Below are 49,188 nucleotides of genomic sequence, written 5' to 3'. Positions count from 1 at the left end.
CTCGACCGGTCTGCCGCCGCGGCACCCTGCGCCGAACCTCCCGCAGCGCGACGTCGCCCCCGGTGGTCTGCCGCAACGCGAACCGGGTAGCGGTCTCCCCCAGCGGGATTCCGGCGCCCACCATCTGCCGCAGCGCGAGTCCGGGAACGGCTTGCCCCAGCGTGAGCCGGGCTCCGGCGCGCTGCCCGCCGTCAACGGCCTGCCGCAACGGGACTCCGCTGGGGGCGGTCTGCCGCAGCGTGAGTCGTCGGGTGGCCTGCCGCAGCGTGAGCCGGGTGCGGTGAACGGTCTGCCGCAGCGTCCGCCCGCGCCGTCGAGCCTGCCGCAGCGCGAGAGCGGTCTGACCGGTCTGCCCCAGCGGCAGCCGGGCGCCCAAGCGCCGCAGCGTCAGCCGGTGCCGCCAGGCGTCGCGCTGCCGCAACGTGATCGCGGTGGCCAGCACGCCGCGAGCGAAGAGCAGCCCGTCGCTCCGCCCGGCCGCGACCCCGGCAAGCACAGCTTCCGGTCCAACCCGGCCAAGACGGCGTCGTTCTTCCAAACCAGGCTGCAGCCTGCGGACGAGCCAGGGGCGGCGATGGGCGGAACGCCGATCTTCGCCGAGATGATGTCGGCGTGGCTGCAGGATCCCAACACGGATAGGTCTCAGGTGGCCGCTTCCTTCGAATCGCCGGGTGACGAAGGTTGGCAAGCGGCTCGCCGCGCGAGCGAGGCGCAGCCCGAGACGAAAACGGCGGCGGGCTTGCCGCAACGCAATCCGGGCGGAAGGCTTGTCCCCGGCGGCGTCAGCGGTGCGGCGGATCGGGCGCCGCGCCGTGACCCAGAAACGATCAGGTCCAGCTTGAGTCGTCACCAGCAGGGCGTCCGGGATGGCCGCGCAATGAGAGCAATGAACCTAACCGGAGATAAAGGAGACCGATGAACCCCGATCTAGGTGGTACGAATCGTCAGCTGGATTGGCTGGTTTCGAACTTTGCCAACGAGGTTCCTGGCGTAGCCCATGCCGTCCTGGTCTCGGCTGACGGCCTACTCATGGCCGCGAGTGCCCAGCTGCCCGTCGACCGCGCCGAACAGCTCTCGGCCGTCACGGCCGGTCTGGCGAGCCTGTCAGTCGGCGTCTCGAACCTGTTCGAGGGTGGCACCGTGCTGCAGTCCGTCGTCGAGATGGAGCACGGTTACCTGCTACTCATGGCTGTCGGCGACGGTTCCTATCTCGCGGTGCTGACCAACACTTCGTGTGATATCGGTCAGGTCGGCTACGAGATGGCTCTGTTGGTCGAGCGTGTTGGCCAGACTGTTCAGGCCACGCCACGCGTCACGATGGGTTCCTGATGGTGGGATGGACATAGAAGATCACCGCGTGGGGAGCGCCGAGCCGAGCCTCGTTCGCCCATACTCGCTGACCGCAGGCCGCACCAGGCCCGCGGTCGAGTTGGCGTTGGAGGCTCTCGTCGCATCGCATCCGGTCGCCCTGGAGCGGCAGTTCGAACTGACCAACATCGAGACGTCAATCGTGGAGTTGTGCAGAGAATCGCCGTCCGTTGCCGAGGTAGCAGCCCGATTGGGTATCCCTATCGGGGTGGCCCGTGTGCTCGTGGCCGATTTGATCGAGGCCGGGCACGTGCGCGTATCGGCGACTTTGAAAGACGATTCCAGCGACGATGAGCGTCGCGAGCTGATCGAAAGGGTTCTCAGTGGACTCCGGCGTATTTGATTCGACGGCGCAGGTCGACACTCGTACCAGCAAGCCAACATCGGCGAAGATCGTGGTCGCCGGTGGCTTCGGCGTCGGGAAGACCACGTTGGTCGGTGCTGTCTCGGAGATCGTTCCGCTGCGCACCGAGGCATTGGTGACCAATGCCAGCGCCGGGATCGACAACCTGACCGGCATTCCGATGAAGTCGACCACCACCGTGGCGATGGACTTCGGCCGGATCAGTCTCGCCGACGATCTGGTGTTGTACCTGTTCGGCACGCCTGGCCAGTATCGGTTCTGGTTCATGTGGGACGACTTGATCCGCGGCGCCATCGGCGCCGTGGTCCTCGTCGACACCCGCAGGCTGGAGGACAGCTTCGCGGCCGTCGACTACTTCGAAGCGCGCGGCCTACCCTTCTTGGTGGCGCTCAACGAATTCGACGACGCACCGCGGTACCCGATCGAGGACATCCGGCAGGCGCTCGCCGTGCCCGCCGATGTGCCGATCCTGTCCATCGATGCTCGTCGTCGTGAGCCGGCCAAGCAGGCACTGGTCGCGCTCACCGAGTACGCGCTGCGCAAGGTGATGCAGGGCTACTGAGTGCTCGCATGGCCAGGCGGGGCGCCGGGTAGGGCGAGATAGGCTCGTCCGGTGCGTACTTCGGCGCGAGAGCTGCTCGAGCAACTGCTCGACACGGACTCGTTCGTCAGCTGGGACCGGCCGCCGGTGACGGTGGCCGCTTCCCCGCAGTACCGCGATGCGTTGCAGAAGGCTGCGAGCGCGGCCGGCACCGACGAATCGGTGCTGACCGGCGAAGGGCTGCTGCGTGGTCGGCGCGTGGCCGTGATCGCCTGCGAGTTCGGGTTCCTGGCCGGTTCGGTCGGCGTGGCGGCGGCGGAGCGGATCGTCTCGGCGGTGGAGCGCGCCACCGAGCTCGGGTTGCCGCTGGTCGCGTCGCCGACCTCCGGCGGGACCAGAATGCAGGAGGGCACCGTCGCCTTCGTACAGATGGTGAAGATCGCCGGTGCGGTGGCGGCCCACAAGTCGGCGGGGCATCCCTACGTCGTCTACCTCCGGAATCCCACGATGGGCGGCGTCTTCGCGTCCTGGGGATCGTTGGGCCATATCACTTTCGCCGAACCCGGGGCGCTCATCGGCTTTCTCGGCCCCCGGGTCTATCAGGCCCTGTACGGCAAGCCTTTCCCGGAAGGCGTGCAGACCGCGGAGAACCTGTATCGGCGTGGCGTCATCGATGGCGTTCTCACGATCCCGGTCTTCCGCCGGATCGCCCACCGCGCGTTGAGCGTGTTCAGCGGCGTCCAGTTGCCCGGCTCCGCTGCGGCACAGCGATATTCCGAGCAGCCGCCACTGCGGGAGTCGGCGGCGGTTCGTGTCCAGGCGGCGAACTGCGCTGAAGCGGAACGCATTCAGCCCGGTGACGAGCAGATCGCCGCTGAGGACAATCCGGTGTGGCAGTCGGTGCTGATCTCCCGCCGCCCGCAGCGTCCAGGCATCCGGGAGCTTTTACGTCATGTGACGCAACGAGTTCCGCTCAGCGGCACCGGGCAGGGCGAGTCCGATCGCACTGCCGTGCTCGCTCTCGGCCGATTCCGCGGGCAGCCGTGCGTGGTGTTCGGGCACGACCGGCGCGGGCAGCAGGGCGAGAACACGATGGGACCGGCTGCGCTGCGGGAGGCGCGGCGCAGCATGGCGCTTGCTCAAGAGTTGCGGCTGCCGCTGCTGTTGGTCATCGACACGGTGGGCGCGGCGCTGTCGAAGGAAGCCGAGGAGCGCGGGCTCGCGCCCGAAATCGCCCGCTGCATAGCCGATCTGGTGACGCTGGACACCCCGACCGTCTCGGTGCTGCTCGGCCAGGGCACCGGTGGCGGCGCGTTGGCGCTGCTTCCCGCCGACCGGGTGCTCGCGGCCACGCACGCGTGGCTGGCCCCGCTGCCGCCGGAGGGCGCGAGCGCCATCGTTTTCCGCGACACCGACCATGCGGCGGAACTCGCAGCGGCACAACGGATCAGCGCTGCGGACCTGCTGGACGACGGTGTGGTCGACCGGATCGTGCCGGAGTTGCCCGATGCGGCGGACGAGCCGGTGGACTTCGCTCGCCGCATGGTCGCCGCGATCGCGCACGAACTCGCGGCGTTGCGCGCCCGGCCGGAACCGGAGTTGCTCGCGATGCGGCAGGCTCGGTACCGGCGGCTCGGGTTGCCCGGCCGAACGAACTGACCGGCGGTGCGCGCGATGCCCGAACCCCCTTTCCCAGCAAATTACAAGCCAACACACCCGAGGGCGTGATTGACGGTTCGCCGCCGCACTTCTACCGTCGGAATGTGACCTTCAAAAGCGAGACCAGCACCGTTCCCTCGATCGTGCTGAACGACGGGAACGTGATCCCGCAGCTCGGCTTCGGCGTGTTCCAGGTACCCGCCGAGGACGTCTTCTCGGTCGTCACCACCGCGCTCGAGGTCGGCTACCGCAGCATCGATACCGCCGCGATCTACGAAAACGAAGAGGGCACCGGCCGTGCGATCCGGGAATCGGGCCTGCCCCGCGACGAGATCTACGTCACCACCAAGCTGTGGAACTCCGAGCAGGGCTACGACTCCACGCTGCGCGCGTTCGACGCCAGCCTGCAACGGCTCGGCTTGGACTACCTCGACCTCTACCTCATCCACTGGCCGGTGGCCGCGGCCGACCGCTTCGTGGACACCTTCCGCGCCTTCCAAGCGCTGAAGTCGCAGGGCCGGGTGCGGTCGATCGGCGTCTCGAACTTCACGGCCGCGCACCTGCGGCGGCTGATCGCCGAGACCGGTGAGATCCCGGCGGTGAACCAGATCGAGCTGCACCCCAGGCTGGCGCAACGCGAGCTGCGCGAGTTCCACGCCGCAAACGCGATCGCCACCGAGGCCTGGAGCCCGCTCGGGCAGGGCACCCTGCTCGACGAGAGCGCCGTCACCGCGGTGGCCGCCGAGGTCGGTCGCACTCCGGCACAGGTGATCGTTCGCTGGCACCTGCAACTGGGCAATGTCGTCATCCCGAAGTCGGTCACGCCGTCGCGGATCGCGGAGAACTTCGACGTGTTCGGTTTCGAGCTGACGCCGGAGCAGATGGACGCGATCACCGCGCTGGACACCGGTTCGCGCACCGGAGGGGATCCGGACACGTTCACCATGGGCTTGATCGACTGACGTTCACGCTGCGCGGTCCTCACCGCAGTCCGAGATGTTCGGTGAGTTCGAGCGCCGCCGCGCGTCCGGCGCGATTGGCGCCGACGGTGCTGGCCGACGGCCCGTAGCCGATCAGATGGATCCGCGGATCGGCGGCCACCTGGGTGGCCAGCCGACCCGACATGGTGATGCCGCCGCCGGATCCGCGCAGTCGCAGTGGCGCGAGGTGGTCCAGCGCGCTGCGGAACCCCGTGGCCCACAGGATCACGTCCGCCCGCTGGAAGGCTCCGTCGGCCCATCGCACGCCATCGGGCTCGATGCGCTCGAACATGGGCAGACGGGTGAGTGCGCCGCGGGCCCGCGCCGCGCGTATCCGGTCGTCGAGCGGCAGGCCGGTGACCGAAACCACCGATCCCGGCGGCAAGCCGCGCCGCACCCGGTCTTCCACCATCGCGACCGCGATCCGTCCGTCCTCCTCGGTGAAGGCGCCTTCGCGGAAGCGCGGCGGTGTCCGCGTGACCCAGGTCGTGGTGGTGACCTGGGAGATTTCGTCGAGCAGCTGGATTGCCGAGATGCCGCCGCCGACCACCACGACGTGCTCGCCCGCGAACTCCTCGGCACTGCGGTAATCGCGGGTGTGCAGCTGGCGGCCGGCGAAGGTCTGCGCTCCGGGGTAGTGCGGAACGAACGGATGCTCCCAGGTGCCGGTGCAGTTGATCAGGCCGCGTACCCGGATCGGGCCCGCCACGTCGGTCTCCGCGTTGAGCACCGCGCGGCGTTCGGCCGCAGCGCCGTCCTCGGTGCGGTCACAGACCACGGTGACCGACACCTGCCGGCGCACCCGCAGGTCGAACCGCTTTTCGTACAGCTCGTAGTAGTGCGGCACAGCCGAGGCGGCGGGCACGGAGGACGATCCCGGCGGCAAGGTCTGCGCGAAGGACATACCGGGCAGATCGTGCACGCGGTTGACCGTGTCCAGGGTGAGTGAGGGCCAGCGGAACTGCCACGCGCCGCCGGGCCCGGGAGACCGGTCGACCAGCAGGAAGTGCCGCTCGGGACGCAACCCGAGGCGCTGGAGGTGGTAACCGGCCGACAGTCCCGCCTGACCAGCGCCGATCACCAGGATGTCGAAGTCGGTCGGCACAGCCGGTGATCGTATCGCCCGGCGCGAAGCGGGTAGTTCGCTGTGGCAGAGTGAAAAGATCAGACGGACCGTTCAGTCGGGGAGGTCGCATGCTCGGGGTCAGCCGGGACGGTGACGTGGTCACCATCGAACTTCAGCGGGAAGAGCGCCGCAACGCGCTCAACCACGAACTCGTGACACTGCTGCGCGAGGCCGTGCTCGCCGCTGTCGCCGACCAGGCACGGGTCATCGTCTTGACCGGGCACGGCCCGGTGTTCAGCGCGGGAGCCGATCTGTCCGGGGTGTACTCCGACGATTTCCTGTCCGGATTGCTGGAAACGCTGCACACGATCGAATCCGCGCCGATCCCGGTGATTTCGGCGATCAACGGCGCCGCGATCGGGGCGGGCGTGCAGCTGGCGCTCGCTTCGGACCTGCGGGTGCTCGCGCCGGAGGCGTACATCGCGGTTCCGGCGGCGAAACTGGGCATCTCCGTGGATCGCTGGACCGTACGCAGGCTGGCCGCCTTGATCGGCGGCGGTCCGGCGCGGACAGTGTTGCTGGGCGCCGAGCAGATTCCGGCCGAGGACGCCTACGCCTTCGGGTTCGCCAACCGGATCGGCACGGTCGCCGACGCGCAGGCCTGGGCCAAGCAGATCGCGGCATTGGCCCCGCTGTCCCTGCGCCATATGAAGCTGGTGCTCAATGACGACGGAACGCGCGATCCGGAGACCGCGCAGCAGCGCGCGGCGCTGGAGGCCGCGTGGACGAGCGAGGATGCCAAGGAGGGTCGTTTGGCCAGACAGGAAAAGCGCCCGGCGAAGTTTGTGGGGCGATGATGGACATCAGACGCGTCACGGGCGCCGCGGCGGGCGCGCTCGGCATCACCTGGCTGGTCCGGGCGGTGTGGGACATCCCGTCGGCGATGGGCGCCTCGATCTCGGCCATCCAGCCGTACGCGGTGGGCGCGGCGACCTATCGCGACCGTCAGTTCCACAACACCGAGCCCAGTAGCCAGGTGGTCGCGGGTTCGGCTCCCTCGCTGCTGGTCTCGGCGCTGACCCGGCGCAACGCGGGCCGGCCGCCGGGCCCCGTGCCGCTGCGGACCCCGCAGCCGCCGAGCACGGCGGCCGCTCTTGCCGTCACCTGGTACGGCCACGCCACGACGCTGGTCGAGGTCGACGGGTACCGGATTCTCACCGATCCGGTATGGAGCGAGCGGGTTTCGCCGTCGCCGCTGGTCGGGCCGGCGCGCATGCACCCGGTGCCGCAGCCGCTGGCCGATCTGCCTCCGCTCGACGCGGTGCTCATCTCGCACGATCATTACGACCACCTGGACAAGGAGACCATCCGGGAATTGGTCGCGCGCCAGGGCGCGCCGTTCCTCGTTCCGATCGGTATCGGCGCCCACCTGCGGCACTGGGGTGTTCCGGAAGATCGCATCATCGAATTGGACTGGGGCGGTTCGGTCTCGCTCACCGACCTCGGCCGGGGCCGCGACGGCGGCGATCTGGTGCTCACCTGCACGGAGGCTCGGCACTTCTCCGGGCGCGGCCTGCTGCGCAACACCACGCTGTGGGCCTCGTGGTCGATCGTCGGCCCGACGCGGCGGGTCTACTTCGGCGGCGACACGGGCTTCACCAAGGCGTTCGCCGAGGCGGGCGCGGCGCTCGGTCCGTTCGACCTGACGCTGCTGCCCATCGGCGCCTACGACGAGCGCTGGCCGGATGTGCACATGAATCCCGAGGAGGCGGTCCGGGCACACGCCGACCTGTGTGGCGGGAATCCCGGGCACGGACTGCTGGTGCCCATTCACTGGGCCACGTTCAATCTCGCCTTCCACGGCTGGTCGGAGCCGGTCGCGCGCATGGTGGCCGCGGCGCAGACGGCGGGCACCGGTATCGCGGTGCCGATGCCCGGCCAGCGTGTGGATCCGTCGAGCGCCGCACCTGCGGAATCTTGGTGGGAGAATATCGGGTGAACGACTCCGGATAGTTGGCGACAGGAAGGATCACGGCGATGAGCTTCGCGGATACGGTCAAGGGCCTGGTCGACAAGGGGAAGGACGCGGCGGCCAAGAACGCCGACAAGATCAACCACGCGGTCGACAAGGCCGGTGACTTCATCGATCAGAAGACGCACGGCAAGTACACGGACAAGATCGCCAAGGGCAAGGAGGCCGCCAAGAAGGTGGTGCCGCCGGACCAGTCCGGACCGCACGCCTGAGCCCGGCGGCGGAGACCTCGGCCGGGTCTCCGCCGCTACACTTCGGATATGGCGGCCCGCCGGGAGTTCGGTGGTATCGAGGTTGGCCTGAGCAACCTCGACAAGGTGCTGTACCCGGCCACCGGAACCACCAAAGGCGAAGTGATCGCCTACTATTCGGCGATCGCGCCCGCCATGCTCCCGCACATCGCGGGCCGCGCGGTGACCCGCAAGCGATGGCCCAACGGCGTCGACGAGCCGTCCTTCTTCGAGAAGAATCTCCCCTCGCACGCTCCCTCCTGGATCGAGCGGCGCACTCTGCGGCATTCCGATCGCACGGTCGTCTACCCGCTGATCGATTCCGAAGCCGGACTGGCTTGGCTCGCCCAGCAGGCCGCGCTGGAAGTCCATGTGCCGCAGTGGCGGTTCGACGGCGACGACCTGGGCCCGGCGACCCGGCTGGTCTTCGATCTGGACCCGGGCGAGGGGGTCGGCCTCGCCGAATGCGCCGAGGTGGCGCTCGCGGTGCGGGAGATGGTCGAGGGGATCGGCCTGCGCGCCTTCCCGGTGACCAGTGGCAGCAAGGGAGTGCACCTCTACGTGCCGCTGGATCGCGAAATGAGTTCGGACGGCGCGTCCACGGTGGCGAAACAGGTGGCCACGAATCTGCAACGGCTGCACCCGGACCTGGTCACCGCGACGATGGCGAAGGCGGCGCGCGGCGGCAAGGTCTTCCTGGACTGGAGCCAGAACAACGCCGCCAAGACCACCATCGCGCCTTATTCGATGCGGGGGCGGGCCGAGCCGAACGTCGCGGCGCCCCGCAGCTGGAAAGAGATCGAGAACCGCGGGAAACTGCGGCACTTGCGATTCGACGAGGTGCTGGCCAGGTATCGCTCCGACGGCGATCTGCTCGCCGAACTGGATGCCGCAGGCCCGGGTGATCCGGCCGCGACGGCCGCGGACGCGTTGACGAAGTACCGCTCGATGCGTGACCCTTCCCGCACGCCCGAGCCCGTTCCCGCGCAGGCGCCCGCGCCGGGCGTGAACAACCGCTACGTCGTGCAGGAGCATCACGCGCGGCGCCTGCATTGGGACGTGCGGCTGGAGCGCGACGGGGTGCTGGTGTCCTGGGCGGTGCCGAAGGGGCCGCCGACCTCACCCGAGCAGAACCGACTCGCCGTGCACACCGAGGACCATCCGATGGAGTATCTCGAATTCCACGGCGCCATCCCGAAGGGCGAGTACGGGGCGGGCGAGATGACGATCTGGGACTCCGGCACCTACGAGACCGAGAAGTGGCGCGACGACGAGGTCATCGTGCGATTCCACGGCAGGCGGCTCACCGGCCGGTACGCGCTGATCCAGACCAACGGCAACCAGTGGCTGATGCACCTCATGCGTGCGCAGGACGGAGCCGAACCGCAGGAGGAGCCGGACGAACCGCGGGGCAGGATCATCCGTCCGTCCAACGGACCCGCGCCGCTGCCGCGCGGCCTGTCGCCGATGCTCGCGACACACGGTGACGTCGCCGAACTCGGCGCCGGCGAGTGGTGCTTCGAGACGAAGTGGGACGGCTTCCGGCTGATCGCCGAGATCGAGTCCGGCGCGATCACCCTGCGCAGCCGGGCGGGCAATGTGGTGACCGATCGCTATCCCGGCATCGCGGCGTTGCGGCGGGAGTTGTCCGGGCACCAGGTGGTGCTGGACGGCGAGGCCGTCGTGTTCGACGATCACGGCGTCGCGAATCTGGGTCTGCTGCAGGCCGATGCGGCGCGGTCGGCGTTCGTCGCCTTCGACGTGCTGTACCTGGACGGCACCTCGTTGCTGCGCAAACGCTATGCCGATCGGCGCAGGGTGCTGGAGGCGCTCGCCGCCAACGCGCCGTCGCTGGTAGTGCCGCCACGTCTGGACGGTTCGGGCGCCGACGCCTTGCGCTACAGCCAGGAGCACGGGTTGGAGGGCGTGGTCGCCAAGCGCAAGGACTCGGTGTATCTGCCGGGCAAGCGCGGCCATGCCTGGGTGAAACAGCGCAACTGGCGTACGCAGCAAGTGTTGATCGGCGGATGGCGGCGCAGCTCGGCACGGGAATTCAAGTCCCTGCTGGTCGGCATTCCACACGACGGGCGGCTGGTCTACGTCGGACGGGTCGGCACCGGGTTCAACGACGCGGATATGCGGGAGCTGGCCGCGCGGCTGCGCGCGCTGGAACGCAAGACCTCGCCGTTCGACAACGACCTGACCGCCGAGGAACGCAAAGAAGCGGTGTGGGTGACGCCGAAACTCGGTGGCACCGTGCGGTTCATGAACTGGACCGAGACGGGCCGGTTGTGGCACCCGGCGTGGCTCGGCGCTGGGTAGGGTTGTCTCGCGGTTGTTCTCAGCGCGAGAAGAGGAGTGCAGGGTGGACTTCAAGAACCTGGCGGGCAAGGCGATGGATCTGGCCCAGAAGAACGCGGACAAGCTGGACGCGGTGATCGACAAGGCAGGCGACCTCGTCGACGAGAAGACGGGCGACAAGTTCGCTAGCCAGGTCGACGCCGCCCAGGACGCGGCCAAGAAAGCCCTGCGGGAGCAGTGAACTTCAGTTGCCGCCCGCGAGCAGCGGGGTGATGGTCGCGATGTCGGTCACCAGTGTGTGGCCCTGGAATTCGAAGTCGTCGTAAGCCCGCGCCATGGCCTCCTTGTCCCGGCCGCCCACCGCGTCGCTGATCACCACCGGCACGAAGCCGAGATCGGTGGAATGCGCGACCGTGGGCGCGATGCCGATCTCCAGCGCGACGCCCGCGATCGCGTAGGCGCCGATGCGCAGGTCGCGCAGCATCGAGGCCAGCGGAGTCCCTTCGAAGGCCGACATCGACGTCTTGTCGAACACCACCTCGTCCGCGCGCGGCCGCAGCTCGGGAACCAGCTCGAAGGCCGGGGTGTCGCGCTGCAGGATGAAGCGCACCTTGTCCACCGAATCCACCTGCTGCCAGCTCATGGCCATGCGCAGCGCGAAGGTTCCGCTCAGGCGCTCGGGCAGGAAGAAATGGCGGAGGAAGACCACGGGATAGCCGCCCGAGCGCGCCGCGTCGACGACGCCGGCCACGCGCTCGATGATCTCCGGGCCGTCCGGCAACTGGCTGAGCACGCCGACCTGCATGTCGTAGACGATCACCGCCATGCGGTCCGGGGCGCACACATCGGCGAGTCCCTCGGGGATGTCCAGTCCGTTGCCATGCCGCATGCTCGGCTACTCCTGTTCGTCGCGCTCGCGCTGCGGGCGGGGTGGGCCTGGGCAGCTATTCGATTGCGCTGGGGGCGTTTTGGCCAACACTGTAACCAGCCCGGCGGACAGCGGCGGCGGTGGGTGTGACCTGTGGTCGACCGTTGCCGGGTCCCTCGGTCCGGCAGTACCGTGGAAGCCTGGAGGTCAGGTGAGCCCGGCCGCACCGGGACACCCGCCGCCTCGCCGGTGCTGGGGAGGCCCTGATGAAGGATGTTCACGCCGCGCCTGTCGTCGAGCAGGCGAGCAACCGCCCCGTGTGCACGGTGATCCTGGGGATCATCCTGTCCACGCTGATCGTTCTGGTCGCTGCCGTCCCGGCGGCACACGCCGAGCTACCCCCGCCGGACCAGGACCCCTTCTACGCGGCTCCCGCCGACCTCGCGCTCTACGCCAACGGCGCGGTGCTGGATTCGCGACCGATCGCGTTGTTCGGACTGCCATTGCCGATTTCGGCGTGGCAGGTGAAATATCGCACCACCGACTCGAGCGACGATCCCGTTGCCGGCGTGGCGACCGTGATGGTCCCTATGCTGCCGTGGTTCGGCCCGGGCGCTCGGCCGTTGCTGTCGTATCAGGTGCCCGAGGACAGTCTCGGTACGCGGTGCGCTCCATCGTTCGCGCTGCGCGGCGGCTGGGACACCGGCGCGGTGAACACGCTGATCGACACGCCGTTCATGGCGGAGGCGTTGCGGCGCGGATGGGCGGTGGTGGCCGGTGACTACGAGGGGCCGCGATCCCGGTTCCTCGACGGGGTGAACTCCGGTCGCGGTGTGCTGGATGGCATCCGGGCTGCGCGCGATCTCCCACAGGCCGGACTCGGACCCGCGACACCGATCGGCGCCTGGGGCTATTCGGGCGGCGCGTTCGCCACGCTGTGGGCCGCGCAGTTGCAGCCGGGATACGCGCCGGACGTCCGGTTCGCGGGAATCACCTCGGGTGGTGTTCCCGCGGACTGGCCTGCCATAGCACGCGAGGCGGACGGCACCGTGCAGGCCGGGCTTGCGTTGCTGATCCTGTTCGCCCTCGCCCGCAACGACCCCGGCAACGGCGTGCTCGACTTGCTCGACGATCGGGGGCGTGCGGCGCTGGTCGAGAATGCCACCATGTGCGGATCCGACCTGGTGCCGAAATACGTCGGCGCGCGGGTGGACGATTTCGCCGTCGTCCCGGATCTGCTGCGGCATCCGGTTTTCCGCGCCGCGACCGATGCCCAGGAACTCGGCGGCAGCGCGCCGGAGGCGCCGATGTACCTGTACCACAGCCGCACCGACGACGTGATCCCCGTCGGGGGCTTCACCGACCTGGTCGGCCGGTACTGCGCGCTGGGAGCGGCCGTCACCTCGGTGCACTCGATGCTGCCCACCCACAATCCGGCGGCGATCGGTGAGGCGCCGGGCGCGATGAACTTCCTCGCCGACCGGTTCGCGGGTCTGCCGGTGGCGCCCGGGTGCCGAGAGCGGTAGGTGGGCGACGCCCCGCCCGTCCAGGCGGGCGCGTGATATCCGGTGGCGGATCAGGAGGGTGGACGGCCCAGCTCCGGCACGCAGTGTGCGCACAGACGAACGCGCACCGAATCGCGGTCGATCCGGTGCGCGTAGTTCCCGGGGGCGCCGGTCAGTTCTGCGAACGCCCCGTGGTGTCCATCCACTTGGTGCTGCCGGGCGGGGCGGCCAGCGTGCTGATCAGATCGATGCCGGCGATGATCAAGGCCGGCCCACCGACGACGATGGTGCCGATGACGCCGCCGATACCCGCGCCCGCGAGCACGGTGGCGATACCGACGGGTCCTCCGATGAGGCCCGTCAGGCCGACCAGCGCTCCGATCACCGTGCCGATGAAACCGCCGACCGCGGTGGCGATGCCGAACTGCGACAGGAAGGCGTCCATCGCCCGCTGGTTCTCGAACGGCGAGGCGACCGGCGTGGCCGCCGGGCGGGCCTGCGCCGCGTCCTTGACGACGGTCAGTTCCAGCACCCGGCCCTCGTCACGCACCTGGTGCGCCATCGGGTACTCGAGCCCGTCCTGCCGGAAAGCGAGTGGCAGCGTGACCGCGACGTCGCCCGCCGCGTCCTTGATGTCGACCGCGTCACCGCGCACCTCGAATGTGCCCGCGGTGAGTGTCGTGACGACTTTGTTCCCGACCAATTCGGCTCGGTAGCCGATGTCCGGGGCCGCTGACGCGGCCGGTTCCGCGTGCGAGATCCCGGACCCTACCGTGAGCGCGGCGACCAGTGGCACGACAGCGGCAGTGACTTTCCGCAGAATCATTCTCGGTTTCCAATCTTCATCAGGCTTCAAGCAATAGTGAACGCGGCGCACGCCGAATTTCCTTCCCCCGTCGGCGTGTTCAGCCGTGATGTGATCCAAAGAACAGTTACTTCCGAGTGATAACTGTACTGTGGCGGAAGGGGTTTGGGACACGAATTCGCAGGGTAATCTTCCGACTTTGTCGCGCCATTTGTTATAGCCGACAGCTATTTGTAATTGCCGTCGCGAGGGCTTTATCGAGCGCGTCGGTCGGGCCCTGTTCGGTGCGCGGGGGTGAAAGTTTCGGATCGAAGCATCGATCTCGAAGTGCGCGGACGCAAGCGCTCCGAGGTATAAGCCGCAGTACAGCAAGTGCTTTCGACGTATGGGGAGGGGTGCCGCCGGAGGGGCGAGTTGGCCAGGACTGTGTGACCGTTGGCCCGGGCGGCGTGATCGAGGGCCGGATCGCGGCCTGGCGCGCCTGCGCGGGTTCGTTGGTCACCGCCTGGGACATGGGGTCGAACGCGGTGTGTTCGGGTCGTCGGCCGAAGGTTGCCTCCGCTGGTGCCAGTCGTCCTGCAAACAGTCAGCGAATTACCTGGCCGAATTTCGCCGGATACCACTAGGGTCCGCAACCGACCGGAATCCGGTTCCTGTCCCCGTTGTCATCCGCTGCACATCGCGGGGACGTCAGACCAGCAGGTGCACAGCGATGCAGCCGAGGCAGACGCCGACGACGAGCACGAGCGCCAGAGCGTCGCGCAGGCCGGGCGCGCTGGGATGGGCGGTCAGTTGCCCGGTGCCACCGCGTGCGGTGATCGCCTCGCCCAGTTCGCCCGCGCGCCGGGTGGAGACCGCCATGGCCGCGGTGAGGATGTCGATCAGCGGGTTGTCGGCGGCGCGGGCGATCATGCCGTCCTTGGGGCGCAGGCGGCGAGCGGCGCGCAGCACCCGGATCTCCTCCATGAGCAGCGGCAGGCCGCGGAGGGTGAGCGCGACGACGACAGCCCATTCGTCCACCGGTATCCGGAGTCTGCGCAACGGCGCGCCCAGCTTGGCGAGGGCGGGCGCGATGTCGCCCATCGGCGTGGTCCACGCGATGAGGAAGGAGGCCGCCACCAGGATCAGCGTGAACGTCGCGATCTGCGCGTAGCGCAGCACCGCCGCGGCGCCGACGGGCGCCGTGAGCAGCCCGCCCAGGACGAACAGCGCCCAGAACCACCAGGGCAGCCGCGGGAGCGTGCCCAGCGGCAGCCGTGCGACGACGCCCACGAGCACCAGAAACGCCGTCATCACGCCGAGTACCGGCCAGGACGGCAGGAACATCAGCACCAGGCTGATCAGGAACACCCCGATCATCTTGGTGCCCGCCCACAGCCGGTGCACCGGACTGACGACGGGTACCTGGCGCAGCAGGACGGTGCTCATCCTCGACCTCCGTGCTCGAAGCGCCAGGCCGCTTCACCGGGCGCGCGCAGCGCTCCGGAGTCGGCTCGCGCGGCGGCCTTGCCCGGAACCGGCGCGTCCGCCCACACGGCTTCCGCGCTCAGGATGCGGCCCGATCGCAGATGTACCGTGCGGTCGCACACCGCCGCCATGTCCGACACGTCGTGCGAGATGACGATCAGCGTCAAACCGGCATCGCGGAGCCGCGCCAGCAATTCCACGATGTCGGCCCGGCCATCGGGGTCGAGACCGGCCAGCGGTTCGTCGAGCACGACCACTTGGGGGTGGCTGGCCACGATCGCGGCGAGCACCACCCGTTTGGCTTGGCCGCCACTGAGTTCCTCGATCGAGCGGGCGGCCAGCGACCGGTCCAGCCCGACCGCGTCCAGCGCGCGACCGACCGCGCCGGAGCCCGTGGCGCGCCCGCCCCAGTCCGCGATCTCCGCGCCCACGGTCTGCTTCTGCAATTGGAGGCGGGAATGCTGGAATGCGAGCCCGACCGCGCCGATCTGCTTGCCGACCGGCTTGCCGCGCAAGGAACACCGGCCGGTAGTCGGTTCGATCAAGCCCGCCATGATCCAGGCCAGGGTGGACTTGCCCGAACCGTTCCCGCCGACGACGAGCAGCGCCTCACCCTGGCGGACCGACAGGTCGACGCCGTGCAGCGCCGGCGCTTCCCACGGAGTCGCGCGGTTGTAGGTGTGCCGGACATCGCGGAGTTCGAGGATCGGCTCGCCCATCGGCCTGCGGCGCGCGGCGCGCGCCGGGCGGGGCCAGGCGGGCAGGTGCGCGACCGAGCGTCCTCCGGCCAGGTGCACGACGCGGTCCGCGGCGGCGGCGTCGGCTTCGTGGTGGGTCACCAGGACCACGGCCATCGGGTGCCGTTTCGGCAGGCCCGCGAGCAGTTCCACCAGCTCCAGGCGTCCGTCCGGATCGATCATCGAGGTCGCCTCGTCGGCGATCAGCAGTGCGGGCCGCCGTGCCAGCGCGGCCGCGACCGCCAGCCGCTGCTGCTGACCGCCGGAGAGTGTGGCGGTCTCCTTGCCGCCCATCCCGGCGAGACCGACTTCGCCCAGCAGGCCTTCCACGTCCACTTCGGCGGCGAGCCGCGCGGGCAGTCCCCACACCACGTCGTCGGCCACGAGCACGCCCAGAGTCTGGCTTTCCGGTCGCTGCAATACCAGCGCCGTGCCACCGAGCCGCCCCAGTCCGGCCGAGCCGGGCCGATCCACCGATCCCGAGGTGGGCGGCAGACCCGCCAGCACACGGGTCAGCGTCGACTTGCCCGAACCGTTGTGGCCCACCACGGCGACGAATTCGCCGACCTCGACGGTCAGGTCGACGCCGCGCAGCGCGTCGCGCGGCGCGCCGGGATAGCGGAATCCGGCATCGCGCAGCGTGACCGGCAGTGGCGCGATGGGCCGGTCGTCGGGCGGCGCGGCGAGCCGGTCGCCGCCGGGCAGCCAGTCCAGCCGGTCCAGCACCGAGCCCAGGACATACCAGGAGCACACCCCGGTGGCCATCATGCCGAGCGCGATGCCGCCGCCCACCCACACCCACCACGAGCGCAGCACGGCGTCGGCGAGGTCCGCTACGAACTGCCCGAGGGGAGCCAAGCTCACTCGGGCCGCGAGATCCTGCAAGCCGCGCGAGCCATTGCGGATGTTGTCGAACACCAGTTCGCGCGCACTCGACATGGCGAGCAGTGACCCGACGGCGAACGCGGCCCAGACCAGCCCGGCCAGCAGCGAGAGACCGAGTACCGCGACGAGACCGCCGCCGCGCCGCTTCACGGTCCCGATGATGGCGCCCATGGTGGCCGAGGCCACCAGCACCGTCGCCGAAGCCAGGCCGGCCGCGACGAAGGTGACCAGCGTGGCGGCGATGGTCGCGGTGACCAGCGCCCGGGCCCGGAAGCGATGCGCGATCAGCCCGATCGGGACCGCGGCGACCAACTGCAGCGCGCCGGCGAACGGGACCACCGAGCCGATGGTCACCAGCCCGACGGTGGCTCCGCCCAGCACGGCGCCGGTGGCCAACTCCAGGGGACGCAGCGGCCCGCGTTCGGCCGATGCGCCCGGACGGGCCAGTTCATTCACAGCACAAGTCTGCCAGCCCGGCGGGTGGTGCCGCGCGGAGACGAATCCGAGCGGGGCCGCGAGCCGCGCGATCGGTCACGAGACGGGGGTGAGGGTGTAGTGGCGCGGATCGAAGCGCCGGGTGCGGCGGCGATAGCTGGTCTGCGAGCCGGGCCAGTTGTTGGTGATGCGGCCCGCGGAATTGCGGTACCAGCTGGAGCAGAAGTTCCACGGGGTGCGGGCGAGGCGTCGCTGGAGCGCGGTGTTGTAGTTCTCTTCCAGCTCCGCTCGGACCTCGACGCAGTGGCGGGGGTGGTCGGCCAGCCACTGCACGGCCTGGCGGATGTAGCGGGTCTGCGACTCGATCATGTAGATGATCGAGCCGACGCCCAGATTGGTGTTCGGCCCGTAGACGAGGAAGAGGTTCGGGAAGTCCGGCACCGTGATGCCGTAATACGCGTGCGCGCCGTCGGCCCAGGCGTCGGCCAGCCTGCGGCCGCCGCGGCCCCAGACCTCCATCGGCCAGAGGAACTCCGTGCCCTTGAAGCCGGTGCCGTAGATGATCACGTCCGCCTCGTGCACCGCGCCGTCGGCGGTACGCACGCCCTGCGGCGTGATCTCGCTGATCGCGGCCGTCTCCACCCGCACGTTCGGCTGGGTGAGCGCGGGGTAGTAGTCGTTGGAGAACAGCGCGCGCTTGCACCCGATCGGATAGTCGGGGGTGAGTTTCGCCCGCAGCTGCGGATCCTCGACCTGCTCGGCCAGGTGCCGGGAGGCGATGCGGGCCACCCACCGGGCGATGGCCGGGACCTCGACCAGCCCGAGTGAGACGAATTCGGCGATGGACCACCACCCGAACCGTTCGGCCAGCAGTGCGCCGGGCACCCGCGCGAACAGGTTGTGCTGGATCGGTGAGTAGTCGGTATCGAATTTGGGGATCACCCAGGCCGGTGTGCGCTGGAACAGCGTGAGATGGGAGACCAGGGGCTGGATCTCCGGAATGTACTGGACGGCGCTGGCGCCGGTGCCGACGCAGGCGACGCGTTTGCCGCGCAGGTCGATGTCATGGTCCCACTCGGCGGAATGGAACGACGGGCCCGCGAAGGTGTCGATGCCGGGTATGGCGGGCAGAGACGGGCGCGAGAGCTGGCCCACCGCCGAGATCAGCACGTCCGCGATCCGGCTGTCCCCGTCGGCCGTGCGGACGGTCCACCGGCCGGTGCCGTCGTCGAATTCCGCGTCCGTGACGCTGGTGCCGAAACGGATCGCCGACAGCACGCCGTGGCGTTCGGCGACGCCCCGCAGGTAGGCGTGGATGGCGGCGCGCCCCGAGTAGCGCTGTGGCCAGTCCGGCTTGGGTTCGAACGAATACGAGTACAGCGGGGACGGGACGTCGCAGGCCGCGCCGGGGTAGGTGTTCTCCCGCCACACCCCGCCGAGGTCGGCGGCCCGCTCCAGAATGGTGATGTCGTCGAAGCCGTTGCGCCGCAATTCGATCGCCATGCCGATACCGCCGAAGCCCGCGCCGATGACGAGGATCGACGGCCGATCGCGCCCTGCCATGTGAGACTCCTCACTCCGACAGTAGATGACTCCACTGTAGAGCCGCCGTGCCGTCGCATAGAGAAATTCGGCCATAATGTCCGCGTGGAACGGGTGCAGGATCCGGACATCCGCGATTGGAATTTTCCGCGGGGTGTGGCCAGTGTGGCGCTGATGGTCGGCTACGCGGCCGAACACGGCGTGCCCGAGGCGCGGATGCTGCACGGCACCGCGCTCGGCGAGCAGCAATTGCGTGATCCGGACATGCAGATCGACGCGCACACGGAACTGGCGGTCATCCGCAATCTCGTCCGCGAACTCGGCGACCGGCCGGCGCTGGGCGTGGAGGTCGGCCGCCGGTACCGGATCACCACCTTCGGCATCTTCGGCTTCGCCTGCGTCAGCAGCCCGACCCTCGGGGAGGCGATCAGTTTCGCGCTGCGCTACCTCGACCTCAGCTTCACCTTCTGTATCCCGGTGGCGGAATGGGGCGAGAGCGAGTTCGTGGCGGTCGTGCACGACGAGTCGGTGCCGACGGACGTGCGCCAATTCCTGGTCGAACGCGACGTCACGGCGATGCATCAGGTGATGAGCGACCTGCTCGGCACGCGCCTTCCGCTCACCAGGGCCGAATTCCGGTTTCCCGCTCCCGATTACGCCGAGCGGATCGCGGAGGTCACCCTCGTGCCGCCGGATTTCGGCATGCCGCGCAACCTGTTCGCCATCGAGCCCATGCTGTTGGAGAAACCACTGCCGCAGGCCAACGAGCACACGTGGGCGATGTGTCTGGCGCAGTGCCGGGAGCTGGTGCACCGCCGCAGGGCTCGCACCGGCATCGCGGCCGAGGTACGGGAGCGTCTGGTGCCGCGCGGTGGCGCGGACGGATTCGCCGCACCGCCCGGCATCGACGCCGTGGCGAACGACCTCAATATGAGCACGCGCACGCTGCGGCGGCACCTCGACGCCGCGGGAACCAGCTATCGCGCGTTGCTGGACGAAGTGCGCCGCGCGTTGGCCGAGGAAATGCTCACCGCGACACCGCTATCGGTGAGTGATGTCGCGATCCGCCTCGGCTATGCCGAAGCCTCGACCTTCATCTTCGCCTTCAAGCGGTGGACCGGTAACACCCCCGCGGCCTATCGCCGCGAACGCGCCGTCCGGCGCTAGGCCTCCTCGCCCCGGCCGCTCCTGCTGCCCGTGTAGGCCAGTTCCCGAATCTTGCCGATGGCTTTGGGGAACAATTCCACTTCGGCCGGGTGGTTGAGCATCGGATCGAAGTAGTCCGTGCGGTACTCGGCGGATTCGGCGAGACGCAGCGTGAGTTCGGCGACCCGCCAGGTAGGCCCGCCGAGACGGCCCGCGGTGAGCGTGAAGCTGACCAGGTCCTCGTCCAGGTGAGCTTGCATCGCCTCGAGCGAAGCGGACGTGGGCTGGACGCTGTCCGGCTCGGCGAAGAACCAGGTCGGGGCGGAATCGCTGATTCGGTACGGCATCAGGCAGCCGTATCGTGCGCTGGCCCAGCCCCGGGCTGGGGTGATCACCAACCGCCCCAGCGGTCCTCGGCCGGTGGTGGCCAACGCGAAATCCCAAGGCTGGTCGTCCCGGTCGAGCACCCGGAACGCCAGTCCGAGCACGTCGGGCAGGCCGTTCGGCAGTCCGATGCCCTTGGACACCCGGGCGATGACCGCGCGGTCGCCGCTGCCGAACAGCGGCTCGAACTCGGGCTCGGCGTGCAGACGACCGGCCAGGTGCAGGCCCGCCGGGTGGAAGACCCGCGCGTGCCGGATCCGCGCTCCGGTCGCGAACGCGGTCTTCACCACTGCGGCTGGTAGGTCGACCATGGCGGCTCCTCCCGGGTAGGCGTCGTGTGCCTCCCGATTGCCCCGGCTCGGGCCGGGTAAACCGCGCTCAGACCGGTTGCACGCCGATCCGGCCGCCCATCGGAACCGTCCGGAAATGGGTGGTCAAGCGGTAGTCGTCGCCGATGACGTGCAGCGCGACCGCCGGGTCCGGCGCGTAATCCATGACGTGGTCGGGCAGGTCGAGTTCCCATTCCCCGCTCAGGACCGACGCGGTGCTGGGGGCCACCAGCAGCGGGCGGCCGCCGAACGTGGTGGTCGCCGCGGAATGCGCGTGCCCGGTGAGTACGGCGGCGATCCGGTCGTCGCCGGCCACCAGGTCGGCGAGCCGTTGCGGATCCGCCAGGGAGATCCCGTCGATGATCGGGCTGAACAGGTGCGCTGGCGGGTGGTGCAGTGCGAGCAGGATCGGCTTGCCCGCGGGCGCCGCGCCGAGCACTTCGCGCAGCCAGTGGTAGGTCTCGTCGGAGAGTTGCCCGCCCGGTTCCCCGGGCACGCTCGAATCCAGCAGTGCGACGGTGAGATCGCCGATGTGGCGCACCTGGTTGATGGGGGCGTCGGAGAAGGGCTCGCCGAGCAGGGCGGTACGGAAGCCCGCGCGGTCGTCGTGGTTGCCGGGGATGGCGTACACCGGGATCTCGGTGTCGAACGCGAGCTTGGCCTCCGCGTACTGCTCGGGTTTGCCGGATTCGGTGATGTCGCCGGTCACCAGGATGGCGTCGGGCCTGCGGCGCAACCCGGCGAAGAAGTCCATCACCCGGCGCACTCGCTGGGCGTTGCGGGCGCCGAGATCGAAATGGGTGTCGCTGACCTGAGCCACCAGGATCATCGGCATTCGCTTTCGCTAGGGGTTCGCTGCATTGCGTCAGAGGGTGCGCGCGCCGCGGCCGCCGCCCGTCATCAGGCTAGTTGACCTGCGTATAACGCGTCGCCATGACGCTCGCCACCGCTCGGCGGGTGCTCATCGACTTGTGGCAGGGGTCACAGTGCGGTCGGATTGCGCGTCAGAATTCGGAGCGTTCGGCCACCGAGTCCGAGAGCGTGCGCAAGCCGCGCAGGAATACGCGGCGGTCCGCTGCGGGGAGCCGCTGCAGCAGTCGCTCCTCGCCGGCCTGGATGTCGCGCTGGGCCCGGTCGCGCAGGTCCCGGCCCGCGTCGGTGAGTGAGACCAGGTTGACCCGCCGGTCCGCCGGATCCGGCTCGCGGGTGATCAGGCCGCGGCGCTGCAATTCGTCGAGCACGCCGATGATGCGGGTCTTGTCCGCGCCGATCGCCTTGGCCAGCGCCGCCTGGGTGTAGACGGGTTCGCCGCCCAGGCCGAGTAGCACCGAGTAGCCCCACATCGACAATTCGTGGCGTTCCAGAATGGGCAGTTCGGCCGCGATGAGGGCCCGCGCGAGCGGCGCGATCATCGCGGCGAGATCGGGGCGGGCGTGCGGCATGGGTCGACGATACTGCTTGGCAAAATCGTAAGCTTACGCTTACGATAAGCTCATGCATATTGATACTGGGAAAGAATTGCGCGACCGGCATGCCCGTTCCGTTCGACTGAGCGTGGACGCCGTCTCCCGCGTGCGCCCCGATCGGCTGGATGCCGAAACCCCCTGCGCCGGTTGGCGCCTTCGTGACCTGCTGGAACACATGATCGCGCAGAACCACGGTTTCGCCGCCGCCGCGCGGGGCAGCGAGGACACCGAGGTCTGGAACGTCCGCGCGTCCGCGGATCCGGTCGCCGGCTACCGCGCTTCGGCCGAGGACGTGCTCGCCGCCTTCGCCGCGGACGACGTCTTCGAGCGCACGCTCCTGCTGCCGGAAGTGACCGATCAGCGGATTCCCGCTACCCGCGTGATCGGCTTCCATCTCGTGGACAGCGTCGTGCACGCCTGGGATGTCGCCCGATCGATCGGGGAGACCATCACCGTCGACCCCGACGTCGCCGCTGCGGCGCTGGAGATCTCCCTCGCCGTTCCCGACGGCCCCGAACGCTCGGCCCCGGGCGCGGCCTTCGCCCCCGCCCTGTCCGTCCCGGAACGAGCGCCGACCCTCGACCAGATCCTGCTGCTCCTCGGCCGGTCCCCGAACTGGCCGGACTGACCACGCATCCCTCCGACCGGCTGCCGGTACCGGCCATGCACTCGGGCGATCCGGCTGGGGATGATTGTGGACGAATCGCGAGGCGATGTTTCTCGAGCATCAGGGCTGTGCTCTCGCCGTTCCGGACGCGGACATCGCGTTGGAGCCGGTCGTGCACAGCCGAGGCCACCCCGGCGCGGCCGACGCCTTCAGCGCACCGACTCGGCTCTCCGGTGCGGAGCCGACCCGGGTGCGGTGGGAACGCCGGCTAGCCGAGGGTCCGTAGCGCGTCGGCGGCGCGCTGGAGGGCGGCCGGGTCGGCGGGTGCGTCCAGCGGGCGCCAGAAATCGGTGTCCGGTTCGGCGGTCAGCGTCAGTTCCGGTGGGGTGCGCCACGATGCGGTCAGGCCCAGCCGCCAGGAGTGCAGGTAGGTCCGCGGCTCGGCGCCGGAGCGGTCGAACAAGGGATCGCCCACGATCGGATGGCCCGTCCAGGCCAGGTGGACGCGAATCTGGTGGCGACGGCCGGTGACCGGGCGCAGCCCGAGCACGGTGTGCGCGGGGCCGCGCAGCACCGTGACGAACCGGGTGATCGACGGGTAGTTCTTGGCGGACAGCAGGTCGGCGTCGTCGACGAACCAGCGGCCTCCCTCGTGCCGGATGCTCTCTCGTGGCGCCGCGATCCGCACCCGGTTCTTGCGTCCTACGCTGAGCGGCAGATCGAACACGCCGGTATCGGGCAGCCCGGTGGCGGCGACGACGGCCAGGTACGCCTTGTCGGCCGTCTGCTTGTTGAACTGCCTGGTCAGCTCGCCGTGGGCGGGCAGTTCCTTCGCGAACAGGATCAAGCCGGAGGTCACCTTGTCGATCCGGTGCACCGGGTACAGCGTTTCCCCTGCGGCGGCCGCCAGCTCGACGAGATCGGTGTCGTGGCGCTCACCGGTGACCGAGATCCCGGCGGGTTTGTGCAGGGCCAGAATCGCCGCGTCCTCCTCGACGAGGCAACGCGCGCGCAACTGTGACCAGTCCGTATCCACCGGACGAGCCTAGGGCCGCCGTCGTCGGCGGGCGGCAGGCGGTGTCGGCTACCTGCCGTTCCTGCCGTTGCGGCGCAGCAGATGCGGACGCAGGCGGTTGAAACCGCGCACGCGCACGCTGCGCAGATGCTTGATGGCGAAGGCCGGATCGCCCTCCAGCGCGGCGGCGGCGTGGTCATCGATCATGACGGTGCCCGGCCGCGCGACGCCGGTGAGCCGGGAGGCGATGTTCACGACCGAGCCGTACAGGTCCCCGAAGCGTTGCAAGACCAGGCCGTAGGCCAGGGCGACGCGCAGGTCGGGGGTACCACCCACCATCATGGTGGACTCCTGGATGGCCAGCGCGATGTGCGCGGCCTCGGTGGCGGTCTCCGTGGCGAACATGACCTCATCGCCCACGTTCTTGATCACCCATCCGCCGTTCTCGGTGATCGCGGCGGTGGTGGTGGACTCGAACGCCTCCAGCAGCATGGACAGCTCGTCGGGATGCAGATGCCTGGTGAGCCTGGTGTAGCCGACCATGTCGGCGAAACCGACGGCCAGTTCGCGCACCGACTCACCCGCGCTCGTCCCCGGGTCGAGCGAGCGCGACACCGCCGCGGCGAGATGCCGCCGCCACGCATAGGTGTTCAGCTCCTCCAGGGTGGCGATGGCGCCCTCGGTGGCTGTGCGCACCGTCTCCTCGGGGTCGGCGCCCGGATCGGCCCGCGCGATTCGCTCCTCGATCTCCGCCAGCACAAGGTCGACCTGCCATTCCGCCAGGCGCGCCATGCCCTGACCGAGCGTGCGCGCGGTCGCCGACTGCTGCTTGGTGTCGGCCGAGGCCAACACGGTCAATCGCTCGAAGTTGCGCACCGCCGTGACGTCGGCCTCGGCATAGTCGATCGCGTCGTCACCGATGCTCGACGGAAAACCCAGCGCCGTCCACAAGCGCCGCGTGAGCGTCGTCGTCGTCCCGGACTGCTCGGCGACCTCGGTGCGGTTATACCGGCGCGCTCCGGCGAGCAGGTAGGACTCGACGACCGATCGCACCAACTCGGACCTATCGGTGGGCACCATGATCGGTACCTTACGGGCCGGATCCGGCCGGTCGGCTTCCATTGGGGCAGTTCACATACCTTCGCCCGTCCCATGTCGATTCCGATACCGTACCGCCGACGCCCAGCCCCGCGACCTGCTCGGATCACCGCCGGTGCGTTCGCCCACGCTCGCGTTTCGGTGCGGAGCGGGATCCGTTTGCCTACTCCTCACCCGGCAGTGGCCGGGGTGCGTCCACGGAAGGTGCGGCGCAGATCGTCCACCCACTCGACCGGTATCTCCCACGGGATGAAGTGGCCGCCGCGATCGTGGACGGTGAGATTGACGTGGTTATACCAATCGCCGCGATCGCTGTCGAGGAATGCCTGCACCCGGCGGTCGGTGCTGACGCCGGGCGGATTCTCGTACCCGACGAGGGAAATGCCGGTGGGGGCCTCGATCGGGGGCTGCCGGTCGTGCGACGGCGTCCATGGGTAGCGGTTGTTGTTGGCGTAGGTGCGGATCGAAGTGCCGATGGAGTTCGTGACCCAGAAGATCATCGCGTGGGTGAGCAGGTCGTCCTTGCCGAAGACGGACTCGATGTCGCCGCCGTTGTCGCTCCAGCGCACCCAGCGTTGCAGGATCCAGGCGAGCAGCCCGGCGGGTGAGTCGGACAGTCCATAGGCGAGGGTGCTCGGTTCGAGCACGTGCACGGCCAAGTGGACGGCGAAACGTCGTTCCATTTCGATGAGCCGGGCGTATACGTCGGCGGGTATGTCGTCCGGGATGGGTGTGCCACCGGTGATGTCCCAGCCCCGGTCGCCGTTGAACAGCGTGAGCTTCTGGCCGGAGCCGATGTGGATGCCGTACAGCTCGTCGGCGTACTTGTGCCCGAGCTGTCCGGTGACCAGGGCGCCGACGTCGCAGCCCGCCGCGGCGTACTTCGCATGACCGAGGGTCTCGGTCATGAGGACGTGCCAGAGATCGGCGACCTTCCAGAAGTTCATATCCGGGTTGGGCAGCGGTGCGGAGAACCCGAACCCGGGGAAGGACGGGACGATCACATCGAATGCGTCGGCGGGGTCGCCGCCGAACGCGGCCGGGTCGGCCAGCGGATCGATCACCTTGGCCCAATGCCAGAACGTCCAGGGCCAGCCATGGGTGAGGATCAGTGGCGTCGGGTCGGGCCCGACACCCGGCTTCCGCAGGAAATGCACCGGCACACCGTCGATCTCGACGAAGTAATGCGAGTAGGCGTTGAGCGCGGCCTCGGCCGCCCGCCAGTCGTAGTCGGTGCGCCAGTACTCGACCAGCTCCTGCAGATAGTCGCGCGACACACCGTAGGACCAGTCCGCGTTGCCCGCGTCGACCGGCCAGCGCGTCAGTTCCAGTCGTTGCCGCAGGTCGACGAGCACCTCGTCGGAGACGTGAATGGGCTTGGGGTCGAGCGGGAACGGCCGCGTCCCGCCTGGACGCGCGGAGGGTTCGTGACTCACCGGGCCAGTATGCTCCGCGCCTTTCCGCGTCCGGAGTCGCGGCGCAAAAGCGGCCACGGTGGGCTCGAGCACAGCTGTGCGGCCCATGACGCGCTTCGATCGCGCGGAGCTGTGGAGCGGCCGGAAAATCTGGCCGGCATCGGCTTTCGGGACGGCCCTTCGCGATCGCCGGACCGGTAGGCAGGCGGGTCATGGTTTGCGCGTAGGGGTCCAGTAGCCGCAGCGGTGGTCGGCTGCGGCGCGGACGGCCGCGTGCAGCCGTGCGACCAGGCGGGCGGGTGCGGCGAGGTCGTCCCCGGTCCAGCGGACGACCGCCCAGCCGAGGGCGCGGAGCCGCTCGTCGCGCTCCTTCGCCGCCCCGACCGGCTTTCCGGGGGGCAGCGGTGCGCGCGATGCGGCTCGCCCGTCGATCGTCTCGTCGAATACGCCGATCACGCCGAGTTCGGGGAGCAGGAAATCGACGCGGCCGACGCAGATCCCGTCGTCGGAGAAGACGCGTGCTTGCACTTGTGGCACTGGAAAACCGGCTCGGTGCAGGAGGATCCGGCTGCGCGATGCGCCGGCGTTCGCACTGCGGCCATCCAGGAAATCCAGGACGAGAGCGGCTCGGCGGCATCCGGGCCGGTGCCGGGCCCGGCGGAGGTGTTCCCGCAATTCCGTCGTGGTGGTCAAGCCCTGGCGCAGAGCGGAGTCCCCGAGGGCGACCGATTGGTCGAACCCTTCCGAGCGGGCGATGTCGAGCACCGTCCGCGCCGGGGTGGTCGCCCGGATGTCGTCGACCAGGGTGACCTCGTCCGGTTCCACCTGGGCCGAATGGACCACGACCCGCCTGCTCAGCCGCCCGCCGTTGATCCGATTCCTGGTCAGATGGACGCGGTCGAGCGGAATGCCCCAGGTGGTCATCCCGTGCAGCACCGCCGCCGAACAGTGGCTCGTGATCGCCGAGTCGGATGTGGATTCCGCGGTGGCCAGCGTCATCAGCAGATGCCGGCCGGTGGGGCCGAGCGCGGAACCGGGCGCGTTGAGGTAATGCCCGGCGCGCAGCCGCTGCCATTGCCCGGTGCGGCACAGCCGGTGCAACGCCTTGTCGGACAGTCCGGAGGCCAGCGCTTGCCGGCGGGAGATCAGTTGCGGTGGTTCCATACCGACGATCGTCATCGACCGGCGCCCCCGAAACACCCGGCCGCGCAGCGAATGTGAATAACCCCGGGGCTGTGGACAACTTCAGGGGTCAGCCCATCTGGGTCATCCCGGCCGCGACGACCTGGGCTACGTTGAGCACTTCGTCGGCGGTGGGCAGGGGCACTCCGTCGAGCGCGTGCAGCCGGTCGGTGCTGGCGATGGCGAACATGGCCGAGACCCAGGCGGCGGCGCATGCGCGCAGGGTCCCTGGGCGGACCGGGCCCGGGGCGCTCGCCTGCAGCACCTTCGCGGTCACCTCCAGCATTTGATCGCGCAGGCGGCGCAGTTGCCGTCGCACGTCGGGGTGGGTGTCGGCCTCCCGCCACAGGATCACCCGCAGCACCGACGAGTGGTGGTCGCGCAGGTTCAACGCGGCATCGAGGTTGACCAGGCTCGTCGCCGGGTCGCCCGGCGCCACCACCGTGCCGATGTCATCGATCGGCTGTGTGGGCACCCGCTCGGACATCAGGGCGGACAGGATCGCTTCCTTGGTCGGGAAGTAGTAGAAGACGAGTCCTTTGGGGACGCCTGCCGCGGCGGCGATGGCCGCCGTCGCGGTGGCGTCGTATCCCTGTGCCGCGAAGAGTTTCTCCGCGGCGTCGAGGATGAGCTGCCGGGCGTCGCCGTCGGCTTTCGCGCTCCGGCGTCGCCCGGCGCGGCGGGTTCTCGGAATCTGCATCAGTGGTGCGGAGCCATGTCGTGCAGACGTCCCGACACGGTCGGCAGCGCCGCCACCGCGACCACCGCCGTCACCACCCCGACTACCCATGCGGTCCAGGATGCGCTGCGGTACTCCGTGAAGTCCATGACCCACGGGGACAGGAACAGCAGGACGCCCAACAGGCCCATGGCGTAGTCGGCCGCTGCCATCTCGGGGCGGGCCATCTGGGCCAGACCGGTGAGGGCGATGAGCACGCCGAGCACGATCAGCGACCACATGGCGTTGTCGTTGGTGTCCACCCAGAGGGGGGACAACGCGGCGAAGGCTCCGAGCACGACAGCGAGGAAATCCTGCGCGCGGCTCTCGGTGAACATGGGTACCTCCTCAGGCGGTGAGTGTTGCTGACCTCGGTATAACTCTGATTGACCGCCCGATCAATATCGGAACGAAAACGATTGCGCGGCAGTTGCCCCACTGACCGCGCGTGATGGTCGTCACAGAGGAATGAACCAAGCGGAGGTTAGGGTGGGCTTTCGTCGCGCCGCCGGTTCCACGGAGCCGGCCGCCGGGTTCCAAAGAAGGGATGGCCGCATGACCGCGCCGATCGTGATCGTCGGAGCCGGCCTCGCCGGCCTGCGCACCGCGGAGGAATTGCGCCGCGCGGGTTATGCCGGTGAACTCGTGCTCCTCGGTGACGAGTCGCGGTTGCCGTACGACCGGCCGCCGCTGTCCAAGCAATTCGTGCGCGGCGAAACCGACGACACGACGTTGCGTCCGAGCGAGTTCTACGCCGAGAAGCAGATCGATCTGCGATTGAGCACCGAAGCGGTCGGGGTGGACACCGACGCCCGCCGCCTGCGCCTCGCCGACGGCACGGCGCTGGACTACGACCAGCTGATCATCGCCACCGGCCTGCGCCCGCGCCGCCTGCCCGGACTGCCCGAGCTGAGCGGTGTGCACGTGTTGCGCGGCCATGCCGACGCCGTCGCCCTGCGTGCCGATCTGAGCGGCGCGGGGACGGCGCTCGTCGTCGGCGCGGGCTTCATCGGGTGCGAACTCGCCGCGAGTTTCCGGGCGCGGGGCGTGGACGTCGTCTTGGTCGAACCGCAGGCGACCCCGCTGGCCTCGGTGCTCGGCACGGAAGTGGGCGAATTGGTCGCGCGGATGCACCGTGCGGAAGGGGTGGATCTGCGCTGCGGCGTCGGCGTGGACACTCTCCTCGGTGACGACTCCGGACGAGTGCGCGGTGCGCGCCTGTCCGACGGCATCGAGGTGGCCGCCGATCTCGTCGTGATCGGGGTCGGCTCGCGGCCGGTGACCGAATGGCTGAGCGATTCCGGAATCGCGCTGGCCGAACCGTCGGCCGGTGGCGGCGTGCTCGCCGACGAGGTGGGACGAACCTCCGCCGCGGGCGTGTGGGCGGTCGGCGACGTGGCGGCCTGGCTGCACGAGACCGGTTCGCGCAAGCGGGTAGAGCATTGGACCAACGCGGGGGAGCAGGCCAAATTGGTCGCCTGCGCGCTGCTGGGGGCGCAACCGCCCACGGCCGCGCGCGTCCCGTACTTCTGGAGCGACCAGTACGACGTCAAGATCCAGGCTCTCGGTACGCCGGGGGCGGCCGACGAGGTGCACATCGCCTCCGCCGACGGCCGCAAATTCCTCGCCTACTACTCCCAGGGCGGCACTCTCACCGGCGTCGTCGGCGCGGGCATGACCGCCCAGGTGATGAAGGCGCGCGCCAAGATCGCCGCGAGCGCTCCGGTGACGGAGTTGCTCGCGCCCAGCTGAGCTCGCCCCAGGGCCCCGCGCGCAGCGTGTACCGGTGTGGATGGGCCGTACTCTTGGCATTCTCGCCGCTGCGCCGACCGGCGTGCCTTGACTCGGTCGACCGGCCGTGACCGATGCGACGCGCGGCGTCGTGATGAATCGCCTGCGGGTGCTCGCCCGCATCGGGGCGCAGGCGCTCCCGTCCGGTGCCTGCGGCAGTGCGGCGGATAACCCCGCCGGAGGCGTGCCCGCGGCTGTTGCGGAACGTGCGCCGGGGCGCGCACGCATGCGGGGGGTGTCATGCGGCTGTAATACGGTGGTGCGGTGATCGTCGCGCTCATCGACTCGGGTCTGGGGTTGCTGCCCACCTCCGCTTGGTTGCGCAAGTTGCGGCCCGATGTGGATCTGCTGCTGCAGCTCGACCCGGAGGGCGCGCCGTGGGGGCCGAAGCCGGAGGACTGGGTGGTCGAGCGTGTGGTGGACGCCGCGCGGACCTCGCTCCGGTCGGGCGCCGAGGTGATCGTCCTGCCGTGCAACACCGCCAGCGTCACGGCGCTGGAGCACGTGCGCGCCGACGTCGGGCCCGACGTGCCGGTGATCGGCACCGTGCCCGCCATCAAGCCCGCTGCGGCCGTCTGCCGATCGGTGGCGGTCTGGGCCACCGCCGCGACCACGGCGAGCCGGTATCAGGCCGATCTGATCGCGAAATTCGGCGGGGAGGCCGACGTGGTGGGCGTGGCGTGCCACGGATTGGCGGACGCGATCGACCGCGGCGATCTGGCAGCCGCCCACGAAGCGATCGCCAGCGCTGCGGAGCGCACGCCGCCGGATGTGGAAGGCGTGGTGCTCGGCTGCACCCACTACCCCCTGGTGACCGATGCGATCGTGGCCGCGTTGCCGAACGGTGTCCGGCTGTTCGACAGCGCGCAAGCCGTTGCCGCGCAGACCATTCGGCGCATCGAGGCGCTGGGCCGCCCGAGCACGGGCAACGGCGAGGTCCGGGTGCTGAACAGCGGACGCCCCGGTGTGCTGCCCGCCAGCGCGGCCGCCTTCGAGTCGGGACGGGTCCTCGGCGCGCAGGGGTGACGCGCTGCCCGGTATCGGTGTCACTTCCGAGTGCAGGACCGGTCTCGCCGGGATGTCGTAGCGCGCCGGTACCGTCCGTCGTAACAGCTTCGGCAGAGGTCTCCGTCGCACCCGGACCCGACTCGGGTGCGGCTGTCCGGGTGACACCATCCCTCTCGCGCGCAGCGCAGATCGGAACAGGAGCGTGGTTCGATGGGTGACTCGGTGAGCGCGGCCGACGTGCAGGCGGCGCTGCGGGAGCTGGCGAATCCGGCCGACGCGACGAACCTGCGGCGGTTCTTCAAGACCGGGCCGGGCGAGTACGGCGAGGGGGATGTGTTTCTCGGCGTCCGGGTTCCGGCGAGCCGCGGTGTCGCGAAACGCTTCGCGGCGCTTGCGCTCGACGAGATCGACCTGCTGCTCGACAGTGACGTACACGAGGATCGGTTCGCCGCGCTGGTGATCCTGAACGCGCGCTTCGCCGCGGCGTCGCGGCCGCGCTCCTTCGATGACGCCGCCCGCGCGGCCATGGTGGAGCTGTACCTGGCGGCCGTGCGCCGCGGCCGGGTGAACAACTGGGATCTGGTGGATGTGTCCGCCGAGCACATCGTCGGCCCATGGCTGCTGGACAAACCACGTGAGCTGCTGTTCGAACTGGCGCGGGCCGAGTCGCTCTGGGAGCGGCGGGTCGCGCTGCTGTCCACCTTCGCGTTCATCAAGGCGGGCGACGCCTCGACCACCTTCGCGCTGAGCCGACTGCTGCTCGGTGATCGCCGCGATCTGATCCAGAAAGCGGTGGGCTGGATGCTGCGCGAAGTCGGCAAGCGCGTCGACCGGAGCCTACTGACCGAGTTCCTCGACCGGCACGCCCCCGCGATGGGGCGCACCGCGTTGAGCTACGCGACCGAGCACCTGCCACCGGAGATGCGCGCCGAATACCGCGCGCGCTAGTCACCGCAATCGATCGGCTAATGCCACGATTGCGGGTGAACGCATAATCGCGTTCGGAATGCGCGCTCGATCAGAACTGGATCTTCAGGTGGTCGGTCACCGGATGCGCCTGGCATCCGAGGATGTAACCGTTCTCGATATCCTCCGGGTCGAGAATTTCGGCATTGTCCATTTCGACCTTGCCCTCGAGCACCGTGCACGCGCACGAGCCGCATTCGCCTTCCTGGCAGGAATAGGGCACGTCCAAGCCCTTGGCCAGCATGATGTCCACCAGCGTCTGCTTGCGCGGCCATTTCAGCTCGTGCACTTCGCCGTCGAGTTCGACCTCGACGGTCGCCGCGTCGGCCGCCTCCTCGTCGGAGACCTCCACCGGCGCCTGGTCGGCGAACGGATCCCCGGCCAGGGAGTTGAACACCTCGGCGTGCGTGCGTGAACGTGGCACGCCCAGTTGCGCGAGCGCGTCGTGCACCCGGTCCATGAACGGCTTGGGCCCGCACATGAACGCGTCGTAGCCGCGATACGGGGCCACGAGGGTGGCCAGCGCGTCGGCAGTCGGCAGGCCCTGCAGATACTCCAGCCAGTGGATCACGGTGAGGCGCTGCGGGTGCTTGTCGGCCAGCTCGCGCAGCTCGCCGGCGAAGATCACCGACTCGTGGTCGCGGTTGGCGTAGACCAGCACGATGCGGCCGGTGCCGCGGGCCAGCGCGGATTTGAGGATGGACATGACCGGCGTGATGCCGCTGCCCGCGCCGAACAGCAGCAGGTCGTCGTCCAGGTCCTTCGGGGTGAAGACGCCCGAGGGCGGCAGGACCTCGATCTGGTCGCCCGCTTTCACGTTGTCGCACACCCAGTTCGACCCGTAGCCGCCCTCGGTCCGCTTGACGGTCACCTTCGGCCGGTCGTCGGTGTGCGGCGAGCTGGCCAGCGAGTAGCACCGCGCCACCGAGCCGGTCCGGTCGCTGGGGATGCGCAGGGTGAGGAACTGTCCCGGCTGGTAGCGGAACTTCTCGGCCAGCTCGTCGGGAACGTCGAAGACCAGCGAGCGGGTGTCGGCCGTCTCGGTGATGACCGCGGATACCCGCAGCACGACCGAGCGCGAGCCGTGGGGAACCTCGACAGTGGTCATGTCGTCCTCTCGAACCTGGCACGGGCGAGCCGCGACGCAAAAACTAGAACGTGTTTCAGTTTCATCGTACGTCGGGCGTCGCCTGGCGGACAAGCTGGGCCTCCAGACCGGCGATCAGCACCTCCATGCCGAAGTCGTAGGAGTACCGTCCGCGCAGGTCGCCGATGTGCCGGGTGGCCCGCTCGACAACGGGGGGCAGCGTGACATCGGCAGGGGCCGAGCGGTCGCGCGGGTTCACCCGGCTGCGACCGAACAAGTAGGTGTGGATGGTCGCGTAGGCGGCCAGGATGTTGCGGTCGCCGAAGCCCGCCTCGTCGAGGATGTCCATGATCGCGGCGATCAGGTCGAGCTGTTTGCCGAGCATCTGCTCGATGAGGATGTCGCCGAGGCCGGGATGCTTGCGCAGCTTCTCGTCGATCTGGTCGACGAGATCGCGCAGCCGATGTTGCCAAGGCCCGGATTCCGCTGGCGGGGTGCGCACTCCGGTCAGCGCCGCGCTGGCGACGAGGTCGAGCAGCTCCCGCTTGTCGGCGACGTAGTAGTAGGGCGCCATCGGGGAGACGCCGAGTTCGCGGGATAGTCGCCGCATCGACAATTTCTCGACGCCGTCCTCGCGCACCACCCGCAGCGCGGCCTCGACGATCTCGGACTCCGACAGTGTGCGATTCGTGGTGCTCGCCGGCCCTCCGTGGTTACGCAAGCGTCCGCCTCCGGGCCTGATGCGCGCACCGCGGTGTGCTGCCGCCCCCGTTCGCCTGCATTCGTCCGACTCCCATGCCACCTCTACCACCGCGGGCGTGTGCCGCCCGTCACATTCCGTTCAGCTGCTTGCCACCCGCAGTCTAGAGCGCCGGGTATCGGCCCCGTCGCCGCCTGTTCCACTCCGCTCGCGGCCGAATGGGCCGGTCGTCCCCGGGTGCGCGACGCCTGGAACGCCCGTTCGCCGATTCGGTGACTGAAACCTGTTCTTTTGTCAGTTTATGACGTTATTGTGTGAGCACGAATTGCACCGGGCAGTTCGCACTCGGATCGTCCTCGCGGAGGTAGTCATGCCGGAATACGGGTCCATCGGACACGCGGAAACCGACAACACCGGACGGATGGCGGCCGCCGCCGCGCAGTCGGCCGAACAGGCCCCGCTGGTCGAGGAGAGCCTCATCGAAGAGGTGTCCATCGACGGCATGTGCGGCGTCTACTGACGGGCGGTCGAGGACGATGCTCGATCTCGATACCCGCTGGCAGCTGCACCCGCGCGTGGCGCTGCGCCCGGAGCCGTTCGGCGCTCTGCTCTACCACTTCGGCACGCGCAAGCTGTCTTTTCTGAAGAGTCCGCGGATCGTCGAGATCGTCCGGTCGCTGCCGGAGCACCCGTCGGCCCGCACCGCCCTGCGGGCGGCGGGCATACCGGACGCTGGCGCCGACGCGTACGTGAAGGCGCTGACCCAGCTCGCCGATTCGGACATGATCGTCGGCGCGCCCGCCGGTGCGCCCGCACCGGCCGCCGTCAGGCGAGGGCCCGCGGTGGCGGGGGCGGACGCGCGGTCGGACGCCGCGGTGCGCCTGGTGGACCGTTTCGAGTCCGGCCTCGCCGCGCCGATCTGCCTGACCTGGGAACTCACCTACGCCTGCAATCTGTCGTGCGTGCACTGCCTGTCCTCCTCGGGCCGCCGGGATCCGCGCGAGCTGAGCACCGAGCAGTGCAAGGCGCTGATCGACGAGTTCGAGCGCATGCAGGTGTTCTACGTGAACATCGGCGGCGGCGAGCCCACGGTGCGCCCGGACTTCTGGGAGCTGGTCGACTACGCGACCGCCCACCACGTGGGCGTGAAGTTCTCCACCAACGGCGTGCGGATCACGCCCGAGGTCGCGGCCCGGCTGGCGGCCAGTGACTACGTCGACGTGCAGGTGTCGCTGGACGGCGCCGACGCGGCGGTCAACGACGCCGTGCGCGGCCCTGGCTCCTACGCCATGGCCATCCGCGCGCTGGAGAACCTCGCCGCGGCGGGTTTCCGGGACGCGAAACTGTCGGTGGTGGCGACCAGGCACAACATCGGGCAGCTCGACGAATTCCGCGCCATCGCCGAGAGATACGGCGCCACCCTGCGGCTGACCAGGTTGCGGCCTTCGGGGCGGGGGGCGGACGTGTGGGACGAGTTGCACCCGACGCCCGACCAGCAGCGCGTGCTCTACGACTGGCTGCTGCGCAACGGCGAGGGCGTGCTCACCGGCGATTCGTTCTTCCACCTGTCGGCCTTCGGCCAGGCGCTGCCGGGCCTGAACATGTGCGGCGCGGGCCGGGTGGTCTGCCTGGTGGACCCGGTGGGCGACGTCTACGCCTGTCCGTTCGCCATTCACGACCGGTTCCGCGCCGGAAACGTGGTGGCCGACGGCGGTTTCGAGACCGTCTGGCACTCCTCGGAGCTGTTCGGGGAGCTGCGCGAGCCCAGCGGCGGCGGCGCGTGCGCGTCGTGCAGCCACTACGACGCCTGCCGGGGCGGCTGCATGGCGGCGAAGTTCTTCACCGGGCTGCCCGCCGACGGTCCCGACCCGGAGTGCGTGCAGGGCTACGGCGAGGCGGCGCTGGCCGACACCGAGCGGATGATTCCGCGTTCGTCGGTCGACCACTCGCGCCGGGTCACGCCGCGTGCGGGCGGGCGCAGGGGCGGGCCGGTCCCGTTGACGTTGAGCGCGACGCGCCCGGCCGGATTCACGCCGGAGCGCCGCCCGGCGCGGGCCTGTGACGAGAGCCCGCTGGCGTGACGCCCTCGAGTTTGCCAAAAGTGTGCTGATGGTGCGGAAGTGGCCCGATCCCGCTCCTCGACCTGGCGGTAGCCGTTGCGTTGCCGGATGCTGGTCCACGGTGCCGGGCGAACTCCCGGCATCGGGTGCGGCGCGGGCCGCTTCCGGTGGCGGGCCGGTTTCGCCCGGAAATCTGCCGTTTTTTCCGGACTGTTGATGTCTACCCGCGAAACTCCGCCTAGCATGCCAGGAATGCGCCATGATCGCCTGCCCGACGGATTCGGGGTGCGGATCGATCCTCGGGTACGCGCATACTCCGACGGGCGGGTCCTGATCGGCGGTTCACCGGCCAGGTTGCTGCGACTTGCCCCGGAGGCCGCCGAGATGATCGGTGACGGGTACCTGGAGGTGACCGGCCCGAAGTCCGCCGTCGTTGCCAGACGGCTGCTCGACAGCGGAGTGGCCAATCCCCGCCCCCGGTTGCTGCCGTCGCCGGAGGACGTCACCGTCATCGTGCCGCTGCACAACAACGCCGAGGGCCTGGCGCGGCTGCTGGCCGCGCTGCGCGGGCACAACGTCATCGTGGTCGATGACGGGTCCGACCAGCCGGTCCGGATCCCGCGCAACCGCGGCACCCGGTGCCGGGTGACCGTGCTGCGGCACGACCGCAAACAAGGGCCCGCCGCCGCCCGCAACGCCGGCTTACGGGCGGCGACAACCGACTTCGTCGCCTTCCTGGACTCCGACGTGGTGCCGCGCAGCGGATGGCTGGAGGTGATGCTCGGCCACTTCAGCGACCCGGGGGTGGCCCTGGTCGCCCCGCGCATCGTCGCGCTGGACCCGGAGTCCACCGCGCTGGCGCGCTACGAGCACACCCGCTCCTCACTCGATCTGGGCAGGCGCGAGGCCGCCGTGCACTCGCGCGGAGTGGTGTCCTATGTGCCGAGCGCGGCGCTGCTGGCGCGGCGCAGGGCGCTGCTGGAACAAGGCGGCTTCGACGAGTCGATGCACGTCGCCGAGGACGTCGACCTGTGCTGGCGGCTGGAGCGGGCCGGGTGGCGGCTGCGCTACGAGCCCGCGGCGCACGTGGCGCACGACCACCGGGTGTGCTTCCGCGCCTGGTTCGGCCGAAAGCTGTTCTACGGCACGGGTGCCGCGCCGCTGGGCGAACGGCACGCGGACACGGTGTCACCGCTGTCGGTGCCGTCCTGGACGCTGCTGGCGGCGTTCTTGTTCGCCACGCTCACCAGGTGGGGGCTGTTCGGCGGCATCGTCACCCTGATCACCGCCCTGGCCCGGTTGCGCCGCGTCTTCGCCGAGCTCGACAACCCCACCCGGATCGCCGCGATCTACCTCGCGCGTGGCTTCTTCGCCGGGCTCTGGCGCCTGGCTTCGGCGATGTGCAGGCACTACTGGCCGCTCACGGTGCTGGCGATGATCTTCTCGCGGCGTATCCGGCGCATCGCGATCACCATGGCCGTCGCGGACGGCCTGGCCGACTGGTTCACCCATCGCGATGCGGGCGGTCTGGACCCGGTGCGGTACGTGATCTACAAGCGCCTCGACGACATCGCCTACGGCACCGGTTTGTGGCTGGGCGCGTACCGCGCGCGCAGCGTGGAAGCGCTGAAACCCACTACGCCGTCGCGCTGATCGACCCGGACCACCCGCGATGACCTGGATCTTGCCCGCACCCTCGCCCAGCCGCCGCCCGGCGCCGCGGACCGCGCCGAGACACTGAACGGGAGTCCGAATGGCCGACACGCTCATCGTCGGGGGCGGTACCGCCGGATGCGTCCTGGCGGAACGGTTGAGCACCGATCCGGCGCGGACGGTGCGGTTGCTCGAGGCCGGTCCGCTGTGGACCGGTCTCGACGCGATGCCCGCCGAGTTGCTGGACGCGGCGGTGCTGCCGATCGGTCCGGAGGCGGGGTGGCTGTGGCGCTACGAGGTCGCCCTCGCCGAGGATCCGCCGGTGCCGGGAACCATCGTGCGCGGCAAGCTGATCGGCGGTTCGGGAGCGGTCAACGGCGGCTACTTCGTCCGCGCCACCGCGGCGGATTTCGACGCCTGGCAGCAGGCGCTCGGCGGCTCGGACACCTGGTCGTTCGAGTCGGTGCTCCCGTTCTTCTGCCGGGTCGAGCGTGACCTGGACTTCGGCGATCGGCCCTGGCACGGCGCGCACGGCCCGATTCCGGTGGCGCGCACCTCGGCTCCCACTCCGGTCAGCGCGGCGTTCACGGACGCCTGCCTCGCCGCCGGGTTCGCCGAGGTGCCCGATCTCAACGCCCCCGACAGCGGCGAGGGTGTCGGCATCGTGCCGTGTAATCGCGAACAGGGGAGGCGGATCGGCCCGTCGATCGGCTATCTGCTGCCCGCGCTGACCCGTCCGAATCTGACCGTCGCCGGGGATACGTTCGTCACCCGCGTTCGCTTCGACGGCACCCGGGCGGTCGGCGTGGAGTGCGTACGCGACGGCGAGAGCGGCGTCGAGTGGGCCGATCGCGTCGTGCTCTGTGCCGGAGCGATCGAGTCGGCCGCGCTGCTGCTGCGCTCGGGCGTCGGCGACCCGGGGCAGCTTCGCCCGTTGGGCGTCCCTGTGGTGCACGCCGCCCCGGTCGGCGCCTGGCTCAGCGACCATCCCGAAGTGGGGATCTCCTACCTGCTCGATCTGGACGAGCCGCCCACCGTCCCGCTGGAGACGGTGCTCGAGCTCGATGACGTCGAAATCCGGCCCTACGCTGTGTCTTTCACTCCGGGCGTGCACAGGCTCGGCGTCACGCTGATGCGCCCGTGGTCGGCCGGAGCGCTCCGTTTGCGGTCGGCCGAACCAGACGCGGCGCCGCGGATCGATTACCGCTACCTCACCGCCGAGCCGGATCGCGCCCGGCTGCGCGACACGGTGGCGACCGCGGGCGGGCTGCTGCGACGAATGAACGCGCGGCCGGTGGATCCGATACCGCCGCCCGTCGAGCTCGACGCATGGTTACGCGCGAATCTCGCCACTTCGCAACATTTGTCCGGAACCTGCCGTATGGGCCGGGAAGACGATCCGGCGGCCGTGGTGGACGAATTGTGCGCGGTGCACGGCGTCACCGGATTGTCCGTAGTGGATCTGTCCATCGTCCCCGTGCCGTTGAGTCGGGGACCGCAGGCCACGACCATGATGATCGCGGAAAAGGCGGCCGCACACTTGGCCGAGTGAAGTGAAGGACGGTTAGGTCACAATTCGCCGCGCCGCGTACCGGGTGTGACCTGGCGGACAAAGCCGAACATCGGTCGTTGCCGTCCGATAGGCGCCGGTACAGTTTGGGGCGGAAAGAAAGGCAAATGGTCAGCAACATCGCAGGTGGGCGACCCCCACGGCCGGGCGTCGAGCCGGGCGCCCAACTCGGTGCGCTCGAAGCCTACGCCGCGCAGGCGCACGGATATCTCGGTGCGGGCGGCGATCAACTTGCCCGGCTCGCCGGTTTGCTGCGCCCTGCCGTCCTGGAGTCCTGGCTGCGCAGCGTGCGCGGCGGCATCGACCCGATGGACGCGGTCGACGGGCGCGGTCTGCGCGGCGCCGATCTACAGCGCTATCTGCAGGCCCATCCGATCGCCGCGCTGATGCCGCTGATCGACAAATTGCTCGTACAGGACACCGCCAGAACGGGTTTGATCGTCGTGATCGCCGATCAGTTCGGCCGGGTGCTGTCGGTGCACGGCGGCGCGGAGCAGGTCGCGGCCGCCGCGGAGATCGGTTTGCGCGCCGGCGACGACCTCAGTGAACGCCGCATCGGCACGAACGCGGTCGGTCTCGTGGTGCGCACCGGGCGCGCCGCGTGGATCCATGGCCCCGAGCACTTCCTGCACCGGATGCACCAGCTCACCGGCGCCGCGGCGCCCGTACACGATCCGGACGGCAGGCTGGTCGGCGTGCTGATGATCGCGGGCGGGGTCCGCGTGGCCAAGCCGGAGATCCTCGCGCTGGTCAAAGCGACCGCCACGGCCGCGGAAATGGACTTGCTGCTCACCGCCATGCGCTCCGGGGAACGCGGAACCGACGGTCGCGGGCGGCGCGACGCCGCGCAGCCGCATCCGGCGGGCCGGCTCGGGCTCGACGTGCTCGGCCTCGGGCAGCCGCAACTGAGCGTCGCGGACGATCGGGTGCCCTTGTCGCAGCGGCATGCCGAGATCCTGCTGCTGCTGGCCGAGCATCCGGAAGGGCTCGGCGCCGATCATCTCGCGCTGCTGCTCGACGACACGGACCTGGACAACGGCACCATCCGCGCGGCCGTATCCCGATTGCGGGCGGTGGTGGGCCCGAGCGTTTTCGGGTCGCGGCCTTACCGTCTGTGCGTTCCGGTCGCAACCGATGTGGAGGCGTTGCGCGCCGCGCTCGATTCCGGTGATGTCGATTCCGCATTACGTCTTTACGCCGGGCCGGTGCTGCCGCGCTCGACGGCGCCGGGAATCATCGACATTCGCGACGAGCTGCGGGTCCGGTTGCGCACCGCGGTGCTGGCCTCGGGTGACGTCGCGGTGCTGCGCCGGTGGACCGCGGGCCCGGAGGGGCGCGACGACGCCGCCGCGTGGGCGGCCTATCGGGCCACGGTGGATCGGGACTCGCCGTTGTATGCGCAGATCGAGGCGAAAATCCGGGTGCTGGATCGCCGCCTCGGCGCCGATGCAACGCGAATGCAACGTTTCGGCTCATAATCTGCACAGCCACCGGCGTAGCGCGCGCCGTCGCGGTCGCGTGCCGGTCGTGAAGAGCGGTTTTCCTCCGGCTTCCGGCCCTGGTAGTTGCGTTGGACATGCGTCCAGAAGTTTTTAGTGCAAATAGTTCCTTTTTATTAACGAAGCGCCTAATGTTCGCACTGCACGGATGAGGACCGTGTGACGTAGCTGACATAGCCGTGGCGCCCGCTCCACGGCGATGACGTTGGAGGATTGGCGGCTTTCGCGCGAGTGCGCCTCGCACCGCTCGCGCTCTCATCGAATCGCACGTGGTGGTCGACGCCATGCGCCCGGCCTGGGCAGCCGGGTGCAGCGGCTTCTTCGTGCTGCCCAAAAGCGTTCGGACAGCCGTTGTTTCGCCGGGTAGGAGGCTCTGGTGCACGATACGGAGTTGGGTGGGTACAGCGCGTTGCCGCAGCGTTCCGCGCCACCCTCCCAGGACGCACCCGAGCCGTTCGCCCTGGCGCCCGCGCAGCTCGGCGTCTGGTACGCCCAGCTGCTCGAGCCGGACGTGCCGATCAACGTCGCACAGTATGTCGACGTGCGCGGTGAGCTGAATGCCGCGTTGCTGCAGGAGGTCTCGATCGAGGCGGCGCGCGAGTACGAGTCGGTGCTGGTGCGCCTCGGCGAATACGGCGGCGTCCCGCACCAGTGCGTCGACCCCGGGCTCCCGGTCGATATTCCGCTGGTCGACCTGCGCGACCGGGAGGACCCGGTGGCGGCCGCGCACGCCTGGATGCGCGCCGACGCGAGCGCTCCGGTCGACCTGCTCGCCGACCGGCTGTTCGCGGGCGCCGTGCTGCGCGTCGCCGAGCGCCGGTACTTCTGGTACCTGCGGGCCCATCACATCGTGCTGGACGGCTATGGCGCGCTCACCAACACCATGCGCGTGGCCGAGCGGTACACCGCGCGGGTGCTCGGCGCCGAACCCTCGGTCGTGCGGCCCGAACCGCTCGCCGCGCTGACCCGAGCCGAACTCGCCTACCGCGACAGCCCCCGATTCGAGTCCGATCGCGCGCACTGGGCCGCGCGGGTCGCCGGGCTGGACGGTGCGACCAGCCTCGGCGGTCGCCCCGCACCACGGCGCGCGACGAATCTCGTCGCCGGACGAGCGCTGACACCGGATCTGGTCGACCGGATGAACGCGCTTGCGGCAAGCCAGGATTCGACACTCGCGGTAGTGCTGGTCGCGGCGTTCGCCGCCTACCTGGGCCGGCTGACCGACCGCGACGAGGCGGTGCTGAGCCTGCCGGTGACCGGGCGCACCACCGCCGCGCTGCGGCGCTCGGCGGGCATGCTGTCGAACATCGTGCCGCTGCGGGTGCCGGTCGACGGAACCTGGGGCGCCTTGCTGCGCGCCACCCGCGTCGAGGTGGCGGGCGCACTGCGGCACCAGCGCTACCGGCACGAGGACATCCAGCGGGACGCCGAGCGCGCCGCCGGTCTCGCGCACCGCGGGCTGTTCGGGCCACTGGCCAACATCATGCTCTTCCGCAGCGATCTCACCCTCGGCGCGACCGTGGGCCGCTACCACGTGCTGTCCACCGGTCCGGTCGAGGACCTCGGCCTCAACGTCTACTACGGCGACCGGGACCGGGTGCACGTCGACTTCGAGGCCAATCCGCACCGATACACCGCCGACGACGTCGCACGGCAGCACGCCCGGTTCCTCCGCTACCTGGAGCGTCTGGTCGCCACCGCGCCGGACACCGCGCTCGCCGCCGTCGACGTCGCGACCGAGCTCGAACTCGAGGTCAGCACCCGGATCTGGAACGAGACGGGTTTCGACGTGGAAGCGCAGCTGCCGCGTCGCTCCCCGGGCTTCGCTCCCGTGGCGACGCTGGTGTCGATGTTCGAGGCGCAGGCGGTCCGCACGCCGGGCGCGGTGGCGCTGCGGGCCGCCGGTGCGCCGGACCTGAGCTACCGCGAACTCGCCGCGCGCACCAACCGGCTCGCCCGGCGGCTGATCGCGCTCGGCGTCGGACCCGAGACGTCGGTCGCGCTGTACCTGCCGCGCTCGCCGGAACTGGTGATCGCGATGTACGCGGTGCTCACGGCGGGCGGCGCCTACCTGCCGCTGGATCCGGATCATCCGCCGGAACGCATTGCGCACATCCTGGCCACGGCCCGCCCGGCCTGCGTGCTCACCGTGGGGCACGACCAGACGCCCGAACTGGGCGCTCTGCCGGTGCTGCGGGTGGACGAGGTCTGCGAAGCCTTCGGGCCCGCGCCGGTGTGGGACCGGGAACGCGTCGCGGCCCTGCGGCCGGAGCACCCGGCGTATGTGATCTTCACCTCCGGATCGACCGGCCTGCCCAAGGGCGTCGCGATCACCCACCGCGCCATCGTGAACCGGTTGGCGTGGATGCAGCAGGCCTATCGACTATCCACGGAAGACGTTGTGCTGCAGAAGACTCCGGCTACGTTCGATGTGTCGGTGTGGGAATTCTTCTGGCCGCTGCAGATCGGCGCGACGCTGGTGCTCGCCCAACCGGACGGGCACCGCGATCCCGCTTATCTGCGCCGCGTCATCGACGAATACCGAGTTACCACAGCACATTTCGTGCCCTCGATGCTCGAGGCGTTCCTCGCCGATCAGGACGTCGCGTTCCGCACGCCGCTGCGCACGGTGTTCGCCTCCGGGGAGGCGCTGCCCGCCGCGCTCGCCCAGCGGATGCGCGCCCTCACCGGCGTTCGCCTGCACAATCTGTATGGTCCGACGGAAGCAGCGGTCGACGTCACCTTTCATGAAGTCACCGACACCGATACCCTCTCGGTGCCGATCGGCGCGCCGGTGTTCAACACCAGGCTCTACGTCCTCGATTCGCGGCTGCGGCCGGTACCGGTCGGGGCGCCGGGTGAGCTGTATCTGTCGGGGGTACAGCTCGCCCGGGGCTATGTCGCGCGCCCGGAGCTGACCGCGGCGCGATTCGTGGCCGATCCGTTCGGCGGACCGCACGGTCCCGCGCGGGCGGGAGACCGGATGTATCGCACCGGTGACCTGGTGCGGTGGACGGCGAGCGGCGAGCTCGAGTACCTCGGACGCACCGATTTCCAGGTCAAGCTGCGCGGTCTGCGCGTCGAACTCGGTGAGATCGAGGCCGTGCTGAGCCGGGTGGACGCGGTGGCGCGCGCGGTCGTCGTGCTGCGCGACGACGCGGGCGTAGGTGCGCAGTTGGTGGCCTACGTGGTGGAGGCCGAGCCGGGTGCGGTGCGGCCGGAGGAGCTGCGCGCCGCGGCGGCCCGGGCGCTGCCCGGGTATATGGCGCCCGCGGTCTACGTGGTGCTCGACACCCTGCCGGTGAACGCCTCTGGGAAGTTGGATCGCCGCGCGCTACCCGCTCCCAGCAGGGCTTCGTCCGGCTACTGCGCGCCCGCCACCCCCGTGGAACGGGCGGTCGCGCGGGTGTTCGGCGAAGTGCTCGGTAACAAGCTGGTCGGTCGCAACGACGACTTCTTCGCACTCGGCGGAAACAGCCTGGTGGCCACGCAGGTCGCCGCCCGGCTGTCCGCCGACCTGAACTGCCCGCTCGGAGTCCGTGACGTGTTCGCCGCCCGCACGGTGGCCGAACTCGCCGGACTCGTCGAGCGGGCCGGTGGATCCGGCGGCGCGTCCTTGGTCGCGCAGCTGCGGGCACGGCCACGGCCGCCGCTGGTTCCGCTTTCCCCAGCGCAGCAGCGTATCTGGTTCCTCAACCGGTTCGAGCGCTCCGGCGCAGGCTACAACATGCCGTTCGTGGTGCGGCTGCGCGGCGCGGTCGACGTCACTGCCCTGCGGCAGGCGCTCGAGGACGTGGTCATCCGGCACGAGGTGCTGCGCACGATCTTCCCCGCGCTGTTGCCTGGCGACGGCGGCGGCCCGGCCGCGCAGCAGGTCGTGCTGTCGGTGGCGGAAGTGGCGGGCGCGCCGGAGGCGATCGCCGCCGACGAACTGGACGTGCGGCTGACCGCGTTCGCCGCGCGCGGCTTCGACCTGGAGCGCGAGATTCCGATCCGGGCCCGGATCTTCGCGGTGGACGACGGCAGTCACGCTCTGGCGCTCGTCCTGCACCACATCGCCGCCGACGGGCTGTCGCTGCGGGTGCTCGCCCGCGACGTGATGACCGCCTACGGGGCGCGTCGCGGCGGGAGCGCGCCCGCGTGGACCCCGCTGCCGGTCCAGTACGCCGACTACAGCCTCTGGCAGCTGGAACTGCTCGGCGCCGCGGGCGATCCGTTCGCCGCCGAACAACTGTCGTACTGGACCGGCGCGCTGGCAGGCGCGCCCGACCAGCTCGACCTGCCCGCCGACCGGCCCCGTCCGGCGGTCGCCTCCGGCCGGGGTGCGGTGTTCGGCTTCGAGCTGCCCGGCGGCCTGGTCGCCGCGATGGGGGAACTGGCTCGCGCACAGGGCGTTTCGACCTTCATGCTGACGCACGCCGCGCTGGCCGCGCTGTTGGCGCGCCTGTCCGGCAGCGCCGATCTCGTGATCGGCACTCCGGTCGGCGGCCGGGGCGCCCGCGCGCTCGACGACCTGATCGGCATGTTCGTCAACACCCTGGCCCTGCGTACCCGGGTCGACGCCGACGAGCCGTTCACCGACTTGCTCGCCCACGTGCGCGAGCGGGATATCGCCGCGTTCGGTCACGCCGAACTTCCGTTCGAGCAGGTGGTCGCGGCGCTGGATCCGCCGCGCTCACCGGCGCGCCATCCGCTGTTCCAAGTGCTGCTCGCCTTCGACAACGCCGAGGCAATCGCCTTCGAACTGCCCGAACTGTCGGTCGCCACCAGTACCCTGGAGACCGGAGTGACCAAGCTCGATCTCCAGCTCACGGTCACCGAGAACTCCGCCGGCGCCGGACTCGGGGAAGGTTCGGCACCGGCGGGGGTTCCCGCGGAATTCACCTACGCCACCGATCTCTTCGACGAAGCCACCATCGCGGGCTACGCCCGTGCGCTGATCGGCTTTCTGGAGGCGGTCACGGCCGATCCCGGCATCGCGGTGCGCGATCTGCCCCTGCTCGATCAGGCGGGGCGAGCGCGCGCGCTCGCGGCGGGGCGGGCTCGCGCGAGCGTCCAGGACCCGGCGGAGACGTTGCTCACCGCCTTCGAGGCACAGGTGCAGCGCACGCCGGGCGCGGTGGCGGTGGTCGACGACGAGCGGCAGCTGAGTTACGCGGAGCTGGCGGGCGCGGTCAACCGCTTGGCGCGCCGGTTGATCGCCGCGGGCGTCGGCCCGGAGCGGACGGTGGTGCTGGGCCTGCGGCGCTCGATCGATTTCGTGGTGGCCGCGTACGCGGTGCTGACGGCGGGCGGCGGATACGTGCCGGTGGATCCGGACCAGCCGGCGACCCGGATCGCGCAGGTGATCGCCGCGGCGCGCCCGGTTTGCGTGCTGAGCCGATCCCGCGACGACCTGGCGGACGAACTCGTGCGGTGGTGCGCGCTCGCGGAGCAGCCCGGCACGCCGATCATCTCGGGCGACGCCGCGGACGTCGCGGCGTACTCCGACGCGCCGCTCACCGACGCCCACCGCTGCGGTCCCCTGCGCGCATCCGGCGTCGCGTACGTCATTTTCACCTCCGGTTCGACCGGCCGCCCCAAAGGCGTCGCGGTGCAACACGATTCGGCGGTCAACCAGATCAGGTGGCTCGCGGACGAATACCGCATCGGCGCCGGCGACGTGGTGCTGTTCAAGACACCGGCCACCTTCGACGTCTCGGTGTGGGAGCTGTTCGCGCCCCTCACCCGTGGCGCGCGGATCGTCGTCGCCGATCACGACGGACATCGCGACCCCCGGTACCTCGTGAAGGCCATTGCCGCGCACCAGGTCACGATGACCTCGTTCGTACCGTCCATGCTCACGGTGTTCGCCGACACCGCCGCGCCCGAGGCGATCACGTCGCTGCGCACTGTGCTGGTCGCGGGCGAGGCGATGACCGGTGAGGCCGCCGCCGCGTTCACTGCCGTGAGTTCCGCGCGGCTGCACAATCTCTACGGTCCGACCGAATTCACCGTGCACGCCACGCACGCCCCCGTCGACCCGGCTGTGGGGGGTCCGGCGCCGATCGGGCGTCCGGTGCCGGGCAGCCGCGCCATGGTTCTCGACGCACGGTTGCGGCCGGTGCCGGACGCCGTGGTCGGCGAGCTGTACTTGTCCGGCGTGCAGTTGGCGCGCGGCTACCACGGCCGCGCCGACCTCAGCGCGGACCGCTTCGTCGCCGACCCCTACGGGCCGGCGGGCAGCCGGATGTACCGAACCGGGGATCTGGTGCGGCGCCGCCGCGATGGCGCGCTGGAATATCTGGGCCGCGGCGACTTCCAGGTGAAGCTGCGCGGGCAGCGGATCGAACTCGGTGAGATCGAGGCCGCCCTGTTCGCCATGGACGACGTGCGCGCGGCGGCGGTGCGGGTCTTCGCGCAGCCGTCCGGCGAGACGCTGGCCGCCTATGTGGTCTGCGCTGTCGCGCCCGATCGGCTCGCCGCCGAGTTGGAGCAGCGGCTGCGCCTGGTGCTGCCGTCGTACATGGTGCCCACCGCGTACGTTCCGCTGACCGCCATGCCGCTCACCCCCTCCGGCAAGCTGGACCGCGCGGCACTGCCCGACCCGGAGCCGGTCACGAAGACCTTCCGTGCGCCCGGCACGCCGGGGGAGCGGACCGTCGCCGCGGTATTCGGGCAGGTCTTGGGCGTCGACCCGGTCGGCTCGGACGACGATTTCTTCGCCCTGGGCGGGAATTCGCTGATCGCCACGCAGCTCGCGGCTCGCCTGGCGGACGCGCTGGACACCGAGGTGCCGGTGCGGGCGCTGTTCGAGTACCCGACCGTGGCGGCGCTGGCCGCGCACCTGTCCGGCGGCCGGGTGCGCAACCGGGCGCCGCTGGTCGCCGGGCCACGGCCCGCGCTCGTCCCGCTCGCGTACGCGCAGCAGCGCATGTGGTTCCGCAACCAGTTCGACAGCGCGTCGGCGGCCGACAATCTGGTCGCCGCCATCCGGTTGCGCGGCGCGCTCGATCGGGCCGCGCTGGCCGCTGCGGCCGCCGATGTGCTCGCCAGGCACGAATCGCTGCGCACCATCTTCCCGGCGGCGGACGGGATTCCGTATCAACTGGTGCTCCCGGTCGACGAGGCGCGCGTCGAGCTGGTCCCGGAAACGCTCGACGAGCGACTGCTGACGGAGCGGATCCGCGAGCTGGTGGGCATGCCCTTCCGGGTGGATCGCGAGCCGCCGGTGCGTCTCGCTCTACTGCGCCTCGGCGACGACCATCACGTGCTCGTCGTCGCGCTGCACCACATCGCCGCCGACGGGTGGTCGCTCGCACCGCTCACGCGTGATCTCATGCGCTCCTACAGCGCTCGCCGGACGGGCGAGGCACCCGGCTGGATGCCCTTGGGCGTCCACTACGCCGACTACGCGTTGTGGCAGCGGGAGATGCTCGGATCCGAGGACGACCCGGATTCGATTCTGGCCGGGCAGATCCGGTTCTGGCGCGGCGAGCTGGCCGGTCTGCCGGACGTCTCGGCGCTGCCCGCGGATCGAGCGCGCCCTGCCGTCGCGTCGGGTCGCGGCGCGCGCCACGCGTTCACCATCGACGCCGCGACGCATCGCCGGTTGCGGGAGATCGCCGACGGGGCGAACGCCTCGCTGTTCATGGTGCTGCACGCGGCATTCGCCACACTTCTGGCCACGCTGTCGGGGCAGCGGGACATCGTGATCGGCACCCCGGTGGCCGGTCGCGGCGACCGCGCGCTGGACGAATTGGTCGGCATGTTCGTCAACACCGTCGTCCTGCGCGCCGTCGTCCGGCCCGAGCTGACCTTCTCCGACTTGGTCGCGGCGGTGCGCGAGCGAGACCTGACCGCCTTCGCCCACGCCGACGCGCCGTTCGAGCGCCTGGTCGAGGTGCTCGCGCCGGAGCGGTCGGCGGCCAGGCATCCGCTGTTCCAGGTGATGCTCGACTGGCAGAACACCGCGCGGACCGAACTCGAGCTGCCCGGCCTGGCCGTGTCGCGGCTCGATATCGATACGGGAACCGCGAAATTCGACCTGCACCTGACGGTGGCGAAGGAGCCGGACGGTTCCGGCCTCGCCGCGCTCTTCGAATACGCGACCGATCTGTTCGACCCGGCCACCGTCGCGTCGTTCGCGCTGCGCTTGCGCCGGGTGCTGGACGCGGTGGTCGCCGATCCGGAGGTGGCGCTGGAGGCGATCGATGTGCTCGGCCCGGAGGAACGCGCCCTCGTCCTGGACGCGTGGAACGCCACCGGCCGGCCGGTGGATCCGGCCGCGACGCTCGTGTCGCTGTTCGAGGCGCAGGCGGCGCGGACCCCCGGCGCGATCGCGCTCACCTTCGAGGGCGAATCGGTCAGCTACGCCGAATTCGCGGGCCGGGTGCACCGGCTGGCCAGGCTGCTGGTGTCCGTCGGCGTGCGGCCGGACAAGCCCGTGGCGGTGGGCATGCGGCGGTCGATCGATCTCGTGGTGACCCTGTACGCGGTGCTCGCGGCGGGCGGAGCCTACGTCCCGATCGATCCGGGACATCCGGCCGAGCGGATCGCCGACGTGCTGCGGACGGTGCGTCCGGTGTGCGTGCTGACCCGGTCCGAGGACGGGCTGGAGATGCCCGGTGAGGACGCCGGGCTGTGGGCGGTGCTGGATGTCGACCTGTTCGACACCGAGGACTACTGCGGCGAACCGCTGACCGATACGGATCGGCTCGGGACGCTCAC

40 protein-coding genes are annotated in these 49,188 nt (G+C 70.0%); 22 read left to right on the top strand and 18 right to left on the bottom strand.

Annotated elements, in window-relative coordinates:
• Positions 1 to 496, bottom strand: a 496-nt coding sequence (locus NNI01S_RS35010; protein ID WP_157115111.1) for a hypothetical protein, incomplete at its 3' end; no start/stop codon positions are given.
• 419 nt (positions 497 to 915) lie between these two features.
• Here NNI01S_RS35010 and NNI01S_RS30915 point away from each other — a divergent pair.
• The 5 genes from NNI01S_RS30915 to NNI01S_RS30895 all read left to right on the top strand — a co-directional run bounded on the left by NNI01S_RS30915 (position 916) and on the right by NNI01S_RS30895 (position 4,894).
• The gene (locus NNI01S_RS30915; RefSeq protein WP_011207200.1) at positions 916 to 1,329 is read left to right on the top strand and encodes a roadblock/LC7 domain-containing protein; all 414 of its coding nucleotides are present in this window, start codon (positions 916 to 918) and stop codon (positions 1,327 to 1,329) included.
• A gap of 7 nt (positions 1,330 to 1,336) precedes the next feature.
• Positions 1,337 to 1,711 (top strand): DUF742 domain-containing protein, encoded by a 375-nt coding sequence (locus NNI01S_RS30910; RefSeq protein ID WP_014981573.1) that lies wholly within the window; start codon positions 1,337 to 1,339, stop codon positions 1,709 to 1,711.
• Positions 1,692 to 2,294 carry a GTP-binding protein gene (locus NNI01S_RS30905; protein WP_174186021.1) on the top strand — a complete coding sequence of 201 codons (603 nt, stop codon included), beginning with the start codon at positions 1,692 to 1,694 and terminating at the stop codon, positions 2,292 to 2,294. Before NNI01S_RS30910 ends, NNI01S_RS30905 begins: the two co-directional genes overlap by 20 nt.
• 51 nt (positions 2,295 to 2,345) lie before the next feature.
• On the top strand, positions 2,346 to 3,932 hold the full coding sequence (locus tag NNI01S_RS30900) for an acetyl-coenzyme A carboxylase carboxyl transferase subunits beta/alpha (RefSeq protein ID WP_063024736.1): 1,587 nt from the start codon (positions 2,346 to 2,348) through the stop codon (positions 3,930 to 3,932).
• A gap of 104 nt (positions 3,933 to 4,036) precedes the next feature.
• Positions 4,037 to 4,894 (top strand): aldo/keto reductase, encoded by an 858-nt coding sequence (locus NNI01S_RS30895; protein WP_063024734.1) that lies wholly within the window; start codon positions 4,037 to 4,039, stop codon positions 4,892 to 4,894.
• 19 nt (positions 4,895 to 4,913) lie between these two features.
• Here the strand turns inward: NNI01S_RS30895 and NNI01S_RS30890 are convergent, their stop codons facing one another.
• Entirely contained in the window at positions 4,914 to 6,017 is a 1,104-nt protein-coding gene (locus NNI01S_RS30890; RefSeq protein WP_063024732.1) for an NAD(P)-binding domain-containing protein, read from the bottom strand.
• An 89-nt stretch (positions 6,018 to 6,106) separates the two neighbouring features.
• Here NNI01S_RS30890 and NNI01S_RS30885 point away from each other — a divergent pair, with 89 nt between their 5' ends.
• The 5 genes from NNI01S_RS30885 to NNI01S_RS34055 are packed head-to-tail and all read left to right on the top strand — an operon-like array spanning position 6,107 to position 10,782.
• A complete protein-coding gene (locus NNI01S_RS30885) occupies positions 6,107 to 6,835 on the top strand; it encodes an enoyl-CoA hydratase (protein WP_063024730.1) in 729 nt (242 codons plus the stop codon).
• Positions 6,835 to 7,977, top strand: coding sequence for an MBL fold metallo-hydrolase (locus NNI01S_RS30880; protein WP_063024728.1), 1,143 nt, complete (start codon positions 6,835 to 6,837; stop codon positions 7,975 to 7,977). The genes NNI01S_RS30885 and NNI01S_RS30880 overlap by 1 nt, the downstream gene beginning before the upstream one ends.
• 38 nt (positions 7,978 to 8,015) lie before the next feature.
• Positions 8,016 to 8,222, top strand: coding sequence for an antitoxin (locus tag NNI01S_RS30875; RefSeq protein ID WP_063024726.1), 207 nt, complete (start codon positions 8,016 to 8,018; stop codon positions 8,220 to 8,222).
• A gap of 48 nt (positions 8,223 to 8,270) precedes the next feature.
• Positions 8,271 to 10,562, top strand: a complete 2,292-nt coding sequence (locus NNI01S_RS30870) for an ATP-dependent DNA ligase (RefSeq protein ID WP_063024724.1) — start codon at positions 8,271 to 8,273, stop codon at positions 10,560 to 10,562.
• 43 nt (positions 10,563 to 10,605) lie between these two features.
• Entirely contained in the window at positions 10,606 to 10,782 is a 177-nt protein-coding gene (locus NNI01S_RS34055; protein WP_245676435.1) for an antitoxin, read from the top strand.
• A 3-nt stretch (positions 10,783 to 10,785) separates the two neighbouring features.
• Here NNI01S_RS34055 and NNI01S_RS30865 read toward each other — a convergent pair whose 3' ends face one another.
• A complete protein-coding gene (locus NNI01S_RS30865; RefSeq protein WP_063024722.1) occupies positions 10,786 to 11,430 on the bottom strand; it encodes a cysteine hydrolase family protein in 645 nt (214 codons plus the stop codon).
• A 245-nt stretch (positions 11,431 to 11,675) separates the two neighbouring features.
• Between NNI01S_RS30865 and NNI01S_RS30860 the strand changes: the two genes are divergently transcribed.
• The gene (locus NNI01S_RS30860; RefSeq protein ID WP_063024721.1) at positions 11,676 to 12,935 is read left to right on the top strand and encodes a lipase family protein; all 1,260 of its coding nucleotides are present in this window, start codon (positions 11,676 to 11,678) and stop codon (positions 12,933 to 12,935) included.
• Between the two features lie 151 nt (positions 12,936 to 13,086).
• Here NNI01S_RS30860 and NNI01S_RS30855 read toward each other — a convergent pair whose 3' ends face one another.
• The 4 genes from NNI01S_RS30855 to NNI01S_RS30840 form a co-directional block, all read right to left on the bottom strand.
• Complete coding sequence (locus NNI01S_RS30855; protein WP_063024719.1) at positions 13,087 to 13,740, bottom strand: DUF8020 domain-containing protein; 654 nt, start codon at positions 13,738 to 13,740, stop codon at positions 13,087 to 13,089.
• 669 nt (positions 13,741 to 14,409) lie between these two features.
• Positions 14,410 to 15,147, bottom strand: coding sequence for an energy-coupling factor transporter transmembrane component T family protein (locus NNI01S_RS30850; RefSeq protein ID WP_063024714.1), 738 nt, complete (start codon positions 15,145 to 15,147; stop codon positions 14,410 to 14,412).
• Positions 15,144 to 17,264 carry an ATP-binding cassette domain-containing protein gene (locus NNI01S_RS30845; RefSeq protein ID WP_063917754.1) on the bottom strand — a complete coding sequence of 707 codons (2,121 nt, stop codon included), beginning with the start codon at positions 17,262 to 17,264 and terminating at the stop codon, positions 15,144 to 15,146. Before NNI01S_RS30845 ends, NNI01S_RS30850 begins: the two co-directional genes overlap by 4 nt.
• Before the next feature lie 75 nt (positions 17,265 to 17,339).
• Complete coding sequence (locus NNI01S_RS30840; RefSeq protein ID WP_063024713.1) at positions 17,340 to 18,806, bottom strand: flavin-containing monooxygenase; 1,467 nt, start codon at positions 18,804 to 18,806, stop codon at positions 17,340 to 17,342.
• A gap of 84 nt (positions 18,807 to 18,890) precedes the next feature.
• Between NNI01S_RS30840 and NNI01S_RS30835 the strand changes: the two genes are divergently transcribed.
• Positions 18,891 to 19,952 (top strand): AraC family transcriptional regulator, encoded by a 1,062-nt coding sequence (locus NNI01S_RS30835; protein WP_157115110.1) that lies wholly within the window; start codon positions 18,891 to 18,893, stop codon positions 19,950 to 19,952.
• Here NNI01S_RS30835 and NNI01S_RS30830 read toward each other — a convergent pair.
• From NNI01S_RS30830 to NNI01S_RS30820, 3 genes are all read right to left on the bottom strand, one after another.
• Complete coding sequence (locus NNI01S_RS30830) at positions 19,949 to 20,626, bottom strand: hypothetical protein (RefSeq protein ID WP_063024712.1); 678 nt, start codon at positions 20,624 to 20,626, stop codon at positions 19,949 to 19,951. The two genes, NNI01S_RS30835 and NNI01S_RS30830, sit on opposite strands and share 4 nt — an antisense overlap.
• A gap of 67 nt (positions 20,627 to 20,693) precedes the next feature.
• Positions 20,694 to 21,479, bottom strand: a complete 786-nt coding sequence (locus NNI01S_RS30825) for a metallophosphoesterase (protein WP_245676434.1) — start codon at positions 21,477 to 21,479, stop codon at positions 20,694 to 20,696.
• 169 nt (positions 21,480 to 21,648) lie between these two features.
• Positions 21,649 to 22,086: a MarR family winged helix-turn-helix transcriptional regulator gene (locus NNI01S_RS30820; protein WP_063024711.1), complete on the bottom strand. Its 438-nt coding sequence runs from the start codon at positions 22,084 to 22,086 to the stop codon at positions 21,649 to 21,651.
• 58 nt (positions 22,087 to 22,144) lie between these two features.
• On the opposite strand from NNI01S_RS30820, the gene NNI01S_RS30815 reads away from it, so the two are divergent.
• Positions 22,145 to 22,738 carry a TIGR03086 family metal-binding protein gene (locus NNI01S_RS30815; RefSeq protein WP_063024742.1) on the top strand — a complete coding sequence of 198 codons (594 nt, stop codon included), beginning with the start codon at positions 22,145 to 22,147 and terminating at the stop codon, positions 22,736 to 22,738.
• 247 nt (positions 22,739 to 22,985) lie between these two features.
• Here NNI01S_RS30815 and NNI01S_RS30805 read toward each other — a convergent pair whose 3' ends face one another.
• The 6 genes from NNI01S_RS30805 to NNI01S_RS30780 form a co-directional block, all read right to left on the bottom strand.
• On the bottom strand, positions 22,986 to 23,753 hold the full coding sequence (locus NNI01S_RS30805) for an RluA family pseudouridine synthase (protein ID WP_063024708.1): 768 nt from the start codon (positions 23,751 to 23,753) through the stop codon (positions 22,986 to 22,988).
• 48 nt (positions 23,754 to 23,801) lie between these two features.
• Complete coding sequence (locus NNI01S_RS30800; protein WP_063024740.1) at positions 23,802 to 24,812, bottom strand: adenylate/guanylate cyclase domain-containing protein; 1,011 nt, start codon at positions 24,810 to 24,812, stop codon at positions 23,802 to 23,804.
• Positions 24,813 to 25,000: 188 nt separating this feature from the next.
• Positions 25,001 to 26,266: an epoxide hydrolase family protein gene (locus NNI01S_RS30795; protein ID WP_063024706.1), complete on the bottom strand. Its 1,266-nt coding sequence runs from the start codon at positions 26,264 to 26,266 to the stop codon at positions 25,001 to 25,003.
• Positions 26,267 to 26,455: 189 nt separating this feature from the next.
• Complete coding sequence (locus tag NNI01S_RS30790) at positions 26,456 to 27,409, bottom strand: type IV toxin-antitoxin system AbiEi family antitoxin domain-containing protein (RefSeq protein WP_063024704.1); 954 nt, start codon at positions 27,407 to 27,409, stop codon at positions 26,456 to 26,458.
• Positions 27,410 to 27,497: 88 nt separating this feature from the next.
• Positions 27,498 to 28,127 (bottom strand): TetR/AcrR family transcriptional regulator, encoded by a 630-nt coding sequence (locus tag NNI01S_RS30785; RefSeq protein ID WP_063024702.1) that lies wholly within the window; start codon positions 28,125 to 28,127, stop codon positions 27,498 to 27,500.
• On the bottom strand, positions 28,127 to 28,483 hold the full coding sequence (locus NNI01S_RS30780; protein ID WP_063024700.1) for an SPW repeat domain-containing protein: 357 nt from the start codon (positions 28,481 to 28,483) through the stop codon (positions 28,127 to 28,129). Before NNI01S_RS30780 ends, NNI01S_RS30785 begins: the two co-directional genes overlap by 1 nt.
• A gap of 217 nt (positions 28,484 to 28,700) precedes the next feature.
• Here NNI01S_RS30780 and NNI01S_RS30775 point away from each other — a divergent pair, with 217 nt between their 5' ends.
• The 3 genes from NNI01S_RS30775 to NNI01S_RS30765 all read left to right on the top strand — a co-directional run bounded on the left by NNI01S_RS30775 (position 28,701) and on the right by NNI01S_RS30765 (position 31,892).
• Complete coding sequence (locus NNI01S_RS30775; RefSeq protein WP_063024698.1) at positions 28,701 to 29,897, top strand: NAD(P)/FAD-dependent oxidoreductase; 1,197 nt, start codon at positions 28,701 to 28,703, stop codon at positions 29,895 to 29,897.
• Between the two features lie 303 nt (positions 29,898 to 30,200).
• Positions 30,201 to 30,962 (top strand): glutamate racemase, encoded by a 762-nt coding sequence (locus NNI01S_RS30770; protein ID WP_063024696.1) that lies wholly within the window; start codon positions 30,201 to 30,203, stop codon positions 30,960 to 30,962.
• 192 nt (positions 30,963 to 31,154) lie between these two features.
• Positions 31,155 to 31,892 carry a DNA alkylation repair protein gene (locus NNI01S_RS30765; protein WP_063024694.1) on the top strand — a complete coding sequence of 246 codons (738 nt, stop codon included), beginning with the start codon at positions 31,155 to 31,157 and terminating at the stop codon, positions 31,890 to 31,892.
• A gap of 70 nt (positions 31,893 to 31,962) precedes the next feature.
• Here the strand turns inward: NNI01S_RS30765 and NNI01S_RS30760 are convergent, their stop codons facing one another.
• Both NNI01S_RS30760 and mftR2 read right to left on the bottom strand, forming a co-directional pair.
• Positions 31,963 to 33,018 (bottom strand): ferredoxin--NADP reductase, encoded by a 1,056-nt coding sequence (locus tag NNI01S_RS30760; RefSeq protein WP_063024692.1) that lies wholly within the window; start codon positions 33,016 to 33,018, stop codon positions 31,963 to 31,965.
• Positions 33,019 to 33,079: 61 nt separating this feature from the next.
• A complete protein-coding gene (gene mftR2 / locus NNI01S_RS30755) occupies positions 33,080 to 33,718 on the bottom strand; it encodes a mycofactocin system transcriptional regulator MftR2 (RefSeq protein WP_063024690.1) in 639 nt (212 codons plus the stop codon).
• Positions 33,719 to 34,118: 400 nt separating this feature from the next.
• Between mftR2 and mftA the strand changes: the two genes are divergently transcribed.
• The 6 genes from mftA to NNI01S_RS30730 all read left to right on the top strand — a co-directional run.
• On the top strand, positions 34,119 to 34,217 hold the full coding sequence (gene mftA, locus NNI01S_RS35005) for a mycofactocin precursor MftA (RefSeq protein ID WP_157115113.1): 99 nt from the start codon (positions 34,119 to 34,121) through the stop codon (positions 34,215 to 34,217).
• Positions 34,218 to 34,233: 16 nt separating this feature from the next.
• The gene (mftC, locus tag NNI01S_RS30750; protein ID WP_084489424.1) at positions 34,234 to 35,778 is read left to right on the top strand and encodes a mycofactocin radical SAM maturase; all 1,545 of its coding nucleotides are present in this window, start codon (positions 34,234 to 34,236) and stop codon (positions 35,776 to 35,778) included.
• A 231-nt stretch (positions 35,779 to 36,009) separates the two neighbouring features.
• The gene (gene mftF / locus NNI01S_RS30745; RefSeq protein ID WP_063024688.1) at positions 36,010 to 37,410 is read left to right on the top strand and encodes a mycofactocin biosynthesis glycosyltransferase MftF; all 1,401 of its coding nucleotides are present in this window, start codon (positions 36,010 to 36,012) and stop codon (positions 37,408 to 37,410) included.
• Positions 37,411 to 37,510: 100 nt separating this feature from the next.
• A complete protein-coding gene (gene mftG, locus NNI01S_RS30740; RefSeq protein WP_063024686.1) occupies positions 37,511 to 38,962 on the top strand; it encodes a mycofactocin dehydrogenase MftG in 1,452 nt (483 codons plus the stop codon).
• Between the two features lie 125 nt (positions 38,963 to 39,087).
• A complete protein-coding gene (locus NNI01S_RS30735; RefSeq protein ID WP_063024684.1) occupies positions 39,088 to 40,458 on the top strand; it encodes a GAF domain-containing protein in 1,371 nt (456 codons plus the stop codon).
• A 397-nt stretch (positions 40,459 to 40,855) separates the two neighbouring features.
• A partial coding sequence (locus NNI01S_RS30730; protein WP_245676433.1) for a non-ribosomal peptide synthetase occupies positions 40,856 to 49,188 on the top strand: 8,333 nt, incomplete at its 3' end.

Origin of the sequence: Nocardia niwae NBRC 108934 = DSM 45340 (genome assembly GCF_001613465.1) — a bacterium.
GTDB lineage: Bacteria > Actinomycetota > Actinomycetes > Mycobacteriales > Mycobacteriaceae > Nocardia > Nocardia niwae.
The sequence above is the reverse complement of the archived record's forward strand: the minus strand, read 5'-3'. Positions and strand labels throughout refer to the sequence as shown.

Bases quoted from the DNA above. Each gene is read 5' to 3' on its own strand.
- NNI01S_RS30790 (WP_063024704.1), bottom strand. From the start codon at position 27,409: ATGGAACCACCGCAACTGATCTCCCGCCGGCAAGCGCTGGCCTCCGGA.
- NNI01S_RS30850 (WP_063024714.1), bottom strand. From the start codon at position 15,147: ATGAGCACCGTCCTGCTGCGCCAGGTACCCGTCGTCAGTCCGGTGCAC.
- NNI01S_RS30915 (WP_011207200.1), top strand. From the start codon at position 916: ATGAACCCCGATCTAGGTGGTACGAATCGTCAGCTGGATTGGCTGGTT.
- NNI01S_RS30775 (WP_063024698.1), top strand. From the start codon at position 28,701: ATGACCGCGCCGATCGTGATCGTCGGAGCCGGCCTCGCCGGCCTGCGC.
- NNI01S_RS30875 (WP_063024726.1), top strand. From the start codon at position 8,016: ATGAGCTTCGCGGATACGGTCAAGGGCCTGGTCGACAAGGGGAAGGAC.
- NNI01S_RS30785 (WP_063024702.1), bottom strand. From the start codon at position 28,127: ATGCAGATTCCGAGAACCCGCCGCGCCGGGCGACGCCGGAGCGCGAAA.
- NNI01S_RS30760 (WP_063024692.1), bottom strand. From the start codon at position 33,018: ATGACCACTGTCGAGGTTCCCCACGGCTCGCGCTCGGTCGTGCTGCGG.
- NNI01S_RS30780 (WP_063024700.1), bottom strand. From the start codon at position 28,483: ATGTTCACCGAGAGCCGCGCGCAGGATTTCCTCGCTGTCGTGCTCGGA.
- mftF (WP_063024688.1), top strand. From the start codon at position 36,010: ATGCGCCATGATCGCCTGCCCGACGGATTCGGGGTGCGGATCGATCCT.
- NNI01S_RS30840 (WP_063024713.1), bottom strand. From the start codon at position 18,806: ATGGCAGGGCGCGATCGGCCGTCGATCCTCGTCATCGGCGCGGGCTTC.
- NNI01S_RS30825 (WP_245676434.1), bottom strand. From the start codon at position 21,479: ATGCCGATGATCCTGGTGGCTCAGGTCAGCGACACCCATTTCGATCTC.
- NNI01S_RS30735 (WP_063024684.1), top strand. From the start codon at position 39,088: ATGGTCAGCAACATCGCAGGTGGGCGACCCCCACGGCCGGGCGTCGAG.
- NNI01S_RS30885 (WP_063024730.1), top strand. From the start codon at position 6,107: ATGCTCGGGGTCAGCCGGGACGGTGACGTGGTCACCATCGAACTTCAG.
- NNI01S_RS30860 (WP_063024721.1), top strand. From the start codon at position 11,676: ATGAAGGATGTTCACGCCGCGCCTGTCGTCGAGCAGGCGAGCAACCGC.
- NNI01S_RS30870 (WP_063024724.1), top strand. From the start codon at position 8,271: ATGGCGGCCCGCCGGGAGTTCGGTGGTATCGAGGTTGGCCTGAGCAAC.
- NNI01S_RS30765 (WP_063024694.1), top strand. From the start codon at position 31,155: ATGGGTGACTCGGTGAGCGCGGCCGACGTGCAGGCGGCGCTGCGGGAG.
- NNI01S_RS30855 (WP_063024719.1), bottom strand. From the start codon at position 13,740: ATGATTCTGCGGAAAGTCACTGCCGCTGTCGTGCCACTGGTCGCCGCG.
- NNI01S_RS30865 (WP_063024722.1), bottom strand. From the start codon at position 11,430: ATGCGGCATGGCAACGGACTGGACATCCCCGAGGGACTCGCCGATGTG.
- NNI01S_RS30820 (WP_063024711.1), bottom strand. From the start codon at position 22,086: ATGCCGCACGCCCGCCCCGATCTCGCCGCGATGATCGCGCCGCTCGCG.
- NNI01S_RS30830 (WP_063024712.1), bottom strand. From the start codon at position 20,626: ATGGTCGACCTACCAGCCGCAGTGGTGAAGACCGCGTTCGCGACCGGA.
- mftA (WP_157115113.1), top strand. From the start codon at position 34,119: ATGGCGGCCGCCGCCGCGCAGTCGGCCGAACAGGCCCCGCTGGTCGAG.
- mftC (WP_084489424.1), top strand. From the start codon at position 34,234: ATGCTCGATCTCGATACCCGCTGGCAGCTGCACCCGCGCGTGGCGCTG.
- NNI01S_RS30800 (WP_063024740.1), bottom strand. From the start codon at position 24,812: ATGGTGCCCACCGATAGGTCCGAGTTGGTGCGATCGGTCGTCGAGTCC.
- NNI01S_RS30910 (WP_014981573.1), top strand. From the start codon at position 1,337: ATGGACATAGAAGATCACCGCGTGGGGAGCGCCGAGCCGAGCCTCGTT.
- mftG (WP_063024686.1), top strand. From the start codon at position 37,511: ATGGCCGACACGCTCATCGTCGGGGGCGGTACCGCCGGATGCGTCCTG.
- NNI01S_RS30880 (WP_063024728.1), top strand. From the start codon at position 6,835: ATGGACATCAGACGCGTCACGGGCGCCGCGGCGGGCGCGCTCGGCATC.